Source organism: Micromonospora sp. NPDC023888, from assembly GCF_040639415.1.
Classification (GTDB): Bacteria; Actinomycetota; Actinomycetes; order Mycobacteriales; family Micromonosporaceae; genus Micromonospora.
On sequence record NZ_JBEZZW010000039.1, the window covers coordinates 1 to 57,671 of the forward strand.

The following is a 57,671-nucleotide window of genomic DNA, read 5'->3' on the forward strand; positions in this document are numbered from 1 at the left end:
ATTCTTCTGGGCTGGGGCGGTCGTTGGGGGGGTGCTTCAACTCGGCTGTCCGGGTACCGTCCATGCTCGGATCCAACGCACCGTAGGCGACTGGAGGCGGTCGTCCGGGCCGCCTCCAGGATGACCTCGGTGACCTCATCGGGATGCGAGATCAGGCCCAGGTGGCCGGCGTCGATCCGGGTGATGTCGGCCCCCGCCCGCTCCATCATCTCCTCCTGACGGGCCGGCGGGATGACCCGGTCCTCGGTGCCGATCACAGCCCACACCGGGATCGTCTTCCACGCCGGCTCCGTCGCCGGCTCCGCCAGGGCGTTCGTGGCCAGGGCGACCTGGGAGACGGCGAGCACCTCCGCCTGCCGCCGAGGCAGACCGTTGGCGAATCCGGTGATGAAGATCTTCGGCAGGACGTACGCGTCGACAGCACCTTCCGGGGCGCCGGGGAACGGTACGAGCTTGAAAACGCTCGTGGGGTCGGTCAGGGCCGGCTCGAGCACCGAGCCGGAGCCGGCGGTGAGCTCTTCCACGGTCTCCCCCTTGTCCGGGGCGAAGGCGTCGACGAACACGAGCGCCTTGACGTTCTTGTTGCCGGTCGCGGCGTCGCTTGCCACGAAGCCGCCGTACGAGTGTGCCGCGAGCACGATGGGACCTTCGATGGTGGACAGGAAATCCTTCAGGTAACCGCTGTCGATCGTCGGCCCCCGGTTGGGTTGTGGTGCGACCTGGACCTCGAAACCGCGTGCCTGAAGTCTGCGGACCTCCCCGCTCCAACTCGATCCGTCAGCCCAGGCGCCATGGACCAGGACGATTGTCGGCCTGGTGCGATGCCCCTCGTCGGGGGTTGGATGCGCACCGCCGTCCGCGGACACGCCTGGGGCGGCTGAGCCGAGCACCGTCACCAGCGTTGCGGCGACGAGCGTTGCGGCGATGGTCTTCGGCCGACGTAGCGAGATACCGAGCATGTCTCTTCCCCCTCGTTGGTCAGTGGTTTCCGAACGCGGGCAGATCCGCACGACGCCAACGCGACCCCGCCGAAGCCGCGACCGGCCGCGAGCACGGCCGAGCGACGTGTGCAACCGACAGCAGCCGGGCTCAGTGGCGCGACGATGTGCCTGATCGCCCAAACCTCACCGTAACGGCGCTCAGCGGAAGTCTTGGACAGAAGAGGAAAATCACTCAGCTTTCACCTTGAGGGAGGACACACCGCCAAACAGGCTCGCCTCAACCGATCAACAGGCGAGACGTCCGGTCCAGGGCAGGAAAGCTGCGGGCACGCCTTCCGGTCCAGGCCGCACGACGTAGGTGGAGGTCTCCGGTCGGGCGTTGTCACGCGCGGCCGGTTCTGGCGCCGGCGGAAACCCGCACGGGCTCCGGTGTCGCTGGAAATGCTTCGGCAGCTGGCCCGCTGATCAGCCCCTTCCCCATGCCGACCTAACCTGTTGAAGGCTCGTGCGACGTCATTGGAGGTGACGGTGGAACTGGCGCTCACGCAAACCCACGGGATGCTCGGCCTGCCCGGCGTGCGGGCCCAACGGTCGAGCGCCGGGTTGGGCTGGCCCGGTCTCCTCGTTTCCACTCAGGTCGAGTCCCCGTTCGCGGAGAGTTTCGCCGGCACGGACACCCACCTGCTGATCCTGCACCTCGACGGTCCGGTCACCGTGGGTCGGCGGGTCGGCGGGTCGTATCTCCGCCGACAGGTCCCCGCCGGAGGCCTGTTCCTGCATCCGGCGGGCCAGAACCTCACGGTCGAGCTCGGTGGCGAGCTGAACAGCGTCCACGTCTACCTGGCCGACGAGGCCCTGCGCGGCGTCGGGGCGACGGAGTTCCGGCTCACCGAGGAATACGGTCTGGTCGACCCGCTCGTCGGACAACTGGTGCTGGCGCTGGACAGCTTGATCAGGGAATGGACGCCGAGTGCCCGTACCTTCCTCGACCATCTGACCGGGTGCCTGGCCTCCCACCTGGTCCGTCGGTACGGCGATGGCACGTCGGAAGGCTCGGGGCCTCCGCCGACCGCACGCGGACTTGCCGATCGCCAGTTCGCCGCTGTCCGGGAGCTGATGAATGCTCGGCTTGCCGGTCCGCTGCCGCTGAACGAGCTTGCCGCCGCCGCGTCGCTGAGCGTCCGGCAGCTCACCCGCAGTTTCAAGGCGACCACCGGGCAGACGCCGCACCGCTACCTGATGGGACTGAGGCTGAAGCAGGCGGTCCGGATGCTGCGCGCCGGAAGTACGCCGATCGCCGAGGTCGCCGTGCGGTGTGGCTTCGCCCACCAGGAGCACCTGACCCGCGTGATGCGGACGCAGCTGGGAACCACGCCCGGGGCGCTACGCCGCGCCGGCTGAACGGCGTCCTTTTCGTGCAGCCATTCCGACCTGCTGGTGCAGGCCGTGAGGCCGGACGGGACGCAGAATTGGCAGGCTAACCGCAGCCTGCGAGGAAGAGCCAGGACATGGACAACGTGGTCTACCAGACGGCCCCGACCCGGGTGGTCTTCGGACCCGGGTCGACGGATCAGGTCCATGACGAGGTGGGCCGACTCGGCCGCTCCCGGGTGCTTCTGATCACCACCCCGGCGATGCGGGAGGCCGCGGCCCGCGTCGAGGCACAGTTCCCCGCCGGGGCGATCGCCCGCTTCGACGACGCCCAGATGCACACGCCGGTGATGGTCACCGATCGGGCGCTAGGCGTCCTGCGCGCCCACGACGCCGACGTGCTCGTCGCGATCGGGGGCGGGTCGGCCATCGGGCTCGCCAAGGCGCTCGCGTTGCGCACCGGGCTGGACCAGGTGGTGTTACCGACCACCTACGCCGGCTCCGAGATCACCCCGGTGCTGGGTGAGACCGCCGACGGCATCAAGACCACTCGCTCGGCCCCGGAGATCCGGCCAGAAACGGTCATCTACGACGTCGACCTGACCCTCTCGATGCCGGTCGGGCTGACCGTCACCAGCGCGGTCAACGCCCTCGCCCATGCGGCCGAGGTGCTCTACTCCGCCCAGGCCAACGCCGTCACCGACGCCCTCGCCATCAGGGCGATCACCGCGATCGGGCATGCGTTGCCGGTGGTCGTGCAAGATCCCCAGAACCGTGACGCCCGCACCGAACTGCTGGAGGCGGCATGGCTGGCTGGGACCTGCCTCGCTGCTGGCGGGATGGGTCTGCACCACAAACTCTGTCACGTCCTCGGCGGCATGTTCGACCTGCCGCACGCCGCGACGCACACCGTCCTCCTGCCGCACGCGCTGGCGTACAACGCTCCGGCCGCTCCCGGTGCGATGCGCCGGATCGCGGATGCACTCGGCGTGCCCGACGCGCCGGCTGGACTACGCGACCTGATCAGCTCGCTCGGCGGCCCGACCGCGCTCGCCGCGTTGGGGCTCGCGGAGGGCGACCTGACGCGCGCCGCGTCGCTCGCCGCCGCGTCCTCGTACCCGAACCCCCGCCCGGTGACCGAAGAAGGGATCCTGGCGCTGTTGACCGGAGCCTGGCACGGTCGGCAACCCGGCGACGGGCGCCGCTACCCCGGCGCCGAACTGCGTCAGCTGCTCGCCGAGGTCGAGCGCAGCTTCGCCGACACCCCGCAGCCCCGGTTGCGCGTGCTGCTCACCAGCCTCGTTCGGCAGCTGCACGGCTACGTCGCGGAGAACGGTTTGACCGAGGCGGAGTGGATGGTCGGGATCGACTTCCTCACCCGTACCGGCCAGATGAGTTCCGCCAAACGGCAGGAGTTCATCCTGCTCTCCGACAGTCTCGGTGTCTCGAGCGCGGTGGACATTCTCGGCAACTCGCGGAACACCGGAAGCACCCCCTCGGCGGTACTGGGTCCGTTCTACGTCCAAGGACCACCGGAAACCCCGCAGGGCGCGGACATCGGGGCGGGACTCGACGGCATGCCACTCTTCACCGAGGTACGCGTCGTCTCCGACGCGGGAGAGCCGCTCGCCGGCGCGGTCGTCGACGTCTGGCAGTCCAACAAGGACGGCTTCTACGACGTACAACTGCCGGAGGTCGAGGGACCGGTCCTCCGTGCCCGCTTCCGGACCGACGACGACGGGTTGCTGCGCTACTGGTCCATCCTCCCGTCCGACTACCCCATCCCCACCGACGGGCCAGTGGGCGAGATGTTGGCGGCAACGAACCGGCACGCCTACCGGGCGGCACACGTGCATTTCCTCATCGACGCCGCCGGGCACGAACAGTTGGTCACCCAGCTCTTCACCACCGATAGCGCGTACCTCGGCTCGGATGCCGTGTTCGGCGTCAAGCAGCCGCTCATTGTCGAGTTCACCAACCCGGGAGGCCCAACCCCCGACGGTCGTACGGTCGCCGGTGAATGGCGTCGCTTGGACTACACCTTCGCGCTGGCACGTGTCCCAGCGGTTCGGACGGGTGGCGATGGGCCCGGGGGGCAACGAGGGCCGGCATCGGCGATCTAGCGCGGATCAGGTTGTGCCGTCTCTGCCTACGGCGCAGGTTCCAGTACCACGACTGGGATCTGGCGAGTGGTCTTCCGCTCGTAGTCGGCGAAGCCTGGATACGCGGCCTTCTGCGCGCTCCAGATCCGTTCCCGCTCGTTCCCGGTGGCAACCCTGGCGACCAACTCGACCTTGTCCGTACCGATCTCCGCGTGGGCCTGCGGGTGAGCCAGCAGGTTGTAGTACCAGTCGGGATTGGTGGGCGCGCCACCCTTGGACGCGAACACCGCGTAACCGCCGTCCACCTCCTGGTACATCATCGGGTGCACGCGGGGCTCGCCGCTCTTGGCGCCGACCGTGTGCAACAGCAGCAGCGGCGCGCCAGCGAACTGACCACCGACCTGCCCGCCGTTCGCGCGAAACTCAGCGATGATTTTATCGTTCCAGTCACTCATGCCTTCTCCTCGCCTCCGCCAACCGGCTCCTCATAGACGATTCTGACAGTCATAGCCGGGCGACGCCCGGCGGGCCGGCGACGGGCAGTCCACTTCGACGCGCTCGGCCAGCTCACCTTCACCTTCTGGGCGCCGCCGGCATCCAGGCTGCCGTGGGTCCTCGCCGACGCCCGCCACCGGCAGCGGCCGAGACGTGGGCGCGGCGCGTCAGACGGGTGACCGGTACAGGGCCACGAGATCATCGAGTACGGCGACCAGCGTCCCCGCGAGCGCGCCGCCCAGGACGGCCAACAGTGCCGCCGCCAGGTGCAGCTCACCGGCCGAGGTGGACGCGACCAGGCCGAGCAGCGCCGTCCCGGTCAGCGCGGCGTTGCGGACGACGTGCTGCCGTCCAAGCAGGGTGTCCGAGGCACCGAAGCAGCGGCACGGCGTCTGCCGGTCACGTCGGATGGTGAGCGCCACGGCGCCGGTGAACACCGCCAGCAGTACGCCCGCAACCACGAACCCGGCGGCACCGGACCACCGACCCGGAACCACCAGCAGCAGGACCGCGGCCGATTCGGCGACCACGGTGGCCGCCGCAGCGGGCCGCACCGCCCCCGAGGGCACCAAGCCCATCTGCCGAAGCGACTGGACGAACGCCGACCAGCTCGCCCGGCCGGACACCTTGCCGAACAGCGCCGCCGCGAAGACAACCGCCAGTAGAGCCCTCGTGCCAACCTCCACATAGCGCATCGTGAGATCGCCCCTTCCCCTTCGGTCGCGGGCCGCGACGGATCCGCCGGCCCGGCTGGGCACGTTCGAACGGGGACCATCTGAAGGCCGCCCTGCCGTCCCGCGATCGATCCTCGCCGGCCGGGGTGGAAGACGCGTGTAAGGCCGGCTGAGCGCCCCGCTTCCACCGGGCTTCCACGCCGGTTGCACCCGGCCCGGCGATGGTGGCAGCACGCACGGGACACGCCCGGCGTCCAGGAAATCGAAAGAGGGGATCGGGATGTACAAATTCATGGAGAGGATGGGCAGCAGGCTGCTGGGGGCATTCGTACCCGAGGTCGAGGCGTCCGCGGCTGCCGCCGGCTGCCGGTGGAAGTACTTCTCCAGCTGCTGGCAGTGTGGCTACGGCGCCTGCGACGCGTACTGCTGCGACGGGGCCGGCTGCTCCACCGTCGCCTGCTACTAGTCAGCCGAGCCGACCGGCGGCTCCACAAAGGAGTCGCCGGCCGGCGGCTCACTCTTTCCATCCCTCGGCGGGGTTCGCGGCGAGTGCCGGCGAGCCTCGGCGAAGCCTTCCAGGAGGACTCATGCCCATTCTTGTCGCGGCGCTCGTACTCGTCGGGCTGCTCTGCGCGCTCGATCTCATCCTGACCCTTGGCGTCGTCCAGCGACTGCGCAAGCACGGCGCGCTGCTCGCCGAGGTCGTTTCCCCATCGCCCGACCTCGAGGTGGGCCAGGAGATCGGTGAGTTCGAGACGACGACAGTGGCCGGTGAACCGGTCACGCCGGGGCTACTCGGCTCTGGCACTTTGGTCGGCTTCTTCTCGCCGACCTGCGGCCCGTGCAAGGACAAGCTACCCGCATTCGTGTCGCACGTTCGTGGGCTGCCCGCCGGCCAGGGCACGCCCCTGGCGGTCGTCATCGGGGAACCCGACCAGGCCACCGACTTCCTCACCAAGCTCACCCCGGTCGCGCGGGTCGTGGTCGAGCGCGGCGACGGCCCGGTGAGCCAGGCGTTCGGTGTGCGGGCGTACCCGACCCTGCTGCGGGTCGACCGCGACGACGCGGACCGGCTGGTGGTTGGCGCCAACCGGGTGGAGGTGGACGGGCCGGCGGCGGTGGCGGTCGGATGAGGCAGCACAGCACCGCTCCGGCAGCCGGGTCGCGCACGGCGGCCCGGATGCTGGCCGCGGCGACGCTCACCGCCCGGGCCGCTCCGCTGCGCCTGGCCGGCTATGCGGGACTTGCCCTGCTCGGCGGCACGCTGCCGGTGCTCGCCGCCTGGTTGACGAAGCTCGTACTGGATGGCCTGGTACGCGGCACCGCACTGACCGTCCTGGCCTGGCTGGCCGGAGGTCTGGCCCTGGCCAGCCTGCTGACCGGGGTGACCCCGCAGGTCACCGAGTACCTGCGCGCGGACATGGATCGGGCGACGGGACTACGGGCGCACGACCTGCTCTTCAGGGCGGTCTCCGGCTTCGTGGGCCTGCGCCGCTTCGAGGATCCGACGTTCCTGGACCGCCTCCGGCTGGCCCAACAGTCAGGTGGCACCAGCCCCGTCCAGGTCGTCGAAGGGCTGGTGGGGGTGACCCGCGCCACGGTCACGGTTTCCGGTTTCCTCGGCTCCCTGCTGGTCATCAATCCTGTGATGACCGGGCTGGTGCTGGTCGCAGCCGCCCCGACCGTGATCGCCGAACTCCTGCTCGCTCGGCGACGCGCCCGGATGCTCTGGACGATCGGACCCACCGAGCGGCGCGAGTTCTTCTACCGGGAGTTGATGTCCACGGTGGCCGCGGCCAAGGAGATCCGACTCTTCGGCCTCGGTGACCTGCTGCGCGGACGGATGCTCGCCGACCGGCGCAGCACCAACGTCGCACGCCGTGCCGTCGACCGGCGCGAGTTGCTGGTGCAGGGCGGTCTCGGCGTCCTCGCCGCCACCGTCGCGGGCGGCGGTGTCCTGTGGGCGGTCGTCGCCGCCCGCCGGGGCACGCTCTCCGTCGGCGATATCACGATCTTCGTCACGGCCGTGGCCGGGGTGCAGGGGTCACTGGCCACAGTGGCCCGGGAGCTCGCCCGTTGCCACCAGGCCATCCTGATGTTCGACCACTACCTCGCGGTGACCACGGCTCCACCGGATCTGCCGGTGCCGGTGCCGGCCCGGCGGCTGCCGACGCTGCGCGCCGGGATCGAGCTGCACGATGTCTGGTTCCGGTACTCCGAGGACCACCCCTGGGTACTGCGCGGGGTCGACCTGCGCATTCCGCACGGTTCGACGGTGGCCCTGGTGGGGCTGAACGGTGCGGGGAAGTCGACCCTCGTAAAGCTACTGTGCCGGTTCTACGACCCGACCCGAGGTGGCATCCGTTGGGACGGCACAGATCTGCGCGACGTGGATGCCGCCGAACTGCGGCGCCGGATCGGCGTGGTGTTCCAGGACTACATGCACTACGACCTGACCGCCCACGAGAACATCGCTCTGGGCGACCTCGATGCCTTCGACGACCGGGCCAGGATCCAGGACGCCGCGGCCCGGGCCGGCATCCACCGCCGGATCGCCGAACTGCCCGCCGGCTACGACACGCTGCTGTCCAGGTCGTTCTTCCTCGACGACACGGGCGCCGCGCAACAGCCGGGTGCCGAACTGTCGGATGGGCAGTGGCAGCGCCTGGCCCTGGCTCGGGCGCTCCTGCGCAGCCGGCCCGACCTGCTCATTCTCGACGAGCCTTCGGCGGCGCTCGATGCCGAGGCAGAACAGGAGATCCACGACGTGCTCCGACGGCACCGGCGCGGTTGCACGAGTCTGCTCATCTCGCACCGGCTGAACACGGTCCGGGACGCCGACCTGATCGTCGTCCTGGCCGACGGGCAGGTGGTCGAGCAGGGTGACCACCCGACGCTGATGGCTGCGGGCGGCGAGTACGCCCGGCTGTTCCGAATGCAGTCGTCCGGCTATCAGGCTGACCACGCGAACCTCGTGGCCGTTCCCGGAGAACAGTGATGGAGCAGACCGGCACGCCACACCGCCACGACGGAGACCAGCTTCCCGGCCCACCAGCACCCGCATCGGGGCGGCCGGTGCGGGTCCGCCGGTCCGGCCGGCCCCACGCTCTCGACGTCCCGCCACTGCTCGGCCTCGTGCTGGTGGCCGCCGGCACGGTACTGACGGTGGCCGGGCCCGAGGTCGGATGGGTACGGGGCTCCGCGCTGCTGGCGGCAGTGGTCGGCGCAGGGATAGGCCTGCTCGCGATGCTGGCACGTCGGCTGGCCGCGGTGACCGTACGCGGCGTGAGCATGCAGCCGGCGTTCCACGACGGAGATCGGGTCCTGGTCCGGCGCACGACGAAGCCGAGGGTGGGGCAGGTGGTGGTGGTCGAGCAGCCGACCCCCGACGGACGGTGGCGGACAGCACCACTGCCGACGAGGGCCAGCCCCTCCCAGATCGCGGGTAGACGGTGGATGATCAAGCGGGTGGTGGCGTTGCCCGGGGATCCGATACCACCCGGATCCGCCCTGCGGGCGGTCGCTGGCGGACGGATTCCGCCGGGCCGGCTGGCGCTGCTCGGCGACAACCGGTCGGCGAGCCTCGACTCCCGCCAGCTCGGCTACTTCCCGATGGCACGGGTCCTCGGCACCGTGCGCAGACGCCTGAACCGGACCCGATGGACAGAGCACTAGCGGGTGCTGGGCGTGGTCCTCAACGCCCGACCCTCGCCCTCGGCCTGACCGGCGGCCGCCGACATCGGCCCGGTACCGCAGATTTCCAGTTTGGCCCGTACGGAGTCAGCGTCCGCGGTGCGCAACTCGGTCATGATCGCGTACGCCCGCCTCCAACTGGTCAGGGCGTTCTCCAGGTCACCCAGGGCATGCTGGCAGTCACCGAGATGCGCCAGGGCCTCGGCTTCCTTGAAGCGGTGGCCGACGTTCAGGCTCAGGGCCCGCTCGTAGCACTGGATGGCGATGGCGTACTCGCCGAGGTGCTGGTAGGCGTAACCGAGGCTGTCCCAGGTGTTGACCGCCCCGGCATCGTCGCCCAGTTCCGCCTGCACCGCGAGCGCCTTGCGGCAGTATCTGATGGCCTGCCGGTAGTTGCCGACCTGCGTGTGGTCCCAGCCCACCGCGTTCAGTGCCCGGGCCTGCCCGCCACGATCGCCACTTCGCCTGAACAGGCCCAGTGCGACCTGGTCGTGGTGCATCGCGGCCCGGCGATCACCGTGCAGCTCAGACAGCCAACCCAGGCTCAGGTGGGTGTACGCCTGGCCGACCGGATCGGCGATGTCGATGGTGTCGTCCAACGCGCGGTGCAGTTGGTCCCGCGCCTGCTCCAAGCGCCCGAGCCCGGAGAGCGCATGGGAAAGCTCTCGGCGGCACTGGGCCTGAGCCGATCGGTCTTCGAGACGAGTCGCTGCCGACAGGGCCACGGCCTGGATGGCCAGTACGTCGTGCCAGTGGCTGCCCCGGGAGAGGAAGGTCACCGTGGCCCAGGCCAGCTGCCAGGCGTGCCGGTCGAAGCCGGACTTGGCGGCGAAATCGACCATGACAACCAGCGTCTGATGCTCGCTGCTGAACCAGGCCAGGGGGTCTCCCCCGGCGATGTCCTCGGGCGTCACGCCGGCCTCGGGGGCGGCCACCTCGACTGGTTGCCGATAGGGCAGCAGCATCCTGTCCGCCGCGATCGCGGAGTGCAGATAGTGGTCCAGCAACCGGCGTTGGGCGACGTGCCGTTCCGGCTCGGCCTCGCTCAGTTCGCGCGCATAGGCCCGGAGCAGATCGTGCAGGACGTATCGGCCGGGAGCCCGTTCGCCGGTCAGGTGGGCACCGCTCAGCTCGGCGAGCAGGGCGTTGGCGACGCGATGCTGCACACCCGCCAGGCTGGCCGCTGCCGCGGCGGTGACCTCCGGGCCGGGATGCAGGCCCAGCAACCGGAACAGCCGAGCGGCCGCCGGGGTCAGTGCCCGGTAGGACCAGGAGAACACGGCACGTACGTCCACCGAGAGGTCGGTGTCGGCAAGCCGGTCCAGCAGGCCGGACCCACCCAGGTCGCTGGCGAGGGCCTGCAGGGTGAACTGCGGGTTGACGGCGGCCCGCGCGGCCGCGATGGACAGGGCCAGCGGTAGGCCCGCACAGAGCCGGGCGATGTCGGAGAGCGCCTCGGGCTCCTTGCCGGTACGGTCACCGCCGATCCGGTCGCGGAGCAGTTGGCCGGCTTCCTCCTCGTTCAACAGCCCGAGCGTGAGTGGGTGGGCACCGTCGGCGGCGATCAGGGAAGACATCCGGTTGCGGCTGGTCACCAGCGTGACGCAGGTGGCCGAACTGGGCAGGAGTGGTCGGACCTGGTCGGCGCTTCGGGCGTTGTCCAATACGATCAGCACCCGGCGGTCGCGCAACTGCGCCTGGTACTCGGCCCTCTGCGCGGTGAGGTTGGTCGGGATTCGCTCCGGCACCACGCCCAGCGCCTCCAGGAAGAGACGCAGCACCTCGGTGGGCGCCAACGCCGTCGCGGTGGCGTCGAAGCCGCGGAGGTTGACATAGAGTTGCCCGTCCGCGAACCGCGGGGCCAGCCGGTGCGCCAGGTGCAGAGTCGAACTGGTCTTGCCGACCCCGGCAGGACCGAGCACCAGCAGAATGGCGCTCCGTTGCTCGCCACGGCGGGTCAGTCGAGCCTCGGCGGCGGACAGTTCCTGTACTCGCCCCACGAAGCAGGGCAGATCCGGGGGCAGCATCTGGGGCGTGGGCGGCCGGACGATCGATCCACCCGCCGGTCGTCGCACCTCCCGGCGCAGGATGTCACGCTGAAGGTCCTGCAGATCCGGGGCGTCGATTCCCCGACGACCCAGCAGCGCGAGGCCGTTGCGGCACACCTCCGCCGCCTCGTCGATCCGGCCGTCGCAATACAGGGTGAGCGCCAGCGTGCAACGCAGACCCTCATCAACCGGATCGGCGGCGACCGCACCCGTCAGGTCACCCACCACCTCGGCGGGCCGGCCCAGTTCGTTGAGCGCCTCCGCGTAGGCCATCAGTGCCGAACGGCGGACCGCCCGCAGTCGAGCGATCTCGGCAAGCGCGAAGGGTTTGTCCGCGAGGTCGGCGTAGGGCTCGCCGCACCAGCGGTCGAGCGCCGTACGCAGGATCTCGGCGGCTTGGGCGGTCTGCTCGCCAGACCCGAGCGCCAGCAGCCGGCGCCCCTCCCGGAGCGACTCCTCGAACTGAACGGCGTCGATGCATGCCGGGTCCAGGTCCAGCCGGTATCCCGCCGCGGCACCGTGGCCGACCGTGACGACGAGCCCCTTGCCGGGCCGTCCCCGCTGCCCCGGCTGAAGGGCGCGCCGCAGGTGCGCGATGTGGCTGCGGAGGGTGGCACGTGCGGCCTCGGACACGTCATCGCCAGCCAGCAGCGTCACCAGTCGCCGGCTGGGCACCGGCTTGCCCAGCTCCGACACCAGGATGGCGAGCAGCGTGGTGAGCTGTGGACCCAACGAGACCGGGACACCGTCCCGGCTCAGGTGGACGGGGCCGAGCACGGAGACCTCTATCCGTCCACTCGCGACTCGTTCCCTCACCGACGGGCACCCCGGTCACGCCGAGCGCGTCTGGTCCGAACCGCCACACCTGTGGACCGCCCGGCCATCGGCGACACCAAGCCGGTGACGGTCACCCGAAAGCCTAGCCACGTAAGGGAATTCACCTTCGTCATGGTCACTGAATGATATAGGCCAGCTGCGATGCGTGCGCCCGTCGGACCATGCACCGGACTCCGATCGGCGCTGTGTGGCATCGCGGCCGTCGTGCCCGTGCGGCCTCACAGCCGGGTTCTCAGCACGTCGACCTCGCAGCCCGGCGACGACGGCTCGGGCGGACAACCCGCGATCGTCGACGTAGGAGCTGTGGTCGGCTCCGCTCCAGCCCAGCAGCCCGGAGGGCAATCGGAGGCCCGGTCGTCGTTCGTTCCATGAACGTTCAGCCAGTTGTCCCTGCCCGCGTCGTACGCCCCTCTCTACGTTGCCTGAGGCGACGAAAGAAGGGCCACATGGACGCACGTCTCGCAATCCGAGCTCGCGGAATCACCAAGTGCTTCGACGACGTCGTGGCACTCGACGGCATCGATCTGGATGTAAGCCAGGGGCAGATCCACGGCTTGGTCGGGCCGAACGGGGCTGGCAAGACCACGTTGCTCGGACTCCTCCTCGGCCTGGCCGTCTCCGACAGCGGCAGCCTCGAGATCCTGGGTACGCCGATCGCTCGGGCGCTCGCCGCGCCCGACGGCGTCGCCGGCTTCGTGGACGGGCCCGGCCTCTACCCTTCGCTCACCGCCCGGCAGAACCTCGCAGCGCTGGCCGCTCTGCGCGGTCAGGACACGCGGACCGCCGGAATCGACGGCGTGCTCGACCAGGTCGGGCTTACCGACGTCGCCGACGACCGGGCGAGCGGCTTCTCCCTCGGCATGCGCCAGCGGCTCGGACTCGCCGCCGCCCTGCTCACCAAGCCGCGGCTGCTCGTGCTCGACGAACCGTCCAACGGCCTCGACCCGGCCGGCAAGAAGCACGTACACAACGTCCTCACCCGGCTCGCCGGGGACGGGACCAGCGTCGTGCTCTCGAGCCACCGCATGGACGACCTCGAGGCACTGTGCTCCGAGGTCACCATCCTCGCCACCGGACGGGTCGTCTTCTCCGGCCCGCTGAACAAGCTGGCCGCCGAGAACCGTGAACTCGACTACCGGCTGCGCACCTCCGACCCGCAGGCCGCTCACCGGCTGGCTACCGACACGGCCGGAATCCACGTCGACGTCGACGCCGGGGCGCGCGACGCCGAGGTGCTCGTCGTGCGCGCTCTGGTGCCCGCCCTCGACGAACTGGTGGCGCGGCTCGTGAACGCGGGCATAGCGGTGCGCGAGCTCGCGCCCCTGGTGTCGCCGCTCGAGGCCGCGTTCCTCGCCCTGACCGAGCAGCAGGAGGCCATCCGATGACCGGGACCATCGCCGCCGACCACGTTGTCGGCACCCGCCGCGTTTCGGTGGCGCGCGGCTACCGCTTCGAGCTGCTCAAGCTGGTATCGCAATGGCGGATCCGGCTGCTGGTCCTCGCCTGCTGGACAGCGCCCGCGCTGTTCGTCGCCGCGGTGAGCCAGCAGAGCTCGCTGCCCGTCGACACCCTCTTCGGCCGCTGGATGCACGCCACGGGGTGGGCCGGGCCACTGGTGACGCTCGGTTTCTCGGGCACCTGGGCGCTCCCGCTACTGACCTCGGTGGTCGCTGGCGACGTGTTCGCCTCCGAGGACCGGCTCGGCACCTGGCGCCACCTGCTCGTGGCGGTCCGGTCACCTCGACGGATCTTCGCCGCGAAGGCGCTGTCCAGCCTCACCGTCATCATGCTGCTCGTGGCCGGGCTGGCCGTCTCCAGCGCGGTCGGCGGGGTCGTGTCGGTCGGCAACCAGCCGCTGGTCGGCCTCGACGGGCATCTGCTGACGCCGGGGGACGCCGCCGTGAAGACCCTGCTCGCCTGGGTCTGCGTACTCGCCCCGACCCTGGCCCTCGCCGCGATCGGACTACTCGGGTCCGTCGCGCTGGGCCGGTCCCCGATGGGGCTGCTGCTGCCCGCGCTCGTCGCGCTCGCGATGCAGCTCGCCCAGATGCTGCCGCTGCCGGTCACCGTACGCCTCGCACTGCCCGGTTACGCGTTCATCGGCTGGAACGGTCTCTTCACCAGCCCGGCGCAGCTCGGCCCGCTCCTGATCGGCATCGTGGTCAGCCTGGTGTGGGCCGTGACCGCGACAGCGCTTGCCTATCTGCTGTTCCTACGACGCGACTTCACCAACCTGGCTTACGACGGCTCCGGCCGCCGCGTGTTCACCGTCGGAGTCCTGCCGCTGGTCGGGTTGCTCGCCGTGACGATCGGGCTCGTCACCGCGGCGACCCCGGCCACGGGCTCCGGGATCGAGCAGGACAAGGTGCAGCGTTCGGTCGCCACGGCATTCGCCCACCTCTACCGCGTGCAGACCGAGCAGCTCAACCGCCCCGATGTCACCGAAGCGCAGCTGAAGGCCACGGCGACGTGCAACAAGGGCGGCGGCAAGCTCGCCGCCGAAGGGCCGGGCAACGACTGGCGTTGCGTCGTCACCTGGCATCTCCCCGACGTCGAGGCCGCAGGGACGGCCATCTATCAGCTCGACGTCACCCCAGACGGGCGGTTCGTGGCCGATGGCGACGGACCGAAGGAAGTGAACGGCTACTTCCTGGTGCGCACCCCGAGCGGGGACGCACCGAACCCGCTCTGGCAGTTCGACGGCAACGTCGAACTGCTCCACACCACGAAGGGATGATTCCATGCAGGTCACACGCCGCCGTCGGCGTGCCGAGACGGACCAATTCGGCCTTCTCCGTCGACGCATCGGCCGCCGGCTACCCCTCGTCACGGCAGGCACCACTGCTGTCGTCGTCGCCGCCGGCACCGGCATCAGTTTCGCCCAGACGCACCAGTTCGGCACCGACCAGGTCGGCCAGCTGACCGACAAGGGCCTGGTCGTGTCCGCCGACCAGTACATCAACCCGGTCGGCGAGCGTCTCGTCATCAACACCGGCAAAATCATGTCGTCGTCGGTCAGCCCGGACGGCACCCACCTGGCGGCCTCGGTCACCGACGGTGGGATGGCCCTGGCCGTCGTCGACCTGAAGACCTGGAAGGTACAGCAGCTCGTCGGCAACAACGCGGCCGCGAACCTGCGCATCAGCGGCAACGACGTGGGCCAGGAAGGCCCCACGTACTCGCCCGACGGCTCGCAGCTGTGGCTGGGCCAGGCCGACGGCTACACCAAGTTCACAGTGAATCCGGACGGTACGCTCGCCAACCCGACGTTCATCCGAATCGAGCAGGACGGACCGAAGCGCGCGCTGGTGGCTGAGGCCGTGTTCTCGCCCGACGGCTCCACCGTGTACTCCGCCGTGAACGGCCAGAACCGGGTCGTCGCCATCAATACGGCGACCGGCGCCATCCAGCAGAGCTGGGCCGTGGGCAACGCCCCCCGCGACATGGTCACGGTCGGCGACAAGCTCTACGTCAGCAACGAGGGCGGCCGGCCCGCGAAGCCCGGCGACACCACGATCAACTCGTACAACACGCAGGTACCGGCCGACCCGGCGACCGGTGCCACCACCACCGGCACGGTCAGCGTCATCGACCTGGCGAACCCGGCTGCCGCGGTCGCGAGCATCGACGTCGGCCTGCACCCGACCGCCCTGTACGCCAGGAACGGCGCGCTGTTCGTCACCAACACCAACAGCGACGACGTGTCGGTCATCGACACCGCGAGCAACAAGGTCGTGCAGACCATCGCCACCCAGCCGTGGCCCGAGACGACAGTGGGCTACCAGCCCAACGCGGTGACCCTCACCGACGACGGGCACCTCCTGGTGACGCTCGGCCGCGCCAACGCGGTCGCCGTCTACCGGTACACGACCCCGCTGGAGCCGGTCAGCTACGTCGGGCTGCTCCCGACGGACTACTTTCCCGCGGAGATCACCGCCGCCGGGAACCAGGTGCTGGTCTCCAACACCCGTGGTATTGACGCCCGCCGCCCCACCAACAGCGCCGGGCACGGCACCCACGACACGACATCGAGCCTGCAACGGTTCACGCTGCCCAGCGACAAGGTCATCAAGTCCCAGACCGGCAAGGTCTTCAGCCAGAACGGCTGGACCGGTGGCTCGGTCGACCTGTCCAAGGGCAACAAGGCGAAGCCCGTGCCGGTCCCCCAGCGGCTCGGCGACCCCTCGACGATCAAGCACGTCTTCCTGATCGTCAAGGAGAACCGGACCTACGACCAGGTCCTCGGTGACGACCCGCGGGGCAACGGCGACCCGTCACTGGCGCAGTTCGGCGAGAACGTGACGCCGAACCAGCACGAGATGGCCCGGCAGTTCGGGCTGTACGACAACACCTACGACATCGGCACGAACTCCGCCGAGGGTCACAACTGGCTGATGCAGGCCGACAACCCGGAGTACACCGAGTCCACGGCCGGTGAGTACATCCGCAGCTACGACACCGAGGACGACGCCCTCGGCCACCAACGCACCGGTTTCATCTGGACTGGCGCGCAGGCGGCCGGCAAGACCGTGCGGGACTTCGGCGAATTTCACCAGTTCCTGAGCAAGCCGCCCGGCTCCAGCTGGCAGAACCTGTACTGCGACACCAAGAACATGGCCGCGACCGGGCAGGACACCGCCTACCGCATGGTCTCGTCCTCGCCGATTCCGTCGCTCAACAGCGTGTCCGTGCCCGGCTTCCCGAAGTACGACACCAGCGTCCCGGACATCTACCGGCACGAGATCTGGAAGCGTGACTTCCAGAAGAACGGGCCGGCGAACCTGAACATGTTCTGGCTGTCCAGCGACCACACCGGTGGCCCGCCGAACGCGGCCGCTCAGGTCGCGGACAACGACCTCGCCGTCGGCAAAATCGTCGACACGATCTCGCACAGCCCGTACTGGAAGGACTCGGCGATCTTCGTCGTCGAGGACGACTCCCAGGCCGGCCTCGACCACGTCGACGGCCACCGCGCCCCGATCCAGATCATCAGCCCCTGGGCCCAGCGCGGCGTCGTCGACAGCCACTACTACACCCAGATCACCATGATCCGGACCATCGAGCAGATCCTTGGGATCCACCCGATGAACCAGAAGGACAGCGCGGCCAGCCCGATGCGTCAGGCGTTCACCAAGAAGCCTGACTACACGCCGTTCACCGCCGTGCCCAACCGGACCTCCCTGACCGCGGGGCTGGCCACCCCGCCCGCCTGCGGCCCGGACGTGCCCGCGCCGCAGAACCCCCTCGCGGCGGCCGCTCCGTCGGCGACGGTGCCGGCGGACAAGCAGCACCTGGCGGCACAGTGGGACGGGTGGAAGTCGCACCAGCGACTGACCGGGCCCGACGCCAAGCCCGACTACGCGAACCCCGCGCAGATGAACCACTTCACCTGGTACCAGGCACACGACTGGAAGAAGCCGTACCCCGGCGAGGACAAGATCTTCGCGCCAGAGGATGTGCCGGGCGCCTACATTCCGCCAGCGGAGTCCGATGGCTGACGCAGGCTGATCGCCTGAGAAGAGGCCCCCGACCGGCGTGCCGTCGGCTGGGGGCCTCTTCGTCTTCAGTACGACAGCCGCCGTTCGGGATCAGGGCTCGACTTCGAGGTTGAGGCGGCGTCTGTAGTGGGTTCGTCGGGCATGGGTTTGGTGGCGGGACCGCCAGCGTGACCAGTGCAGCATCATGGTCAAGGCGAGCTGGAGCCGACTGCCGCGCGGAGCTCACGACGTGAACTGATGCCGAGCTTGGTGAAGATCTTGCGCAGGTGCCACTCGACAGTGCGCGCGCTGAGGAACAGCATGGCGCCGATCTCCCGGTTCGTCCGGCCGGCCGCAGCCAGCCTGGCGATCTGCGTCTCCTGCGGGGTCAGCTCCTCTGGTATTCCGGTGCGCTTGCGGACCGTCTCGCCGGTGGCAGCCAGTTCCCGGGCCGCCCGTTGGGCGAACGCCTCCGCCCCCATCACGGTGAATGCCTCGTACGACAATCGCAGTTGGGTTCGGGCGTCGCCACGGCGGTTCGAGCGGCGCAGCCACTCCCCGTACAACAGTCGAGCCCGGGCCAGTTGCAGGCCGAGCTGGGTGGTGGCGAGCCGGTCGATGGCCGCCCGGTAGCGTTCGTCCGCTTCCGCGTCCGGCCCGACGAGCGCGTCAGCGAGGGCCTGCGTACCGATCGCCCAATCCGTCGTCGCCAGGCTGGTCCGCTCGGCGAGGCGGTCGCGTGCCCGCGCCGCGGCGGCATGCGCACCCGAGCGGGCGGCGGCTTCGACCAGCTCACCGAGCGCCCACTGCTGAACGGCCAGGTCGTCCTGCTCGGCCGCCCACCGCACGGCGTCCAGCGCCGCCGGGTAGTTGCCGAGCCCGTTGAACAGCACCGCCTTGCTGTAACCGGCGACGCTGAGCAACCAACCCATCCCGCCCGTTTCGGCCTCCTTCGCCAAGGCGTCGATCAGCTCGACGGCCGGCTCCTCCCGGCCCCGGTACGCGGCCAGGATGACCGCGGTGGCCGGGTGTGGCGACGGCCCTGCGGCGTACGCGAGGGCCCCGGCCTCCTCGAGCAGATCGGACGCGTCGGCGAATCGCCCGGCGAAGATCAGCGCAGTGGCCCGGAACGTCAGCGCGGTGGGCAGCAACGACAGCCGGCCCGTCTCCCGGGCGAAGCTCACGGCCTGTTCGGTGAGCGTCTGGAACGCGACGTCGTCCCACACCTCATGCAGAACCAGACCGACCAGCCAGGCCAGGTCCACATCGGTCTCCACCGTGACCGCGTGCAGCGCCCGGGCGAAAAGCGGCACGGCCGCGGCCTGGCCCTCCAGACTCCACGTGGTGAAAGCCGCCAGAAGCAGGCCGGCCGGCTCCGCGCCCTCCGACACTCGCCGGGCGGCCTGAGCAATGAGCCGCAGGTCGTCCCCGCCGAACCGTCCGGCATTCAAGGCCGCGCCGACCGCCGACAGATAGGTCTCCCGGGCCGCAGCCGGGTCCAGCGCCTCGAGCCGGCGGGCGGCTTCGAGCAGTGGCGGAACCGCCGCCCGCCCGGAGTGGAGGGCGAACGCCACGCGGGCCCGCAGCCGCTCCACCTCAGCGAGCTGCGCCGGGTTCAGGAAGCTCAGCTCGGCGGCGGCCAGCAGGCCGGCTACCTGATCGGTGGCGCCGGCGGCGAATCGGGCCTGCGCTGCGGCCAGGACCCGCCGGCCGCGGGCCCTGGAATCGGCGGTGAGCTCGGCTGCCCGCTCGAGGAATGCGGCGGCCGCAGCCCGGCCGCCACGGGCCAGCGCCCGGCCGGCCGAACGTTCCAGCTCACCGGCGACCTCCTCGTCCGGCCCCACCGCCGCATGCGCCCGGTGCCAGGCGCGTCGATCCGGGTCCTGCTCCGCGTCGGTGACCTCGGCCAGTGCCCGGTGCACCGCGCGCAGTTCGGCCGGCTCGGCCGAACGCCGGCTCGCTGAGCGCACCAGCGGGTGGCGCAACCGTACCCGGGTGCCCAGCTCGACCAGGCCGGCCGCCTCCGCCGGCACCGCCGCAGCGGGATCGACACCCAGCCGGTTCACGGCACGCCAGAGCAGCGACACGTCACCGACCGGCTCCACCGCGGCGGTCAGCAGCAGCCGCCGGCTGTCGGTTGGCAGCGCCGCGATACGCCGCTGGAAGCCCTCCTCTACTCGGCCGGCCAGCGGCGTACCACTGCGCCCACCAAGTCCGAACGCCAGCTCCGCCGGGGACAGACCGCGGGGCAGCTCGACCAACGCGAGCGGATTGCCGCGGGTCTCGGCAACGATCCGATCCCGAACCCGGGTGTCGACCAGACCCGGTAGCACCGAGTCCAGCAGCGCGTGCGCGTCCACGTCAGGCAGGCCCTCGACGCGTAGTTCGGGCAGGCCGCCCAGTAGTTGCTCATCGGTGGGACTACGCACGGCGAAGAGCAACGCGACCGACTCCGCGTCCAGACGGCGGGCGACGAAGGTGAGGATGGTCCCGGACATCCGGTCCAGCCACTGCGCGTCGTCCACGACACAGACCAGAGGTTGCTCGGCCGCCGCCTCGGCGAGCAGGCCGAGCACGGCGAGACCGACGAGCAGCCCGTCCGGCGGACGACCTACCTGCAGGCCGAACGCGGTGGCGAGCGCGTTCCGCTGCGGGCCGGGGAGCCGATCCAGGTGTCTCATCAGCGGAACGCACAGCAGCTGAAGCGTCGCGTACGCCAGGTCGGTCTCCGCCTCGACGCCCGCGGTCCGCAGGACACGATCGGGCGGTGTCCGCTCGGTCACGTAGTCCAGCAACGCCGTCTTGCCCACCCCGGCCTCGCCGCGCAGCACCAGCACACGACTCTGGCCGGCCCGGACGTCGCGCATCAGCCGATCGAGCAGGTCGCGCTCACGGCGCCGGCCGAGCAGTTCGAAACCCATGTTGTCACTCGGCACGTTGGTCCCCCAGCCGAAATTACTACACCGCGAATGGTCACCGCGGGCGGGCCGGACAGTACGCGACGTGACATCCAGAGACGAAGGGCCAAGCCACGGGCGTCGACCAGTGAGTTGGAACGGAGAACCAGGGTATGACACGGGCTCGCCAGGCTCCGCGGTCGGGAAGTCTGAGAGGACGTCAGTCCGCGGAAGATCCAGGAGAACGCGATGTCCGTGATCCACTTCGTTGAGAAAACCACCGCGACGCCGGAGCAGGTTCTTGCCGCACTCACCGACTTCGGGCCGGGCCGCTCGGAGCTGTTTGGCAACAGCGCCGACGAGTATCTGACGGTGCACGGCCAGGGCCCCGGCTGGGCTGACGTCACGGAAGGCTCGGGCGGTATCTGGGAGCGTCTGCGCTATGACTGGTCGAACCCCCGCCGTATCACCATGACGACGACCGATTCCAACATCTGGGGCGGCCAGTCGGGTCACACCTATACGTTGCGGCCGGAGCGGGACGGGACGACGGTCCTGGACGTCGTGGTGGTCCGCGAGGGCAAGAACTTCAAGGGCCGATTGACAGGCATTGTGCTGGGCTCGGTCGGCAAGGGCGTGCTGGGCAAGGCGTTGAGGAATACGGTCGAAGCCATCGAAGCCCGCAGCATGGCCATCGGTGGTTGACCGGACGTTCCGAGGTGCGGGCGTGGCACGGCCGCACCTGCTGGACCAGCCGACGGTGCACGCCTGGTTGGTCGGGCGTCGGCTGACACCACACATGATCTGCCCCTCCCCCGGTTGCTGCGCCCCGGCATCGGGCGTGCCGGGGCGCTCCCGCACCGAGACGGTGCTCAGGATCCAGACGAGTTGCCCCCGGCACGACGCCGAGGTTGGGCGTGCCTACCAAGGTTTGCGCCCCTCAGGGGTCCGCAGAAAGGAATGACACAGTGACGACGCCACAGCGTCCCATCAGCTCGGGATTCACCGCTGCCTCCACAACCAGGGACGTCCTGGCCTCGGTCGACCTGACCGGCAAGACCGCGATCGTGACCGGCGCCAACTCCGGACTGGGACTACAGACAGCGCTGGCGTTGAGCTCGGCGGGCGCCCACGTCGTGGTCCTCGACCGCGAGGTCGACAACGCCCGGGCCGCATTGGCGGCAGCGTCCGCGGAATACGCGGTCATGGACCTCAGCGACCCGGCCTCGATCGACAGCGTGGCGAAGAAGTTCGTCGACTCCGACCGGCCCGCGCACATCCTGGTCGCCTCGGCGGGGATCATGGCCGCCCCGTTCGGGCGTGACTCGCGCGGCAACGAACTCCAGCTGTCGATCAACTATCTCGGTCACTTCCAGCTCGTGGTCCGGTTGTGGCCGGCTCTGCGGGCCGCGGCGGGTGCTCGCGTCGTGACGCTCACCTCGCTCGGTCACCGTCACTCGCCCGTCGTGTTCGACGACCCGAACTTCACGCACCGCGAGTACGACCCCTGGGCCGCGTACGGCCAGTCCAAGACGGCCATGTCGCTGTTCGCGGTCGAACTCGACCGGCGCGGACAGGCGGAATCTGTACGCGCCTTCGCCGCCCATCCCGGCAGCATCGTCGCCACCGGACTGAAGCAGTATCTGACGACCGAGCAGCTGACAGCGGCCGGTATGGCCAACCCCGACGGCAGCCCGATCCTCGACCCGAGCAAGCAGCTCAAGACACCCGAACAGGGTGCCGCAACTCCGGTGTGGTGCGCCACGAGCCCGCAGCTCGCCGGCATGGGCGGCGTCTACTGCGAGAACTGCGACATCGCAGAGCCCGCCCGCGACACCGATGCCGACACCGCGCACCTCGGCGACTTCAACGACCTCTCGGGGGTCGCGCCACACGCGGTCGACCCGGCGCAGGCCAAGCACTTGTGGACGCTCAGCGAGGAACTGACCGGCGTCCACCTCCTGTAGGAACAACCGAGATCGGCGTCCGCCAGCCCGCGAGGTCTTCAGGTCGCGGCGACCTGGAGTTGCGCTACTGCCAGCTGCCAGAGGGCAGCCGGTGACCATGACCATACTGGTCCGCGGGGTCGGGCTGCGGACGCCGATCGAGAATGCTTGAACTTCGCAGGTCGTGCCTGCAGACACCATGCTCAGCCACTCACAAATGCCTCGGTGGACCGGGTCGGGAAGCAGCCCGGCGACGGGACCTGGGCCATCCCGCGGGCCGTCACGGAGCGCGCGAGTGCCTCGGGTCCTCGGCCAGGGTGCACACCAGTGCCTCACCCTGGGGTCAGGTCGCCCCGGTTAGGTGAGGGTTTTAAGCATGAAGCGACGCTTGATGATTCTGATGGCCGCGGCAGTACCACTAGCGGCCTCCCTCACGCCCATGGCTGTCAACGCCGCTACCCGCGACGGCGGCACGACCGCCGCTACCACCTGCGCCGCCGTTCCCGTTTCCGCGCCCTTTGGCACGTCGGTGCTGTCGGTCAAGGCTGTCTCCAAGGCCGGCGGCGACTTCACGTTCCCCTCCACCCCGGGACTCCCGCAGAATCCGCCGATCAACGCCGTGCCTGCCTGGTGCGACATCAATGTCGTCGTAACCCACCCGGGCGCGAATGACACCGTCACCATCAAGGTCTCGCTCCCCCAGGATGCGAAGAACTGGAACGGACGTTTCCAGGCCACCGGCGGCAGCGCTTACTCCGCAGGCGACCTCAGCGATCTGAGCGTCCCGCTGATCAGCGCGGTCAAGGGCGGATACGTCGGCGCGGCCACCGACGCTGGCGTCAAGGGCGGCCTCGACGCCAGCTGGGGGCTCACCGACGGAAAGATCAACACCGGCCTGCTCACCAACTTCGCCTCCCGCTCTGTGCACGACATGGCGGTCATCGGCAAGGACGTGGCCAACACGTTCTACCAGCGCACGGTGAAGTACTCGTACTTCACCGGCTGCTCGACCGGTGGCCGCCAAGGCTACTCGGAGGCACAGAACTACCCGACCGACTTCCAGGGCATCCTCGCGAACGCGCCGGCGATCGAGTGGAACCGGTTCGAGATCGCCACGCTGTGGTCGCAGGCCGTCTACAACGAAGAGAAGGTCGCCCCGTCGCAGTGCGAACTGGCCGCCTTCAACACCGCTGCGGTCACGGCCTGCGATCCCCTCGACGGCGTCAAGGACGGCGTCATCCACAACCCGCAGGACTGCAAGTGGGACGCCCGTCGCCTGGTCGGCAAGAAGGTCGTCTGTGAAGGTGAGGAAATCACCATCACCAAGGCGGTCGCCGACGCGGTCAACAAGATCTGGGCCGGCCCGGTCTCACCGTCCGGCAAGAAGCTCTGGTACGGCCAGAACAAGGGCTCCGCGTTCAACTTCATCGCCAACCCCGGCGCGCCCTTTCCGGTTCCCGACCAGTGGGCCAAGTACTTCGTGACGAAGAACCCGTCGTTCGACAGCACCAAGCTCACCTACAAGACGTTCGCGCAGCTCTTCACCTCGGCGACCAAGCAGTACGACGACATCATCGCCAACAACAACCCCAACCTGTCGACCTTCGCCAAGGCTGGCGGCAAGCTGCTCACCTGGCACGGCCAATCAGACCAGCTGATCCCGACCCAGGGCACGGTCGACTACCGCAAGCACGTCAACGCCGCCCTGGGCGGTAACGAGCGCGTCGACAACTTCTACCGCCTCTTCCTGCTGCCCGGCGTCGACCACTGCGGAACGCCGCTCTTCAGCACCGGTCCGCTGGTCAACCCGGGCGCCGACCTCGACGCCCTGGTCAACTGGGTGGAAAAGGGCCAAGCCCCGGAGACCCTCCCAGCCACGTCCGTCGACGGCAAGACCACGAGCACCATCCACCACTACCCGCGGTGACCCGCCACAGCGGCCGCGACAACACCGAGGCGGCGAAGTGCCGCCGCGTCGCGGCCTGAACTGAACCGAATCAACACGGCGGCCCCGGATTGGCATCCGGGGCCGCCACTCGAGATTCACTCTTGATGCGCCTGTGGTCCCGGACGGACGGCTGCGGGCCTGGCCGATACCGGCCAGGCCCGCAGCATCAATCAGGCGCCGCATGGACGTTCGGTAACGCCCGCCGACGCTGCCACATTGCATCTTCCCGTGGCGGCGGCGATGGGTATGAGGCTCAGGTGACGTTGCGGATGGTGCCACCGTCGACGCGGATGTTGGCACCACTGATGTAGCCGGCCAGCGGGCTGGCGAGGAAGGCGACCGCCGTGGCGATCTCCTCCGGCCGGCCGAGTCGGTCGATGTCGTTGGGCACCAACTCGTTCGTCGCGCTCTGCTCGATCTGCTCCCAGGTCTCGCCCCAGCCCCGCTCCGGAGCGATCTCGATCAGCAGGTCCTTGACGGCCTCGACGAGGATCGCTCCGGGCGCGACGATGTTGGACGTCACGCCGGTGCCCTTCAATTCCCGGGCGAGTGAGACCGCCAGGTTGTGTCGGGCGGCGAGGGTGGCGTTGTACTGCGGGTGCTGAAACAACGGCTGGGTCGCGAGGCCGCCACCAACGGTGATGACGCGCCCCCAGCCACGCTCGCGCATGGCAGGCACAAATCGCTGGATCATCCGTACGCCGGAGATGACGTTGCCCTCGTAGGTCTCGCGCCAGGAGTCCGGCGTGGCGTCAGTCCAGGAGAGGTGCTTGTAGGCACCAGCGTTGTTGACCAGGATGTCGACCGGGCCTCCGGCGTGAGCCGCGGTGGCTACCGCGTCCGCACCCTCGTCCGTGGTGAGATCGCCGAGGGTGATGTCGGCTTTCCCGCCGTCTGCCCGGATCGCCTCGGCCACCGTCGCGGCGCGCTTCTCGTTCCGTCCGTGGACGATCACCTGGGCGCCTTCGGCGGCGAGCAGTCGCACCATCGCCTCACCGAGCCCGGAGCTTGAGCCGGTCACCAGGGCACGCTTGCCGGTCAGTTGCAGGTCCATCAGATTCTCCTCTTCCCCTCGCGTCAGGCTGCTATGTCTACGACTGTAGACATGGCAGAACGGAGTAGTCTACACTCGTAGACGTGACGGCAGACACAGACGAATCAGGCGACGGTCCGCGACGGCGCGATGCCAGCGCCACCCGTGAGGCGATCCTGAAATCAGCGATAGAGGCGTTCACCCGCCTGGGCTACGACGGCGCTGGCGTACGCGAGGTCGCCGGGGGCGCCGGAGTGACCGCGATGCTGGTCAACCGCTACTTCGGCTCCAAGGAACAGCTGTTCGCCGAGGCGGTCGACCACTCGTTCGCTCCGCCAACCGTCATCAGCGACGACCCGAGCGAGCTGAGCGAACGGACGGCGACCAGGTTGGCCGCGCGGACCTCACCCGAGGCGGACGACCTGGACCCGTTCCTGCTGATGCTGCGATCGGCAGCCAATCCACGGGCCGCCGAGATCATCCGTGCGGGCATCGAAAAGCACGTGGGGCGGCGTCTGGCCGATATCCTGCCCGGGCCCGATGCCGCGCCACGCGCGGAACTGCTGCTCGCTCTGATCGCCGGGGTATGGCTGATGCGCAAGGTCATCGCGACCCCAGCACTGACCACCATGAGCCAGCCTGCCCTCACGCGACAACTTCACGATCTGATGCAGCTCCTCGTCAACACCCCACCGGCCAGCAGCGGCGGCGATACCGCACCCGATTCGACCAACTCCAGCTGAAGCTGCACGGGCTTGGCATCCGCGCGCATCGCCGATCCGGTACGTGGTGACTGCGCCTCGTCAGAGCACTGGCCACCATTGGTCGGTAGGAGCTTTTGGTGACGGTCGTGCTGGAGTGGCGGCAGGAACACGGCTCGCCTCAAGCCTTGCCCGGACTGCCTTCATCCAACGACCACGCCATGGTTGCGGGCTGGGCTCAGCATTCCCTGAGCTACGCGGCCGCACGAGCTATACCGTCAGAAGGCCGGTTGCCGTGATGAGTAGAGCGCGGCTGAGTCGGTCAGGGAAATCCACCCGGGTGTGGGCGAGTAGCGGGTCCTGGACAGCTGCCGCGACGGCCGGCGAGGGGTTGGCGAACGGCCAGAGGCCGGCGATCAGCAGGACCGTCAGGGACACCAGTTCCCGGGATGCCGGCAGGGTCAACGCGGGGATCCGTCCTCTGACTATCCCGGCGAGGCGAATTTGCAGGTCTGTGTGGGTGAGTTTGAATGCCCGGACGGCGTCTGTGGGGATGTTGCGTTCGAGTTCGGTGCCAAGCGAGCTCCAGAGTTCGCAGATCAGCGGGCGGCTGGCTATCGACCGGGCCAGGGCGTCCATGACGGGGCCGGGAGACGGCGGCTGGGCGACCGTCGCGGGTGGCAGTTCGCCGGGAAGGTCGTCGAGCCACTCGCCGATGGCCTGGTTGAGCAGGGCGAAGAAGACCGCTTCGCGGGTCTCGAAGTAGCGGACGACGTTCGTCTTCGACAACCCGACCCGTCGGGCGAGTTCCCGCAGGCTGATGTCGCTTACCGGCATCTCGGCCAGAAGCTGCGCCGCTACCTCGAGGATCGCGCGTCTGCGCGCCTCACGCTGTTCGGGATTGCGGGCACGCTGGAAGCCCAATGGCTGACCGCTGGTACTCATGGCTCTACCTCTGAGACGTCCCCGACACACACTCGGCACCGCTGGCGGCCACCATACGCGCAGCCGGCTCCTCCTCTCGTCCAAGTTCGTCAGAGCGGAAGGAGGCAGCTTCGAGCGACAGCCGAGCTGCCTCCTTCGATGGCGGTCAGTTGTCGTAGCTGACGGACTCGCTCACCGTGCGCCACTTGGCGTCCGAGGCGGCGAGAGCTTCCGCGGCGGCCTGTGCCACCGCCACCGCGTCGGCACCGAGCAGCAGATGCACAGGCGGGTCGGGAACCTCGGTGATGTCGAGGATCACCTGGGAGACCCGCGCCGGGTCGCCCGGCTGGTTGCCGCTCGCGGCGCGCAGGCGGGCGACGGTGGGTTCGATGACCGCCTGGTAGGCGTCGCTGATCGGAAGCGTCCTCATCGAGGATCCGGCCCAGTCGGTGCGCATGCCACCCGGCTCGGCCACGGTGACCTTGATCCCAAAGCGTGCCACCTCCTTGGCGAGAACCTCGGAGAATCCCCCCACCGCCCATTTCGCTGCCTGATACGCGCCCAAGCCTGGGCCGCCCACCCGGCCCCCGACCGAGGAGATCTGGATGATGTGGCCGCGGCCCTGCTCACGCATGGTTGGCAGGGCGGCGCGGGTCACGTTGACCACCCCGTGGAAATTCGCGTCGATCTGCGCCCGGAACTCGTCCTCGGGCATGTCCTCGATCGAGGCCACGTCGGCGTAACCGGCGTTGTTCACCACGACGTCCAAGCGCCCGAACGCCTGCACCGCTGTCTCGACAGCGGCGCGCGCCGCGGTGGAATCGGTCACGTCCAGCGCGATCGCACGGACCCGGTCGCCGTAGCTGTCGACAAGGTCGTTGAGCTGGTCCGGACGCCGCGCTGTGGCCACCAGGTCATGACCGGCCCGGAGGACGGATTCGGCGAGTTGGCGGCCCAGTCCGCGGGAACTGCCCGTGATCAACCAAGTCTTGCTCATCTCGTATCCATTTCTGTGCGTCTTGGACAGACGTCGGCGGCGGAGGTCGGTTCAGGCGCGCAATCCGCCGTCAACGGCGAGGTGGGTGCGGCTGATGCACGGGGCTCGTCGGAGAACAAGGAGCAGACCGCTTCACGACTTTCCGCCCGGGTGGATCTCATCCCGGTCGGTGGCGGACTGAGTCCGGTGCCGCCCGGGATCAGTTCGAACGGGTTTGCGGGGTGCCGTAGCGTTCGCCCTTGACGTGCGCGGGGTCGAAGAGGTTCGCCAGGTGGGCCACGTCGACGGCGCTGAGCGGCACGGTCGTGGCCGCGAGATTCTCCCGGACGTACGAGATGTGCTTGGCGCCGGGAATCGGGGCGACGTCATGTGGCTGGGCCAGCAGCCAGGCGAGAGCCAGCTGCCCTGCCGTGCATCCCTTGGTAGCGCTGAATTCGCGCAGAGCGTCTACCAGCCGCATGTTGTGGGCGAAGTTCTCACCCTGGAATTTGGGCAGGGTGGATCGGAAGTCGTCGGGGCCGAAGGCAGCACCGCGGGCGAAGCGGCCCGCGAGCATGCCCCGCCCCAGAGGGCTGTACGGCACGAGGGTGATCCCGAGGCGCCGGCACTGCGGCAGGATCTCAGCCTCAACCCCGCGTTCCCACAGGGAATACTCACTCTGCAGGGCCGAGATTGGGTGTATGGCCGTGGCCCGCTGAAGGATCTGCGCGCTGACTTCGCTGAGCCCGAGGGCGCGGACCTTACCCTCTGCGACGAGTTCGGCCATGGCCCCGACGGTGTCCTCGATCGGCACGGTCGGGTCGAGCCGGTGGTAGTAGTACAAATCGATGCGGTCGGTGTTGAGGCGTCGGAGGCTCGCCTCGCAGGCGGCCTTGACGTACTCGGGACGTCCGTCAAAGACGCTCCTGCCCTCGGGGGTGGGACGTGCCGAGAACTTGGTCGCCACGACGACGTCGTCTCGTCGGCCGGTGAGCGCACGTCCCAACAGGGTCTCGTTGTGGCCGAAGCCGAGCACCGGGTCCCCCGGGGTCGCGCTGCTCGCCCCGTAGTAGTCCGACGTGTCGAAGAAGTCCACGCCGAGGTCGATGGCGTCCTGGATCGTGGCGATCGACGTGTCCGGGTCCGCCGAGCCGTAGAACTGTGACATCCCCATCAGCCCGAGCCCGATCGGACGCACCGCGACACCAGAGCTACCTAGCGGCACCCGCGCAGGCTCGGGACGAACGTTGGAGCCTGCGAACGTCGAATTTTCGTACATTCCGGGATCACCTTCGTCGTAACCGTGCTGGGACGCCAGGCAAGTTAGAGGCCACTGGCACCTTATGGCTTCGACTCTAACAGGCCAGTGGCCTCTTGCCCAATGGCTGGACGATCCGGGGCGCCGGAGCTCGCCAGCCAAGGCGCGTCGGGCCATGTGAGGGGGCGACAGTTTGCCCGGCCTGACCGTGCGATCGAGACACCACCGCCAAGGGCCATCGGAGACGCTCTGCCTGTCCAGGAGCGTTGCGCCTGGGCGTTCGTCCCGGCGATGGCGCAGGGTGGCTGGGGCCGAATCATCAACACCGGCGGCGTGCCGGCGACCGGCCCGATCCGCAACGTGACTGTCGCCGCGATCAGGCCCGAACGGTCCGCCGGCGGAGCCGCCAGGCCAGGGTCGCGGCCTGCAGGACGAAGAAGACACCGCCGGCCGCGGTGTAGAGGATCAGCATGCCGAGGCTCGGTTCCGCGCCGAGGGCGGCGGGCAGGTACGTCGCACCAGCGATGACCGAGAGAGCGCCCGCGATCAGCATCGGCCACTGGCGGCCAAGTTCCGGGCCGTTGCGGCGCACGGCGACGGTGAACTGAGCCACGCCGGAGACGATCGCCCAGACGCCGAAGGTGAAGAGCACGGCGCCGATCCCGCTGACGGCCGCCAGCCCGAGGGCGAGTGCCGCGAGGGCGCTGAGCGTGGTGTTGAAGATCTGTAGCTGACGGGCCGGGGTGCCGGGATCCTCGCGGGCGTCGAGCAGCGAGGCCACCACGTCGATGAGTGGGTAGGCGATCAGAAGGACGACGGTGGTGGCGGTGAGCGAGTCGCTGACGGCCGAGAATCCAGCGGCCCAGCCGATCGCGACGAGGCCACGGACCAGGTAGATGCGAAGGAGGGGAGACATCCGAGGGTCAGCTTTCTGCCGGTCTTGTCGGTTACCCGGACGACTCTCCCGGCTCGGCCGCTCGATGGCCCCAGGGAGGCACCCTGGCGCAGGCACTGGCCTCCGATCGGCCCGATCCGTCGGCCTGCCCTGCACTGGTCGTCCTACTGCTCCGCCGCGACACCCCCGATCGCGGCCAGTGACGTTCCTCGTCGATGAGGACCGTGACGTGCTGGTCAGCGTGACGATCACCGGTACCGTCATCGCCGAATTCCTCCACGCGGCCACGATCGCGCTGGGCCGGTGAGGCCCAGGGCACCCGCCAGGGGTTCTCCCTGGGGCGACACCCGAGTCCGGTGCGCGACGGTGAGGACCGGACGTCGAACGGCATCCTGCGCAGCGGAGGAGTGAAGATCGTGGATTTCAGGCTCGAAATCATCGTCCTGCCGGTCTCCGACGTGGACCGGGCCAGGGATTTCTACCAGAAGGTCGGCTTCCGGCAGGACGTGGACTATATCGCCCCGGACGGCTTCCGCGTCGTGCACTTCACCCCGCCCGGCTCGGCTTCCTCGCTGATCATCGGGGATGGAGTGTCCGACGCCGCGCCGGGATCGGTGCAGGGCGTACACCTCGTGGTGGATGATGTCGTCGCCGCCCGGGCGGAGCTGGTCGCCCGTGGGATCGAGGTGAGCGAGGTCTTCCACGACGCCGGTGGCGTGTTCCACCACGCCGGCACGCGGGACCGGGTGACCGGCCCTCAGCCTGATCGGCGGTCGTACCGCTCGTTCGCGTCGTTCAGTGACCCAGACGGCAACGGCTTCGTGCTCCAGGAGGTCACCGCGCGCCACCCGGGACGTGTCACCCACGTCGTCTACGGCTCGGTGGCCGAGGTGGAACAGGCTCTGCGTGACGCCGCTGTGGCGCACGGCCGGCACGAGGCGAAGCTCGGTCACGAGGACCCGGACTGGCCGAGCTGGTACGCCGACCACATGGCGCGGGCCGCCGGCCTCGGCTCCTGACTCCGGCACGGTCCCTCGCGCTGTCGACGCGCGAGGGACGGCAGCCTGAGCAGGTCGTACGCGGGGTTGGTGATCTCAGTCGGTGTACTGTCCGTCGGGGAGGGGTGACGTGCCGGGTAACACCGACAGTTCCGTACTGCGGGGGCGGCGGCGCGAGCGGGAGACGCTCGACCGGCTGCTGCGCGACGTCCGTGCCGGGCACAGCCGGGTGCTGGTGCTCCGCGGCGAGGCGGGTGCCGGTAAGAGCGCACTACTGGACTACCTGAGCGAGAACGCTTCGGCCGGTCGGGTGACCCGAGCCGCCGGGGTGGAGCCAGAGTCCGAGATCGCGTACTCCGCGCTGCAGCAACTCTGCGCACCGCTGCTCGGTCACCTCGACGCATTGCCGGAGCCGCAACGAGTCGCTCTCGCCACCGCCTTCGGGCTGAGCCCCGGCGACCCGCCGGAAGGGCTGCTCATCGGCCTCGCTGTGCTCGGTCTGCTCGCGGAGGCCGCATCGGAACGGCCGCTGGTCTGCATTGTGGACGACGTGCAGTGGATGGACCGGATGTCGGAGGTCATCCTCACCTTCGTCGCCCGCCGGCTGGGCGAGGAGTCGCTCGCGCTGGTCTTCGCCTCCCGCAGCCCGGGCGACGAACAGATCCTCGGCAGCCTGCCGGAACTGCGCGTCGACGGGTTGCCGGCCGCGGAGGCGCGGGCGCTGCTGGACTCGGTGTTGTCCGGACCAGTCGACAACCGGGTCCGCGAGCGGATCGTCGCCGAGACGCGCGGCAACCCGCTCGCACTGCTCGAACTGCCGCGCGGCCTGACGCCAGCGCAGCTGGCGTTCGGCTTCGGCGGACAGCCCGCGACGCCCTTGGTGAACCGGATGGAAGAGGGCTTTCAACGGCGCATCGCCGCGCTTCCGGCGAACACGCGGCGGCTCCTACTCGCCGCGGCGGTCGAGCCGGTGGGTGACGTGACCTTGCTGTGGCGCGCCCTCGACCGGTTGCGGGTCGGGCCCGACGCCGCCGCGCCGGCCGAGGCTGCCGGGCTCGTCGAGTTCGCGGCCCGGGTGCGGTTTCGTCACCCGCTGGTGCGTTCGGCCGCCTGGCGGTCGGCCGAGGCCGCCGAGCTGCGCGAGGTGCACCGTGCGCTCGCCGAGGCGACCGACCCGGAGCACGATCCCGACCGCCGCGCCTGGCACCGGGCGCACGCCGCCCTCGGGCCGGACGAGGAGGTCGCCGGTGAACTGGAGCGTTCGGCCGGGCGGGCGCTCGCCCGGGGCGGCCGGTCCGCCGCCGCGTCCTTCCTTGAGCGCGCCGCCGAGCTGACCCCGGACCCGAAGTCGCGTGCCGCACGGGCGTTGGGCGCCGCGCGGGCCCGACTGGAGGCCGGGGAGCTGAATCAGGTGCCGGATCTGCTGGCGGCGGCTGAGTCGGGTCCACTCGAACCGTTGCAGCAGGCCGGGGTGGAGCGTCTGCGGGCGCAAGCCGCCTTCGCGCTCAACCCCGGCAGGGCCGCCGGGCCGCCACTGCTCGCGGCTGCTCGCCGCCTTGAAGAACTCGATCTCCGTGCGGCGCGGATGACGTACCTCTCGGCGGTGGGTGCCGCCGTGCACGCCGGCCGCCTCGGTGGCGGTGACCTGCGCCGGGCGGCCGAAGCCGCCCGCGGCGTGCCGGCCGGCGACGAGCCCGCTGGCCTGTTCCTGACCGGCCTCACGGCGTGGACCCTGGACGGGTACGCGCCCGCCGTGCCGCATCTGCGCCGGGCACTCGACACGATGACGGCGGACGAGAATCTGCACCTGCTCTGGCTGGCCGGGCCGGTCGCGCACGAGGTGTGGGACGACGCGGCCTGGTATCGGCTCACCGAACAGGCGGTCCGCTTCGCCCGTACCACCGGAGCGGTGTCGCTGCTCCCCACGGCCTTGACCTTCCGCGCGGGGGCCCTGGTGTTCGCCGGACGCTTCGCTGACGCGTCCGACTTGCTCGACGAGGCCGATGCCCTCGGCCAGGCCACCGGGATGGCGCCGCATCCGTCCGCGTCGCTCACCCTGGCCGCGCACCGGGGCCGGGAGTTGCCCGCGATGGAGTTGATCGACGCGACCATCAGGGACGCCGAGGCGCGCGGTGAGGGTCGCCTGCTCGGCCTGGCCGGCTATGCCAGGGCGGTGCTGTCCAACGGGCTCGGCCAGTATCCGGCCGCGCTGGAAGCCGCACGTCAGGCTGTCGAGTACGAAGACCTCGCCGTCTTCAACTGGACGCTCGGCGAGCTGGTCGAGGCCGCCGTACGAGTCGGGGACGCCGACGTGGCCGCCGAGGCCCGTGAGCGCCTTGCGCAGCGGGTCGGTGCCGCCGGCACCGACTGGGCACTTGGCGTCGGAGCCCTCGCCGACGCCCTGGCGGGACCGTCCGGGCAGGCCGAGGACCGCTACCGCGAGGCGATCGAGCGGCTGGCCCCGGGTCAGCTCGGTCTGCAACTGGCCCGGGCCCGACTGCTGTACGGCGAGTGGCTGCGCCGGGAGAACCGCCGCGCCGATGCCCGGACCCAGTTGCGCGCCGCTCACGGGGCGTTCGCCACGATGGGTGCGGAGGCATTCGCCGAGCGGGCGAGCCGGGAACTTCTCGCCACCGGCGAGACCGTCCGCAAGCGGACGGTTGGCGTACCTGTCGAGCTCACTCCACAGGAGGCGCAGATCGCGCGACTGGCCGTGGCGGGGCGGACCAACCCGGAGATCGGCGCCGCGCTGTTCCTCAGCCCGCGTACAGTCGAGTGGCACCTGCGCAAGGTCTTCACCAAGCTGGGCATCGGGTCGCGCAGGGAGTTGGCGGCGGCCCTGCGCGACCGCTGACCGCGGGCCGGGCACCGCCGAACGCGCGCGAACGTTCGGCTGGCGAGGTCGACCGCGACGGTCACGCCCCTGTAGCCGCAGCCGGCCAGAAAGCGGCGACTCCTATTCGACCTTCGGCGATCGACGCCGTACTCGGCATCATCGCCGAACTGCCGCCCACACGGCCGTCGATATTGTTCGACGGGCGTGTGGGCGGTCGACCCACCGAGCATGAGTTGATTCTGGGCCCGGTAGCGCGGATCGATGGACCGCGCTCAGTCGAGCGGTCGGTTGTATTCGTGAAAGCCCACGACCTTGCCGTTTCGGACCATGACGTGAATGCAGTGCCGGGCCGCGTACGGCTCGTTGAAGAAGACACCCCGAGCCCAGTCCTCGAAGACGACGCGATCCTCGGCGACAGTCCTGGAAATCACCTCAACCCTGTCGAACCGGCTGGCACCGGGTCCGAACACGCTGAAGAACCCAACCAGTTTCTCCCGCCCCTCGGCGCCGGTGAAGTGGCCGGTCTGCGGCGCCGGGAGGATCACGTCCACCTCATCGTCGAACAGGTCGAAGAAGCTCTCCCACGAACCAGTCTGGAATCCTTGGATCAGGGCGTCATACGCCTTGTCGGCGATCACCCGAACATCGTCGCTCATCGTCTATTCCCTTCGGGTTATGCTTTGCCAGATCCAAGATTAGCTTCTAGGGTTGCCCGAAACGCATGCGAGAAGCGCCAGAATTGTTTCGCGATCGTCCCGGAGTCGAAATGGATCCCCTGTCCCATGTGCTGGCCCTGTCGAACATCGAAGGTGCCGTCTGCGCTGAGCTGCGAGCCGGCGGTGAGTGGGCGATCGCCTTCCGCGGTCAGCTGCACGTGAAGTTCGGAGTGGTGCTCTCCGGAGCCTGCTGGCTCACCGTGGAGACCGTCAAGGCACCGCTGCACCTGCGGCAGGGCGACTGCTACCTGGTGGTCGGCGGTCAGGATTACCAGCTCGCCAGCACTCCGGGGATCACGGCAATGCGTTCGGAGGAGGTCTGGACATCGGGCGAGGACGTCGGCTACTGCGGCAACGGCCATGACACCACCCTGGTCGGCGGGCGCCTGCATTTCGACCGCGCCAACGGCGAACTGCTGCTCAATGCACTTCCGTCGGTCGTACACCTCGCCGCCGACGCGGACCCCACCGGCGTGCTTCGCGCGACGATTCAACTCCTGACGTACGAGACGGCCGCCCCCCGGCCGGGACAGACGCTCATGCTCGACCATCTGGCGCGCATCATCCTGCTGCACGGGCTGCGCGCTCATTTGACCGCCACCGCCGTTGGACCTCCCGGTGAACGCGCCCATGTGGCGGCGCTGCTCGATCCCGGGGTGGACGCTGCCCTGAAAATGATGCACGACGACGTCGCGCGCACCTGGTCCATTGACGAGCTCGCGAGAACGGCGCGGATGTCACGCTCGGTCTTCACGGAAAAATTCAAGGCAGTCGTCGGGGAAAGCCCTGGCAGGTACTTGCTGAGCCTGCGCATGCACACGGCCAAGCAGATCCTGCTGAAGTCCGACCGGACAATCTCCTCGGTCGCCGCCGAGTTGGGCTACAGCTCGGAGGCCGCCTTCAGCACCGCCTTCAAACGGGTGATGGGAGCGCCCCCTCGGGACTACCGGGCCTCCCGTGCCGCCGGCGACACCAATCCCGCCGTCCACTGAACGCTCCGCGCGGCCGCGCAGATCGCCGATCCACTTCTGACGTGGGAACGTCCGAGTTACTGTCCCGACCTGAGGAACTGTCCATGACCACTTTTGTTCTCGTCCCGGGTGCCTGGCACCTGCCATCCACCTTCGACCTGCTGCGCGGCGAACTTGACGCCGTTGGACACGCGAGTCTCGCGGTGAAGCTGCCGACCACCGGCCCCGACCCGCATGGCGGCCTGCGCGACGACGCAGCGGCGATCCGCACGGCGATTACCGCGGTCGGCGACCCGGTCGTCGTCATGGCCCACTCCTACGGCGGTATCCCAGCCACCGAGGCCGCAGCCGGTCTGCCCAACGTCAGGCATCTGATCTACCTGGCCGCCTACGTTCCCGACGTGAACGAATCAATGTTCACGATCCACGGCATCCCCGACCCGGACGACACCGACGGCCTTTTCCCGATCGGCGGCGACCCGCGCGCTCAGCTCTACGCCGACGTCCCCGCGGCGGTGGCTGATCAGGCCGTCAGCCGGCTCGTCGATCAGCGCGTCCAGCCGTGGGTCGACCGGGTCACCGAGGCCGCGTGGCAGACCGTCGCGTCGACGTACATCCTCACCGAGCAGGACGCCTCCCTGCCGGTCGATCTGCAGAGCAGAATGGCCGCCCGTACGCGCGATGTCCGCCGCATCGCGACCGGCCACTCCCCCTTCCTGTCCCGCCCGGCCGAGCTCGCCGCGCTTCTCGACGCGATCGACCGGGAAAAGGACGCCTGACCGCGTGGTTGAGGGTGAGGCGTGGCGCCTGACCGGATTCGGCGACCCGCTGCGGGTCGTCCAGCGTGAGCGGCTGACCTTCGGACCGCCGCCACCCGGGCAGGTGCTCGTCCGGGTGGCGGCGGCGGGCGCCGGTCATCCGGACGCGATGATGGCCGCCGGAACCTTCCCGTTGCTTGGCCGACCTCCCTTCGGCCTCGGCGAGGAGGCGGCCGGCGAGCCAGTGCCCTTACACCGACACTCCGCAGAGCCTCGGGGCCGGTATATTCGCCGGGGTGACCGCGCCCTTCCCCAGCACCGCTAACCAGGCTCCCCCGTACGCTCCACGCTCCGTCCTGATTGGTGACCGGCCGGACGTTTTCCGCCCGGTCTGGCTGCTGATCGGGCCGACACTCTCTGCGTCGCTAGGTGCCTTCTTGCTCGCCGTCACCGTCGGGCCGCAATGGGCTGCGATCCAGCGGGACATGGCTCTGCCGCCCTCGGCAGTCCTCTGGATCTTCGTCGCTTACCTGCTGCCGGCGGTACTGGCGGCTGCGGTCGGCGCTCTCGTCGGTCGGCGGTGGCCGACTGCCGTCGCGTTGTCCGCGATCGCGCTGCTGGTTCCCGGGTCATTGCTGACCGCCCTGGCCTCGGGGGACACTCTGCTGCTACTCGGCCGTGCGGTGACGGGGTTCGGGGCCGGCTTGGCGTGGGGCGTCACGGCCATGCTGGTGGCGCAGATGGGTGCACGACGCGTGTGGATAACGCCCCTCGTCGCTGGCGTGGTGGTGCTGGCGCTGGGCCTCGGGCCCGTGGCGGGGGTGCTTGTGGGGCGGGCGGCCGGTTGGCGCTGGCCTTTCATGCTGGCCGTGCCCTTTGGGGCGGTGGCGTTGCTGGCCACCGTGGTGAGCGGGATCATCGTGCTGATACAGCGTGCGTCCCGGCCGGCTCAGCCTCAGGCCACGTCCAGCCAGACCGTGACCGCGTCGACAGGCGGGCCAACTGATCCCCGGGTGGCACAGGAACGTGGCAAGACCGCCGAGCTGCTGCTGGTGACCGTCGGCGGCGTCCAGCAGGTGACGACACCCTTCTTCGGGATGGATCTCGTGCAGGAGGTCGCCCGACTGCTCGGCTCGGAGAACATCCGATCCACCAGGCTCGGCACCGACCTGACCTTGTGGCACGCCGAGGTCAGCCCTGGCCGGGCCCAACCAGGGCAGCCCAACCCCGCAGCGAGCCTGCTCGCCGCCGAGCATGGCTCGCCGCCGGTCACCGGCCCCGCCGTTATCACCGGCCCAATCTTGCACGGCAGCCCCTACCCCCTGGACGCCGATGAGGCCGACCGGATCGCGACCCGCCTGCGCGGATAGCGAAGCGCTGTCGACAAACTGTCGATAGCAGACACCGCGGTGGCATTTCGTGTACCGCCCGGGGGTCGACTATCTCGACCTGACATACGCGGGCGCGTCCGAGTTGGTGCCGATCAACTCGCACTACTGGGCGCCGGCTGGGCAGGGGGCGTCCGCCGCGCATCGGCGCGAAGGACGCGCCGCACGTCGCCTTCATAGCCTTGACGGTGGGGTAGGGCCACACGCGACCCTGACCACGGCAGCCGTCCACGATAGGTTGATCATTGTGACAGCCCTCAGCGCTCTGTGGTCCTTTGTCATCGTCGTGGGCCTGCTCACCATGACTCCCGGGATGGACACCGCCCTCATCCTGCGCACCGCAGCCCTCGGAGAAACCCGCCGTGCCTGGGGAGTCGTTCTCGGCATCCAAACTGGAACCCTCGCCTGGGGTGCGCTCACCTCCGCTGGTGTCACCGCGTTGCTGACGGCTTCGCACCTGGCCTACGAGGTGCTGCGCTGGGCTGGCGCCTGCTATCTGATCTGGATGGGGCTGAGCATGCTGTGGGCCACCCGCCACCGTCGATCAGACAGCTCCGACCCACCGATCGACGAACCCGCGACGGCCGGCAACGGCTTCTACCCAGGGTGGCGTCGCGGCGCAATGACAAACCTGCTGAACCCGAAGATGGGCGTGTTCTACGTCGCGCTCCTACCACAGTTCATCCCCTCCGGCGCTTCCCCGTTTGCCTTCGGTGTGTTCCTGGCCTGCGTGCATATCCTTCTGGGCACCGCCTGGTCTGCCATGCTGGTCCTCCTGGCACGTCGGCTGCGCACGGTGCTGCGACGTCCCACGGCTCGCCGGCTGTTGGACCGCGTCACCGGGACCGTGATTACCGGATTCGGGATCCGGCTCGCTACCAGCAGCCACTGACCTCGCCGAACCCCTCCGGCTGCGGTACTTTCGGCGAATCCCTTGGTGCCCAGCCAGCTTGGCGGGGCGTACTAGCCGGCTGGAGCCGGGTGAGCGGCGGCCGCCGCACCGGCAGGGCCACCCGTACCTGATGGTGGCGATCCAGGGTGCGGAGAACGCGGTGCAGGCCGTGGAGGTCCCCGCATCGACGCCGCCTCCCCCACCGCCGGCGTCTTCTACCGCGACCTGGACACCGTCCACATGCTCAGCAATGTGGGCGGCACAGGTCCATCGCGCCTGGTCGAACTGAGGTAACCGCTGGCACGGCGATCGGACGCGAAAATCCGGCATTCCGGAAAAACAGCCGTATTAGGTGCGTAACGTGCCGAACATGGTCTCTCGCACATGGCGTAACCTGTTGCTCACAGCGCTCGGGGTGGGCATGCTCGCCGGTGCCGGTCAACTCGGCATTGCGTTCAGCTTCGGCATCGTCCAGCTCACCGGCGCCTCCACCGGCGCCGCCGTCAACCAGTGGCCTGCCCAGCTCGTCTGGGTGGGCTGGTTCGCGGCACACGCCGCCGTAGCCGGCACCGTCGTCGCCGCACGCCTGGCCCGCCGACTCGGGGTACTGGGGAGCACGGGCAGATTGGTGGCCGTCGCCGCCGTCGCCGCGCTGGGCGCCACCGTTGTGGCGCCGCTCTGCGTCCGGCCGGCCCAGGCTGCCGAGCGCTTCTCTGTGGACCCGATCTGGGCCGTCGGCATCTGCGCGACCCTCGGCGCGCTGGTTGGCGCGGGTGCCGCGATCGCCGTACTGGTGAAGCCGCCGCTGGGTTGGAACATGGCAGCAGTTGGCGGCGTGGTTTGGCTGCTGGCGCTCGTCTCGGTCGTCCCGTCGCTCGCAACCGCCGGACCGTTGCCGGCCGTACGACTCGGTGTGCTGGAGCCGGCCGGGCTCGACGCCGACGCGGCACACCGGCTGGCGATCCTGATTCTGCCGGCGGTGGCCCTGCTCATCGGCGCGGCGACCGGCGGGCTGGCCCGCTGGCGCGGGCATCCGCCGCTGGTCAACGGCGTGACCGGCATGGCCGGCACGGTGCTGGTCGCGTTCACCTATCTGACCGCCGGTCCCGGCGACGCCGTCGACCGGTACCAGATCACGCCGTACTACGGGGCACTGCTCGCCGTCGCCGCCGGTGTGCTCGGTTCGGCCGCCGCCGCGTTGTTCCGCTGGCCGCTCCTGCCGCGCACCGCCGAAGCGCGGGTCGCCGAGTCAACCGACGTCCTCCGTCCGCAGTCCACCCGCCCCGCCGTGCGGCAGGCCATGAGGCCGGCCGTTGGTGGTACGACCGACGAGCCGGAGCCCGTCGGCCTGGCCGGCACGGGGCCGGTCGCCGGCGCGACCGCAGCGAAGCTCCCGACCGCAGCCGAACCGCTGGGCTTCGGCGCACCGGCTGCGGACCGGGACGCCTGCGCCGCACCCGCCGACCTCGCCACACCGGCCGACCTCGACGACACCCCGGAGACATCGGAACCGGCCCCCGCGACGGCGGCCCACCTTCCCACGGGACCCCGCGGGGACGGCTCGGGGACGGCGGAGGCCGACAACACCGAACCCGGAGGGATGCAGCCTGACGGGGCCCTCGTCGCCCCAGGGACCCTCCGGATGTACCAGCCACCGAAGACCGATCGGACGCGGGTCCAGGCGACCTGGCCGGTCGTTCCGGCGCGGCGGGTGCCGCCCTCGGCCGAGCCCGCTCCGGACGCCGAGGCGACCCAGTCAGCCGGCACGCAAGAGAGGCCCGAACCGGCGCTCCCACCTCGGCACCGGCCTCCCCTGCCCAACCTGAACCGGGCCGCGAACTGGGACGCTCTCGCGACCGCCCAGCGCGCCGGGCCCCCGCCCACGACCGATGCCGCGCGAGCCCGCCCCGCCGGGACCGATTCGGTCTCCGCGCCGGCCGACCCGGCATCCGTCGTCGAGGCGGGACGGGCCAGCGGGCGGCTGGGCCTGTTCCGGCGCAACAAGTCCCGGACCGACGGGGAGGGCGCGGGCACCCCGGCGGACGGCGAGCCGCTGCCGACGCAGGACGCGGAGTTCGTCGACTGGGTGACCCGGCTGGGCAATCCGGTGGCGGACAACGAGCCGGATCAGGAGAGCGGTCGCCGGTCACTCCGCTCCACCAGCAGCCACCACAGCGACCGTTAGGAGTTCTCAATGCTCCAGCCGCACCCGGTGGAGTTGGAGTCTTCGCTGGTAGTGGGCTGTTCTGGCGCGGCAATGGTGTCGGCGTCGCCATCGTGGCCATCGCTGGATGTGGTCGAAGAGTCGGATGGTGGTTTGAGCTGACCGGCGGTGTCGACGAAGCGACGGAGTTCGGCCGTCCGGCGAGGCAGGGATCGCAGGGCGATCTCCAGCACTGCCACACGGCCCGGATGCTGCGGAGGGTGAGGTCGTTGGCGAAGATCAGCCGGCGGTTGGTGGTCCGTGGCGCCCCGCGTGTGCCTGTCGGTTTGTCCGCCCGGCCGACACCCGACCCATAGCCTGGCTTCATGGCCGAATCGGACGGGCAGTCGCAGAGTCTCCGCACGGTGATCGTGGCTGGTTTCGTCAACGTCGCTGTCGCTGCGGCCAAGGTGGTTGCGGGTCTGTTCTCGGGGTCGGCGGCCGTGCTGGCGGAAGCCGCGCACTCGTTCGCCGACACCACGACAGAGGTACTGCTGTTCGTGGCGCTGCGTCGGGGAGGCCGCCGCGCCGACCCCGGGCGCCCTTTCGGCTACGGTCGGGAGAGCTACATCTGGGCCCTCCTCGCCGCGGTCTTCACCTTCGTCAGCGGCGCCGGCTTCTCCATCACCCACGGCGTGCACGTCATCGCATCGGCCAGAGAGACTGGAGATTACTTCGTCTCGTACGCGGTACTGGTCGTCTCCTTCGTCCTCGAGTCGGTGTCCCTGCTACGGACGGTGCGGCAGGTACGGCGCCGGGCCAAGCGCTGGAGCATCAGCCCAGCCAGGGTCCTGCGGCGCACGCCCAACACCGCCATCAAGGCGGTGTTCCTGGAGGACAGCGCCGCCCTGATCGGCCTGGGGATGGCCGGTGCAGGCCTGGGGCTCGCCCAGCTGACCGGTGACCCGGTCTGGGATGGCATCGCATCGGTTGCCATCGGTGTACTGCTCCTCGTGGTGGCCACCATTCTGGCCCGCAACAACCTCGCTCTGCTCGTCGGCCAGTCAGCAAGGGAGCCAGTTCAGGACGAGATTCGCCGGGAATTGTCCGCCCTGCCATACGTGCGAGGCATCGTGGAGCTGCTGACCCTGCAGCTCGGTCCCGACGACATTCTCGTTGTCGCGAAGATCGACTTCGCCGACCAGGTCAGGGCGGCTGACATTGAGGACGTGGCCGACGAGGCCAGACGACGGCTCACCGCGCGCAACCCGGCGATCCGATTCGTCTTCCTCAACCCGACCGGCGCCGGCTCCTAGAAGTGGAGGTCGGCACCCTCTTCGACCTCCTGTTCCCTGGATCCGATCGAAATCGTGACGATCACCGCGATCGCCGTCGTGCGCCGCGGCGCGATCGCGAACTTCAACCGCCAGCAGTCGGCGTCACGCCGCCCGGCCAGCCCTCCCGCAGCGGCCAGCGCTATAGGGCATCGCCATGCCTGATGCTTGCGCGCGGCCGGCGCAATCATCATCGCCAAGACCAACCTGCATGAGTACGCCTCCGGCATCACCACGGTCAGCTCCCTCGGCGGTCAGACCCGCAATCCATACGACCAGACCCGCAACCCCGGTGGCTCCAGCGGTGGCACCGCAGCCGGGGTGGCCGCGAGCTTTGCTCCTATCGGCATGGGTTCGGACACCTGCGGTTCGATTCGCATCCCGGCTGCCCACAACAGCCTCGTCGGGCTGCGCCCAAGCCTCGGATTGTCCAGCCGAGACGGCATCATGCCAATGTCGGCGACCCAAGACGTCGGCGGTCCAATCGGCAAATCAGTCAAGGACATCGCGCTGGTCCTCGATGCGACGGTCGGCTATGACGTCAAAGATTCGGTGACCGCCGCCTCGATCGGCCAGACGCCACAGGGCTATACCTCGTCGCTGAACACCCAGGCGCTACGGGGCACACGGATCGGCGTCCTCACCGACGTGCTGGGCACGACCCCCGCCGAGCAGCCCGCCACCGATCTCATCCGGCAGGCGGCGGCCGACATGTCCGCGCAGGGCGCCACCGTGGTCGACATCGGCCACCAGCAGCGAATCCTCGAGCTGGTTGCCGGATCTGACGTGATCAACGACGAGTTCGAGCGCGACCTGAACCGTTACCTCGCCCAACCCGGGATCACCTTCCCAACCGGACTGGCTGAATTGGAGGGACCGCGCGACCGGGTCACCCTGGCCGACATCGTCACCTCCGGCAAGGTCACGCCAACCGTGCTCACCTCGCTGAGGGACCGGTTGGGCCGCTCGCAGCCCACCGACGCGTACCTCCTGCGGCTGCTGACCCGCACCGAGCTGCAAAACGCGCTGCGCGAACTCATCGCGAGCCTCGACCTCGACGCCGTCCTCTACCCCACCGTGATGCAGCAGGCCACGAAGATTCCGCAGAGACAGCCGGGTAGCACCTGCCCGTTGTCGGCCAACACCGGTTTCCCGGCATTGACCATGCCAGCCGGATTCACCCCCGACGGCATGCCAATCGGGGTCGAACTTCTCAGCCTGCCGTTCACCGAGCCCACCCTGCTCGCCATGGCCTACGACTACGAACCGGCCACCCAGCATCGCGAGCCGCCGTCCAGTACCCCACCCCTAGTCCACTGAGCCGAAACCAACACGCGACCGCTTACGACGCTGTTGCGGCTCGGCTCGGCTCGGCTCGGCGACCAGCGGCACGATGGCCGTAGAAGCCGCAGAGGTGACGGGCTGCGATCAAGCCAATTGCGAGTTGCTCAAACGGCGTCCCTGCGCGCGTCCCGCCTCTGCGGCGGGTCGGCGGGTGGACGGGTCGGCCGGGTTCCTGCCGATGGCGGCCAGCGACGCGGTGTCCGGTTCGACGACGAGGACCTCGGTGCCGCCGTTGCGTAGCTCATCGATGGCCGTGTCCAACGGCTTCTCGCACGGGAACAGCTCCATCCGTCCGAGAGGTGCGATAACTAGCACCTGTGACGCGCCAGCAGCAAGATCCGCGCTTGTGTTGCTGCGCGCGGCACCGTCGACGTACTGTCGTCCGCCGATTGTCACGGGTGGCCACAAGCCGGGCACCGCACAGCTGGCATGGACCGCGTCGACCAGGTTCACGCCGGAGGCGTTGTGGAAGACTTGCAGGTCCCCGCTCTTGGCATCAACCGCGACGAGCTTCAACGTCAGCCCCGTCGGCCACTCATGCGACGGCAGGCGCGACATGATCACCTCACGCCGTGCAGCCTCCGGCACCGTCTCAGCCTCGATGGCGAATTGGCCCAATACACGGCGGGTCTCCTGGAAACCGGTGACACCGTTGAATACCGCCTTGAGGTTCGCGCCGAAGTTGTCCAAATCGACGTTGCCCATGATCTCGGTCGCTTGACGTCCTCCGTGGACCTGTCGGGCGTACAACTCCTGCAGAGCGAGCTTGCTACCCAGCTGCGCCGCGACGGTCGCGCCCGCGGACGTGCCTACGATCAGGTCGACATCGGTCACATCCTGGCCGCCTTCGGCCAGCCCGTGAAGCAGCCCCGTGATCCAGGCGATCCCGGCAATGCCTCCTCCGCCCAGTACCAACGCCTTGCTCATGTCACACCCCTCCAGTCGTTGACAAGCGGGCCAAAAGCTAGACCGGCTGACGACGGACCTTCCAAGGCCGCGAGCTGATTTGTGACGAATGTCCTTGTGGTGGAGAGCTGCTCCGACCGTCCTTCTGTGCTCCGTCCGGCGCGGACGGGGGCATGCCTCCGGTCGAACACGAAAGGGTCCGGTCTGGCTGAGGGCGTGGTGTCACCGATGGGATGTGGGTGGGCCGGCAAGCAGTGCGCGGACTCCGTTCACGTACGTGGTCCGGTCCGGCGTGCCGGTCAGGAGGCGCTGCACAAGGTAGCCGGGGACCAGGCCGAAGAGGGCTGCGCCGACCGCTTCCGGGTCGGCGTCGGCGGGAAGGTCGCCTGCCAGCTGCGCTCGGCGGGCGACGGTCACGAAGTGGTCGCGGAAGCCGCGGTAGGTGGTGCCGACGAACTCGGCGAGTGCAGGATCGCGCTGCGCCTCACTCCACACCGGTACCGAGAGCGGCGGTTGGCCGTTTGGGCCGGCTTGCCCGTCAACGTAGGCCAACGCCCGGTCGAGCACCTCGACCAGGGACAGTGGCGGCTCGTGCTGGGCCAGTTCGGCGAAGACCTCTGCCGCCCCGCCTATCACCTGCTCGGCGATCGAGACGATCAAGTTGTGCTTGCTCGGAAAGTAGCGGTACACGGCACCGATCGACAGCCCGGCCTCGGCGACCACGTCGTGCATCGAGGTGTTGTGGAAGCCGTTGCGCTGGAAGCACCGCCCAGCGGCGTCCAGTATCTGCTGGCGGCGGGCGGCAAGGTGTTCGTCTGAGACACGGGGCATGTCCATCATCATAAAACGAACGTTCGTACTTGACGCTGCTCCCACCACCGACGCATGATGGGAGAGAAATAGAACGAGCGCTCGTTTTAAGCGGTGAGGATGCCGGCCTGGCTCGGTTCGTCCCGTTTGGCGGTGTGGCCAGTTCGGGGTAGGCGCTGGTGTCGGCTGCGAGGCCGCCGTGATTACTGGGCGGACTCATGCCCGAACCACCGCCGCCGGCGAGGGACAGCAGAGCGTCACCGCCGGCAGCTCTCGGGAGAAGCAACCAGGTGCCGCGTCTCCTGATGAGAAGATCCAAGCAGCAGTCGATGTCCTTGAAAAGATCCATTCAGTCACTGCGATCGAGGGGAATAAAGTGGCAACCATCCTTATTTCCGGCGCCAACAAGGGCCTGGGCTTTGAGACCGCCCGGCAACTCGTAGCTGCCGGGCACAAGGTGTACGCAGGTGCGCGCGACGCGGAGCGGGGGCGCGCGGCAGCCGACGAACTGGGCGCGACCTTCATCCAGCTCGACGTCACCGACGACGCCTCCGTGCAGGCGGCGGCCAAAAAGGTCGAGGCCGACGGAGGCCTGGACGTCCTGATCAACAACGCAGGCATTGAGCCGCGCTCGGACGACGGCGGCTTCATCCCGGTCTCCGAGGTCACCGCCGACCTGGCCCGCCGGGTGTTTGACACCAACGTGTTCGGTCAGATCCGGATGCTGCACTCGTTCCTGCCCCTGCTGGAACGCTCCGCTGCCCCGGTCGTGGTCAACGTCGGCAGCGGCGCGTCCCTGATGCGCGACCTGAGCAACCCGGACAACCCGGCGCACTTCTATCCCGACGTCACCTATCCCGCATCCAAGGCCGCGGTCAACATGCTGACCGTCCAGTACGCCAAGGCGTTCCCCGGCATGCGCATCAACGCCGTCGACCCTGGCTTCACCGCCACCGATCTCAACTTCCACGCCGGGCACCAAACCGTCGAGGAAGGCGCCGAGATCATCGTACGGATGGCCCAAATCGGCGCGGACGGTCCCACTGGCGGTTTCTTCGACGCCCGTGGCGTCATCCCCTGGTGACCGATTCGGGCGCAGGGATCGATCGTCAGCGCTGTTTGTCGAGCAGTTCGTTGAGGACGGCCGCAATGCTGATCAGCGAGAGGTGGCTGAACGCCTGCGGGAAGTTGCCGAGCTGCTCGCCACTGAGGGCCATCTCCTCCGAGTAGAGGCCGAGCGGAGTGCTGTAGGTCAGCATCTTCTCGAAGCTCAACCGGACATGGCGATCGCCTGGACGTACCAGAAGGTACACATACTAAAGGTGCCCTCCGTGCCGACCAGACCGTCCGGCGACGCGCTCGAGTCATAGCGGTACATCAGGCTGTGGTCGTAGAGGTTCAGGAGCCGACGCATCTTGGCGTCCACTGCGTCGCTGAGTGGCTTGCCCTCCGGCACCGGGTCACCATCGATGTGCATGCCGGCATCGACGGCGCAGCCGCAGAGAAGCCCTCCGCGGGGCAGGATGACATTGGGCTTGGCGCCCGTTCGCGCAGCGGGCCGTTATCGCCCGGGCAACACGCCGCAGATCGTGCAGTGGCTTGAGCCACCGCTCGGCGTGGCTACGACCAACGGAATGCACCGGGGCAGTCCGGACTGGGAGTTCGAGGTAATCCGCTCCGCGTTTGTGGCTGCGGCCGGAAGGATCGACATTGGCGTTCGGACGACGCCGATGTAATCCTTCCCTCGATTTCTACCTACAAGGGAATGCGGACGCGAGGTGCGCCGCGGTCGCTACCGCCGCGGCGCATAGGAAAAGGCAGCCCCTATAAGGCTCGGTCCATGGCACCGGTCGGGTCTTGTCGTGTGGACTGAGCCACGTTACTGGACGGCGTCGCTTCGGGCTATGCGATCCTTGTGCTGTGGAAAGCGTCTTGGTTAGCCCCATTTTCGTCGGCCGGGCAGCTGAGTTGGCGAAGTTGGCGCAGGCGGCTGAGGCCGCTGAGCGGGGCGAGGGTCAATCCGTTCTCGTGCGAGGCGAGGCGGGCGTGGGCAAGACCCGACTGGTGGAAGAATTCGTCGGCACGCTCGAACCCGGGCGTGCTGTTATCGCGCTCGGACGCTGCGTCGAAGTCGGGGGGGACGGCTTTCCCTTCGCGCCGTTCACCGCAGCCCTGCGCTCGTTGTGGCAGCAATTGCCCGACGAGGTTAATGCGGCAAGCATGGGCGAGAAGGCGCTGCTGGCCCGAATAGTGCCGGAGCTTGAGGTACCGGCGACCCCACTGCCGCATCGGGACGATGACGCTGTGCGCCTGTTCGAACTCACCACCCGGATCCTGGAGCGGCTCGCGTCCCAGCGGCTCCTGGTGTTGATCATCGAGGATCTGCACTGGGCCGACCCCTCGACTCGTCATCTCTTGGAGTATCTGGTTCGCACGCCACACGTCGGGCGGCTACTGATCGTCGCCACCTACCGATCCGACGACGTCCACCGCCGACATCCACTACGCCCTTTTCTGGCGGAGATGGGCCGGCTGCGGTCGGTATGCCGTATCGATGTCGCCCGGTTCGACCGGGTTGAAATGGCCAAGCTGCTCGACGGCCTGTTCGGTTGCCCGCCGGATCCGGCCGTCCTGAGCGAGATCTTCACCCGCTCCGACGGGAACGCCTTCTTCGCGGAGGAACTCGCTCGTCTTTACCAGGAACGCGCCGGCATGGGGCTGGACGACCTCCATCACGTCCTGTTGGCGCGCCTTGAGTCCCTACCCGATACAAGCCAGCGGATCGCGCAGGTGGCCTCGCAGAGCGGGCAGGTGATCGGTGATCGGCTGCTGCGAGCTGTGGCCGGTCTGCCCGAAGTCGAGTTGATCGACGGGCTACGGGCCATCACGCTCGCACAGATTATCGTCGTCGAGGCGAACGACAATGAATACCGATTCCGCCACTCACTGGTGCGGGAAGCGGTCAACGACAGCCTACTGCAGGGAGAACGAGCCCTGATCAATCGACAGTACGCTGAGGCGTTGGAGGCCGATTCCTCGCTTGTCCCCGCCGACGAGCTGACCGGGCGACTCGCGCAACACTGGTACGCCGCACACGAGGACGTCAAAGCACTACAGATGAGCGTCGCCGCAGCCGGCGCCGCGGGAAGTCGCTATGCCTACGCCGAGCAGCAACGGCTGTTGGAACGTGCGCTTGAGCTGTGGGGTCATGTATCAGACGAGGTGTGTCTGAGCCTGCCTGCGCTTGATCTACCAGCCGGATATCCGCCATGGGATTCGGCGCGCGTCGGGGCTGGTTCCGTTCGTCTGGACCTCATCGCCATCGCCGTCGTCGCCGCGCGACGTAGCGGAAGCCTCGATCGTGCGCTACACCTGACCCGAAACGCGCTGGAACTCCTCTCGACCGACCCCACCGCGCCACCCCTACGCGCCGCGTGGTTTTGGATCCAGCAATCGCAACTCGTCCAGGATCTGAACCGGGAGGATGGCTGGCAGGAGCTACAGACAGCCAACGACCTGCTTTGTGATCTGCCGTCGTCCGCCCTGCACGCCGCGCTCCTGGCAGACATCGCGAACTGGTACGCCCGCCACCAACCCGGGCCAGAAAGCCTCGCCGTCGCCGATCGGGCGGTGCGTTGCGCGACCGAGGTCGGCACTGAGGAAACCGAATTGAGCGCCAGGATTAGCCGATGCTGGCTGAGAGCCGAGTCGGACCTGGACGGCACCAACGTCGAGGAGCTCTACGAGGTGCGGCAACGGGCCGAGACGCTCGGAGCGGTCGACATCATGGGACGAGTAAACCAGAACCTCACCTCCACCCTGGAAGGAGCAGGGAGATCCGACGAGGCGATCACGGCGGGGTACCACGGCATAGAGGCCTGCCGGCGGCTGGGGCTCGCCGACAATGAGGCGTGGTTGCGCATCAACCTGTCGCTGTCGTTGTTCTCGCTGGGACGCTGGTCGGAGTCGGAAGCCGAACTTGACGAGGCAGCGGCGGTGGCCCGCTCGTACAAGCCACGAGGGACGATCGCCGGCCGACGCGCGTACAGTCTGCTGGTCCGGGGAGATGTCGTGCGGGCTGCTGAACAGCTGGCTCTTGCCCAACATCTCTTGGGTACCAGGGACCTCCAACCGCAACTGTCGATCGCCCTCAGCCACTACGGCATGCTGGTCGCCCGGAGGCAGAGTCGCATTGACACGGCACGGACGGAGTTCCTCCGCGCCGACGCCGAGGGCCTGACGACGGGACCGGCCCGTTACTCGCTTCCGCTCCTTGCTGCTGCCGCCTCGATGGAGGCCGATGCCCGTCACGTCTCCGCACCGGATCGCGAATCGGACAAGGTCCTAGCAGCCATCCAGCGAGCCTTGATGCAGCTCGACATCGTGATGCCGATCTCCCGCGCGTTCGAGGCCGTATTGCGGGCCGAGTTACAGCGGGCTGAAGGGTCCGACGACGCCGAGCGCTGGGCAGCTGCCGTCGCAGCCTTCGAGCACCTGAACCGGCCTTTCGAGTTCGCCGTCGCACTCCATGGCGAGGGACGAGCCTTGCTCGCAAGCCGGCAACGCGACAGGGCACTCGATCGGCTGACTCAGGCCCACAAAATCGCCCAGTCGCTGGGCGCAGCTGACCTCCTCGCCGACATCAACGCACTGACTGCCATCCCCGGGGCGACCACGGGCCCCGGCCCAGCGCCGGCAGCCGAACCGCCCACCGATGCGCTGGCGTCCTTCGGACTCACCCCGCGCGAGACCGAGGTGCTGCGACTGGTCGTACGCGGATACAGCAACCGCCGCGTCTCGGATGAGCTTTACATCTCGCACAAGACGACCAGCGCCCACGTCTCCAGCATCCTGTTCAAACTTCGTGCGTCGAGCCGGACCGAAGCAGCGGCGATAGCGCACCGGCATGGCTTTCCAGTGACGGACTGACAATCGGCGTTGGTTAAACCGCCGCTCGGCGGCCGGGTCGATCCGCCACCACCCGCCTCGGCTCGCTTATTCGGTCCCGATTCGTGGCTCGTCGCATACCTGCTGATATCCGCTGCACACGTTCGGCTGCCGCACTACTGACTACAGAATCAGAGGGGTAGCCAGGCGCAAATCTGCGGCGGTTGCGGCGCGCCCGGAGGTGGTCAGAACGACAACAGGCGGTACGTGCCCACCGTGCGGAAGCCCAAGCGTCGGTAAACCGGTTCACCGGCCACGGTCGAGGAGAGGGAGGCCGTGCGGATGCCGCGTTCGTGGGCCACGTCGAGCGCGGCCCGCGTCATTGCGGCGCCGATACCCTGTCGGCGGTACTCCGGGTGGGTGCCGACGTAGTAGAGCGTGAGCACGCCATGGCTGAGCCAGGCGACGGCCGTCCCGACAATGCGGCCATCATCGAGGCGGCCGGCCAGCCTGATCAGGGTCCCGTCGCCGACGAACGACCGCTCCCGCGCGATCGCTGCTGGCACCCCGGTCGGCGGGATACCAGACACCCGGGCGTAGGCCGTGACGAACTCGTCCACGTCGGAGGTTTCCGCGATACGCACCTGGGCCGGCGCGGGGGCATCGGATGCCTCGTCGATCGGCACTGCCATGATCGGCAGGGTGATGACGGGGGCGGCGCCGAGGGATGCCAGGGCGTCGGCTGTGCCGGCGTCGCTGTCTGGGCCGACCCACCAGATCCGCGCTACGCCATCCAGGCGGCGGCGGGCCTCCACGAGTGCGTCCGCCGGGTCGCGCCCAACGAGGCGGAGTACGCCGTTGAGCGGCGGGTGCGGCACATCGCTGCGGTAGGTCACCAGGTTGACGTCTCCGGCCTCACCGATGTTCCACCCGAGGAGATACGCGCGGTGCGCCGCGAGCAATTCGTCAATCGATTCCACCGGTTGATCTTAACCAGAATTGCCACCAGCACCCGCTGTGATCTGGGATAACTCCCGTCGGGCACCGCTACAGTCCGACGCTGACCGCCCTTGCCCTCGGTCTCATCGACCTCCATCGCCGATCCCGATCCGATCGGTTCGTTCGCCCGGTACGGGTGATAATTACTAATAGTGCATTGTTAGGTCATTGTGGCGTGTCACCCGTACGGGCATCCACGGCCACCCCGGCCTCACGGCACGGCCGAGTTCGACAGCGAGCCTAGATCTCCACTGCGTCCACAATGAAGGCCCGGCCGGCCGCGCAGGCCCGTGGTCTGCCACCGAGGTGGCCCGGCATGGCGATCGGGACACACCTCCCCGTTCGACACGGTCGCGTCGGAGCCAGTCGTGCCCAGTGAGCAAAATGAATGACGCCTATTCGGGCGGCGAGGCGATGAACTCACGGTCGTGGTAGATCAGCCGGCCACCTGCTGGACCGAGGCCCACCTCCAGCACCGAGGCGACGACGAGAGTCGTGTCACCGACCGGGACCAGGTGCAGTGGCGTACACCGCATAAAGGCGAGCGCGCTCGTCAAGAAGGGTTCGCCGGCCGGCAACTCGCTCCATCCCTGGTCAGGGGTGAAGCGCGGTCCGCCGACGCGGGCGAAGTCCCGCGCCAAGCCGACGTGCTCGGGGCCTAGCAGGTTGACGACGAAGCTCGGCGCGTCGACGATTGATCGTGCCGACGGCGAGCCCATCACCGAGAACGACAGCGCCCGAGGCTTGACCGATACCGACGCGACACTGGAGGCGGTCAGGCCAACCGGCCCGCTCGGTGTCGCTGCGGAGATCACGGCGACGCCGGTCGGGTATCGACGGAAGGCAGCCTTGAACTGGTCGACAGCCTCGATCTCGGCACTGCTGGACACCGGCTCCCTCACTTCCTGGGTCAACGCTAGGACGCTAGAACCTCAAGGCCACTTCACGTCAACCACCGTGAACTGGATCTCAGGCTCACGGAGATGCGATCCAGCCCGCCCGTTGTCTACCTCACAACTGCGGGCGGCGCGGGCTGCCCCGTCGCCGTAAGCATCGCGGGCGTGAATGATCACGGCAGCTCGCACGAGCGGGGATTCGTCTGGATACGAGCCTCGCCACCTTGTGGAAGCTGCGGACGGGTGCGCCGTGGCGTGACCTGCCGGAACGCTTCGGGCCGTGGAAGACCTGCCACGAACGGCTCCGGCGGTGGACGGCCGATGGGACATGGGACCGGGTGATGGCGCTGCTGGACGCGATCCGGGTCAACGAGCCCGGACCCGGCCGGCCCCGCAAGCGCCCCGAAGTGCTCATCGCGGACCCCTGGCAGCCAGGGGCCGACTGGCGGCTATCGGGGGTGCGCCACGCGCTGGCGCGCACCGCCCACACCGCCGATCAGATCGAGACCTCACGAATCAACTACGGGCAGGGATCCTATGGGCTGCGGTGGGCGGTTCGAGGCTCAGTCGGCAAGCGGCGCGAAGCTCCGTCGGTCAGACGGTCGCGCCGGTGGGGAGGATCTGCACGCTGCCTACGGGTAGGCCGGCGTCGGGCGTCGGCGTGACGAATCGGACAGGGAGCTTCTCACTGGTACAGGCCTCCTGGAGGTAGGCCAGTACCCGCTTGCCATCCTCGCTGTCGGGCGCCACCTGGATGGGATCGTTGTCCGCGTTGATGACCGCCGGGCAGAACCCGACGGCGGTGATGCCGCTGCGGTCGACCCGCACCACCGCGACGCCGGTCAGCCTCCCGTCTGGATGGAACGGCAACAGCGGATAGCCTTCACGTGGGCCCAATTCGTACGTGTCGCGGTATCGGTGCAGCGTCACGTCGTCCTCGGGTCGCACCTGGGGCAGGTCCACGCCGTCTTCGGCCATCCGTCGAGGTAGGTCGGGCAGGTCGAAGACGTAATGTCCCAACCCGTAGAAGATCGGGCGACCGCGGTAGAAATCTACGCCGCGCAGCATGTGCTGATGGTGCCCGAGGACGAGATCCGCGCCGGCGTCGATGGCCAGGCGCGCAATCCGGCGCTCGTGGGCACCAACGACGAATGCGCGGAACATGTCACCCCAGTGGACGCTGACTGCGACGATATCGGCGTCCCGTCGGGCCGCCTCGACGTCACGGACCAGCGCGTCGGCGTCCTCCGGCAACGTTTCCGTGCGGATCTGGGGTTGCACCGCCGGATCCCAGTAATTCGGGTCAGGCGCGACGTAGTGCGTGTGAGCGCGTACCGCCGCGAGCCCTGGAACCAGTCCGCGGGCCTCGTAGCCACGAGGGAAGACTGACGAGTAGGCGAGGAATGCGACCCGCATTCCGTCGCGCTCGACAATTGCCGGCGCGTGCGCCTCCCGATAAGTTGGCCCTGCGCCAGCAGTGCGGATGCCGAGACCGTTAAGCATCGTCCGCGCGCTGAGCATAGCCCGGTGTCCGCCGTCGACGATATGGTTGTTGGCCATCGAGAGCACGTGGAAACCAGCCTCGGCCAACCGTCGGGCGTTGACGTTCGGCGCCACGACCGGCGGCCCAGAGGTAGGCGCGCGGTCCCACTCATCGCTGAAGACACCCTCGCAGTTGCCGAATACTACATCGCCGGTACGCAGGAACTCGCCGGAAGTCCGAAATGCGCCCTGCGGATCGCCGCGATCGATGAAGACATCGCCGACGGCGAACAAGGATATGGCCATTTCTACTGCTCCACTCCTAATTGTCTGGGGTTGAACCGCCAGTGCGGCCGCAGGCGCACCCGTCGACGTTGCCGCGAGCAGTTCTCGCTAGAAACACCGCGGGAAGCGGAGGCGCATGAACGTCGCTCACACCAGGTCGCCGGGGAACCTCAATCTTGAGTACGTCTCACAGCGATCCTCCAAATAGCGAACCTGTTGCTTCCACTTCGCAAGCCGGTGGGCATGCCATCCGGCCATCGAAGGGTCGAGGGCGACCAACAGAGGGACACCGAGCACAGGATGCCAGACCAGGAATCCAGATAACACGGGGTGTTATACCGATCTTCGGCATCGCATCCCTCGCGCTGCACCCATCACATAGGTAGAAGTTCCTAACGGACGTCTCGTAACCCCGATGTCTGCCTCCTCAACGGTCATCGAAATTTCGGTGTGCAGGTGATTTCGGCAGGGCGATCCCAACGCAATCATGCCAAGCCGCAAGCCCACCCACGGGAGCGACCTGCCCGCCTCAGAGAAGGGCGCAACTACTGCCGCGCTATCCGCACTTCGAGCGGCGCCGCTCCCAACGGAAGCGGTACGGCGCAACCTTCGATGAACGGCGAGCCCACGCGCTGCGGCCGGAGTACCTGCCGTTCAAGATCTGCAGGGCGGCGAACGGGCACCGGTCTGTCGTCAACCCTGCTTGTCGAGCAGTTCGTTGAGGACGGCCGCGGTGCTGATCAGCGAGAGGTGGCTGAACGCCTGCGGGAAGTTGCCGAGCTGCTCGCCACTGAGGGCGATCTCCTCCGAGTAGAGGCCGAGCGGAGTGCTGTAGGTCAGCATCTTCTCGAAGGTCAACCGTGCCTCGTCGAGTCGACCGGACACGGCGATCGCCTGGACGTACCAGAAGGTGCACATACTGAAGGTGCCCTCCGTGCCGACCAGACCGTCCGGCGACGCGCTCGGGTTATAGCGGTACATCAGACTGTCGGAGACGAGCTCCGCTTCCATCGCCCGCAGCGTCGACTGCCACTTCGGGTGGGTTGGCGAAATGAAGCCGCCCGACGGCATCCCGATCAGCGACGCGTCCAAGACGTGAGTCTTGTAGTGCTGCACAAAGGCGCCGCGCTCTGGGTGGAAACCACGCTCCATGACCTGCTCGTGGACAGCGTCACGCTCGCTGATCCACCGGCCGAGGTTCGAGGGGTACCCACGATCTTGAGCAAGACGGACCGCTCGGTCGAAAGCGAGCCAGGACATCATCCGTCCATAGGTGAAATCCTTCCGGCCCGACCGGGTCTCCCAGATGCCGTCCTCGGGTTGGTCCCAGTGCTCGCAGAGCCAGTCCACCAGCCGCGCCGTCTTGCGCCACACTTCCTGCGGGATCTGTAGGCCGTGCCGGTCGGCGAGATCCAGCGATTTGAGCGCCTCGCCGTAGATGTCGAGCTGCAGTTGTCCCGCCGCACCGTTTCCCACCCGTACCGGCGAAGAGCCCCGATACCCCTCCAGATGATCGAGCACCTCCTCGCCGAGGTCGGGGGAACCGTCGACCCGGTACATGATCTGCAGCGGCGTGCCACGCTCGCCTGCCTCCCGGATCCGGTCGTTGAGCCAGTGCAGGTAGCGCTGAGCCTCATCCGTGAAGCCCAAGCCGAGCAGCGCGTGGACTGAGAAAGAGGCGTCCCGGACCCAGGTGTAGCGGTAGTCCCAGTTCCGCTGCCCGCCGATTTGCTCTGGCAGCCCGGCTGTGGGCGCGGCGACCAGCGCGCCGGTCGGGGCGTACGTCATCAGCTTCAATGTGATGGCCGAACGTTCGACCATCTCCCGCCACCGACCGCTGTAGCCCGAGCGGTTCAACCACCGCCGCCAATAGTCCCGGGTCTGGGCGAGCAGTTCGCAAACCTCATCGTTGGTGAGCGCGCGGGGCACGTGCGGGCACGCCGTCTCGATGACCACCCCCGTGATGTCCCCCTCGTGCAGGGTGTACGTCGCCGACACACCCTCCGCGTCCCGCCTGACGCCGCCCTGGTCGACCAGGTGTTCGGCGTTCTTGAAAGGGGTCAGGGTCAGGGTCTGGGTCTGGGTCATACTCCGGAAGATGTCGCCCTCCGGGTGCACCTCGAGCTCGTAGGGGTCCCGCCCGTAGTTGAATCGGGGCCGGCAGTCAGAGCGGAATCGCATGCTTCCCCGCACCATCCGAATTTGGCGTATCAACCGATGCTGTTCGGTGGCCCGCTCGCCGGTGATCGGCATGAAGTCCAGCACCTCCCCCACCCCGTCCGCGCTGTGGAAGCGAGTGATCAGGATCGGCGTGCCAGGCAGGTAGAGCTGTTTGCTCGCGTACTCGACGCCGTCGGGCGACAGCTGGAAGTAGCCACCGCGATGGCGGTCCAGCAGGCCGGCGAAGATACTCGGTGAGTCGAAACGGGGCGCGCAGAACCAGTCGACTATGCCGTCCTTGCTGATCAGCGCCGCGGTCTGCAGATCACCGACCAATCCGTGCGCCTCCACCGCCGGGTAGTTCTCCAAGCTCGTCTCCCGCCATTGGCCGACCGACGGTGCGGCTACCCGGGATTCGGCGGGACACACGTCTGATAACCCCCGCACAGGACGCGTTTCTCCACGAGCTTCTCTCACTGCCACCTGCGGAACAGCCCGTAGACGGCCTGCCCGGGCCTCTGGAGCCGCAGGAGGCGACTAACCGTCGTGCCGGGTCAGGCTCCAGTAGCCCAGGCTCGGCTGCATGCCAAACGCTCGGTTCGCCCGCAGGATGGGCTCATTGCCGTCATCGTTGTGCGTGGTCAGGGCGCTGGCGCCCGCACGGTACGCGTGCCACAGCGCGGCGGCCTTCAGCGCCGTGGCCACGCCCCGGCCACGCTGATCCACCGCGACCCCGGTATAGCCGGTATACCAGTCGCTCGTCGCAGCCTGGGGGTTGATGACGGTCAGCCCGCACGGCAGGGCATCGGGCACGTCGCGCAGCTCGGCCAGCAGCACAACCGCCTCGTCCGGGAACATCCGGCGGGCCTGCGCGACGTCGACCCCCTGATCCTCGCCGCCGGGCAGCGGCAGACCGGGCAGCGTACGGCTGATGCACTCGAGGATCGTGGCCTCCTCAGCATTGAAGTCGGCGATGCGGACCCGCACGCCGGCGGCGGCGGCGGTCCGGAGCGCGCGCTCGGCCACCTCGTCGCCGCGCCCGGCCAGGTCGAACCGCCAGCCCACGCTGTGGCGGGTCACCACCAGGCCATACCGCTCGGCGAAGCGTCGGCCGCCGTCAAGATCATCGCGGAGCGAGCTGATCACAACATGTTCCGGGCCGAGGCTGCGCTCCGCCCACCCCACCAGTTGCTCAGCGAGAGCGGTGCCCAGCCCTTGCCCGCGCTCCTGCGGCGCGACTGCCACCAGTGCGGAGACCGTGCCCGGCCACGCCGGCTCGGCGGTAATCTTGCCAGCGGCGATGATCACTCCCGACCGCTCGGCGACGAGAGCGTAGTGGAGCTCGCCGGCCCCCGCGCTGGCGAGCCGCTCGATCAGCCGGTGCCGCTTGTCGTCACCGGCGGCGAGCACCAGCAGGTCGGCGGCGACAGCGACGTCCGCCGGTCGCAGGGCACGGATCGTGACCGCCGCCCGGGCGGCTTGTGCTGTCATGTGACCGCAAACTACCTGGTGACGCAGGCCGACCCATCATGATCTCCACCACGTCGACCCGTGCGCCAGCCGCAGGGATACGAGCAGGTTCGCCGACGCCTTCGCGATGACTAGGGCTAGGACGGCCTTGCCGCGCAGGCGCCGAAGCCCGCGGCGGAC

The 57,671-nt window shown here is 68.8% G+C and carries 43 protein-coding genes and 3 pseudogenes; 27 read left to right on the forward strand and 19 right to left on the reverse strand.

Going from position 1 to position 57,671, the window contains the following annotated elements:
• Positions 1-959: alpha/beta hydrolase (locus tag AB0F61_RS27600; RefSeq protein WP_357815249.1), on the reverse strand; the 959-nt coding region annotated here is incomplete at its 3' end.
• A gap of 510 nt (positions 960-1,469) precedes the next feature.
• On the opposite strand from AB0F61_RS27600, the gene AB0F61_RS27605 reads away from it, so the two are divergent.
• Positions 1,470-2,342, forward strand: coding sequence for an AraC family transcriptional regulator (locus AB0F61_RS27605; protein WP_357815252.1), 873 nt, complete (start codon positions 1,470-1,472; stop codon positions 2,340-2,342).
• A gap of 107 nt (positions 2,343-2,449) precedes the next feature.
• On the forward strand, positions 2,450-4,435 hold the full coding sequence (locus tag AB0F61_RS27610; protein WP_357815254.1) for a maleylacetate reductase and hydroxyquinol 1,2-dioxygenase domain-containing protein: 1,986 nt from the start codon (positions 2,450-2,452) through the stop codon (positions 4,433-4,435).
• A 26-nt stretch (positions 4,436-4,461) separates the two neighbouring features.
• Here AB0F61_RS27610 and AB0F61_RS27615 read toward each other — a convergent pair whose 3' ends face one another.
• Together AB0F61_RS27615 and AB0F61_RS27620 are read right to left on the reverse strand one after the other, a co-directional pair.
• The gene (locus tag AB0F61_RS27615; protein ID WP_357815257.1) at positions 4,462-4,869 is read right to left on the reverse strand and encodes a nitroreductase family deazaflavin-dependent oxidoreductase; all 408 of its coding nucleotides are present in this window, start codon (positions 4,867-4,869) and stop codon (positions 4,462-4,464) included.
• Positions 4,870-5,076: 207 nt separating this feature from the next.
• Positions 5,077-5,595: a MauE/DoxX family redox-associated membrane protein gene (locus AB0F61_RS27620; RefSeq protein ID WP_357815259.1), complete on the reverse strand. Its 519-nt coding sequence runs from the start codon at positions 5,593-5,595 to the stop codon at positions 5,077-5,079.
• A 268-nt stretch (positions 5,596-5,863) separates the two neighbouring features.
• Here AB0F61_RS27620 and AB0F61_RS27625 point away from each other — a divergent pair, with 268 nt between their 5' ends.
• From AB0F61_RS27625 to AB0F61_RS27640, 4 genes are all read left to right on the forward strand, one after another.
• Entirely contained in the window at positions 5,864-6,049 is a 186-nt protein-coding gene (locus AB0F61_RS27625) for a hypothetical protein (RefSeq protein WP_357815262.1), read from the forward strand.
• A gap of 121 nt (positions 6,050-6,170) precedes the next feature.
• Entirely contained in the window at positions 6,171-6,716 is a 546-nt protein-coding gene (locus AB0F61_RS27630; protein WP_357815265.1) for a hypothetical protein, read from the forward strand.
• Entirely contained in the window at positions 6,713-8,581 is a 1,869-nt protein-coding gene (locus tag AB0F61_RS27635) for an ABC transporter ATP-binding protein (RefSeq protein WP_357815268.1), read from the forward strand. The genes AB0F61_RS27630 and AB0F61_RS27635 overlap by 4 nt, the downstream gene beginning before the upstream one ends.
• Complete coding sequence (locus tag AB0F61_RS27640) at positions 8,581-9,258, forward strand: S26 family signal peptidase (protein ID WP_357815271.1); 678 nt, start codon at positions 8,581-8,583, stop codon at positions 9,256-9,258. The genes AB0F61_RS27635 and AB0F61_RS27640 overlap by 1 nt, the downstream gene beginning before the upstream one ends.
• Here AB0F61_RS27640 and AB0F61_RS27645 read toward each other — a convergent pair.
• Entirely contained in the window at positions 9,255-12,140 is a 2,886-nt protein-coding gene (locus tag AB0F61_RS27645) for a BTAD domain-containing putative transcriptional regulator (RefSeq protein ID WP_357815274.1), read from the reverse strand. The genes AB0F61_RS27640 and AB0F61_RS27645 overlap by 4 nt on opposite strands.
• A 467-nt stretch (positions 12,141-12,607) precedes the next feature.
• Here AB0F61_RS27645 and AB0F61_RS27650 point away from each other — a divergent pair, with 467 nt between their 5' ends.
• The 3 genes from AB0F61_RS27650 to AB0F61_RS27660 are packed head-to-tail and all read left to right on the forward strand — an operon-like array spanning position 12,608 to position 17,659.
• A complete protein-coding gene (locus AB0F61_RS27650; RefSeq protein WP_357815277.1) occupies positions 12,608-13,546 on the forward strand; it encodes an ABC transporter ATP-binding protein in 939 nt (312 codons plus the stop codon).
• Entirely contained in the window at positions 13,543-14,898 is a 1,356-nt protein-coding gene (locus AB0F61_RS27655) for an ABC transporter permease (RefSeq protein WP_357815279.1), read from the forward strand. The genes AB0F61_RS27650 and AB0F61_RS27655 overlap by 4 nt, the downstream gene beginning before the upstream one ends.
• A gap of 4 nt (positions 14,899-14,902) precedes the next feature.
• Positions 14,903-17,659 (forward strand): bifunctional YncE family protein/alkaline phosphatase family protein, encoded by a 2,757-nt coding sequence (locus AB0F61_RS27660; RefSeq protein ID WP_357815282.1) that lies wholly within the window; start codon positions 14,903-14,905, stop codon positions 17,657-17,659.
• Between the two features lie 188 nt (positions 17,660-17,847).
• Here AB0F61_RS27660 and AB0F61_RS27665 read toward each other — a convergent pair whose 3' ends face one another.
• A complete protein-coding gene (locus AB0F61_RS27665; protein WP_357815285.1) occupies positions 17,848-20,574 on the reverse strand; it encodes an AAA family ATPase in 2,727 nt (908 codons plus the stop codon).
• Between the two features lie 210 nt (positions 20,575-20,784).
• Between AB0F61_RS27665 and AB0F61_RS27670 the strand changes: the two genes are divergently transcribed.
• From AB0F61_RS27670 to AB0F61_RS27680, 3 genes are all read left to right on the forward strand, one after another.
• Positions 20,785-21,240 carry an SRPBCC family protein gene (locus tag AB0F61_RS27670; protein WP_357815287.1) on the forward strand — a complete coding sequence of 152 codons (456 nt, stop codon included), beginning with the start codon at positions 20,785-20,787 and terminating at the stop codon, positions 21,238-21,240.
• Positions 21,241-21,503: 263 nt separating this feature from the next.
• On the forward strand, positions 21,504-22,502 hold the full coding sequence (locus AB0F61_RS27675) for an SDR family NAD(P)-dependent oxidoreductase (RefSeq protein WP_357815290.1): 999 nt from the start codon (positions 21,504-21,506) through the stop codon (positions 22,500-22,502).
• 418 nt (positions 22,503-22,920) lie between these two features.
• Positions 22,921-24,408, forward strand: coding sequence for a tannase/feruloyl esterase family alpha/beta hydrolase (locus AB0F61_RS27680; protein ID WP_357815293.1), 1,488 nt, complete (start codon positions 22,921-22,923; stop codon positions 24,406-24,408).
• A gap of 274 nt (positions 24,409-24,682) precedes the next feature.
• Here AB0F61_RS27680 and AB0F61_RS27685 read toward each other — a convergent pair whose 3' ends face one another.
• Positions 24,683-25,483 (reverse strand): SDR family NAD(P)-dependent oxidoreductase, encoded by an 801-nt coding sequence (locus AB0F61_RS27685; RefSeq protein WP_357815295.1) that lies wholly within the window; start codon positions 25,481-25,483, stop codon positions 24,683-24,685.
• 83 nt (positions 25,484-25,566) lie between these two features.
• On the opposite strand from AB0F61_RS27685, the gene AB0F61_RS27690 reads away from it, so the two are divergent.
• Positions 25,567-26,205 (forward strand): TetR family transcriptional regulator, encoded by a 639-nt coding sequence (locus AB0F61_RS27690; protein ID WP_357815298.1) that lies wholly within the window; start codon positions 25,567-25,569, stop codon positions 26,203-26,205.
• Between the two features lie 228 nt (positions 26,206-26,433).
• Here AB0F61_RS27690 and AB0F61_RS27695 read toward each other — a convergent pair whose 3' ends face one another.
• The 4 genes from AB0F61_RS27695 to AB0F61_RS27710 form a co-directional block, all read right to left on the reverse strand.
• The gene (locus AB0F61_RS27695; RefSeq protein WP_357815300.1) at positions 26,434-27,108 is read right to left on the reverse strand and encodes a TetR family transcriptional regulator; all 675 of its coding nucleotides are present in this window, start codon (positions 27,106-27,108) and stop codon (positions 26,434-26,436) included.
• 145 nt (positions 27,109-27,253) lie between these two features.
• The gene (locus AB0F61_RS27700; protein WP_357815303.1) at positions 27,254-28,084 is read right to left on the reverse strand and encodes an oxidoreductase; all 831 of its coding nucleotides are present in this window, start codon (positions 28,082-28,084) and stop codon (positions 27,254-27,256) included.
• Between the two features lie 199 nt (positions 28,085-28,283).
• Positions 28,284-29,342, reverse strand: coding sequence for an aldo/keto reductase (locus AB0F61_RS27705; protein WP_357815306.1), 1,059 nt, complete (start codon positions 29,340-29,342; stop codon positions 28,284-28,286).
• Positions 29,343-29,697: 355 nt separating this feature from the next.
• Complete coding sequence (locus tag AB0F61_RS27710) at positions 29,698-30,237, reverse strand: DUF308 domain-containing protein (RefSeq protein ID WP_357815309.1); 540 nt, start codon at positions 30,235-30,237, stop codon at positions 29,698-29,700.
• A gap of 335 nt (positions 30,238-30,572) precedes the next feature.
• Between AB0F61_RS27710 and AB0F61_RS27715 the strand changes: the two genes are divergently transcribed.
• A complete protein-coding gene (locus AB0F61_RS27715; RefSeq protein WP_357815312.1) occupies positions 30,573-31,235 on the forward strand; it encodes a VOC family protein in 663 nt (220 codons plus the stop codon).
• A gap of 109 nt (positions 31,236-31,344) precedes the next feature.
• Positions 31,345-34,068, forward strand: a complete 2,724-nt coding sequence (locus tag AB0F61_RS27720) for an AAA family ATPase (RefSeq protein WP_357815315.1) — start codon at positions 31,345-31,347, stop codon at positions 34,066-34,068.
• Positions 34,069-34,322: 254 nt separating this feature from the next.
• On the opposite strand, the gene AB0F61_RS27725 is transcribed toward AB0F61_RS27720, so the two are convergent.
• Positions 34,323-34,688 (reverse strand): nuclear transport factor 2 family protein, encoded by a 366-nt coding sequence (locus tag AB0F61_RS27725; RefSeq protein WP_357815318.1) that lies wholly within the window; start codon positions 34,686-34,688, stop codon positions 34,323-34,325.
• Positions 34,689-34,816: 128 nt separating this feature from the next.
• Here AB0F61_RS27725 and AB0F61_RS27730 point away from each other — a divergent pair, with 128 nt between their 5' ends.
• The 9 genes and pseudogenes from AB0F61_RS27730 (at position 34,817) to AB0F61_RS27770 (ending at position 43,572) form a co-directional block, all read left to right on the forward strand.
• Positions 34,817-35,758 (forward strand): AraC family transcriptional regulator, encoded by a 942-nt coding sequence (locus AB0F61_RS27730; RefSeq protein WP_357815320.1) that lies wholly within the window; start codon positions 34,817-34,819, stop codon positions 35,756-35,758.
• 41 nt (positions 35,759-35,799) lie between these two features.
• Entirely contained in the window at positions 35,800-36,516 is a 717-nt protein-coding gene (locus AB0F61_RS27735; protein WP_357815322.1) for an alpha/beta hydrolase, read from the forward strand.
• 275 nt (positions 36,517-36,791) lie between these two features.
• A complete protein-coding gene (locus AB0F61_RS27740) occupies positions 36,792-37,865 on the forward strand; it encodes an MFS transporter (protein ID WP_357815325.1) in 1,074 nt (357 codons plus the stop codon).
• Positions 37,866-38,130: 265 nt separating this feature from the next.
• Positions 38,131-38,775: a LysE family translocator gene (locus AB0F61_RS27745; protein WP_357815328.1), complete on the forward strand. Its 645-nt coding sequence runs from the start codon at positions 38,131-38,133 to the stop codon at positions 38,773-38,775.
• 76 nt (positions 38,776-38,851) lie between these two features.
• Positions 38,852-39,069: pseudogene (locus tag AB0F61_RS27750) on the forward strand (cupin); the annotation flags it as partial.
• A gap of 76 nt (positions 39,070-39,145) precedes the next feature.
• Positions 39,146-40,960 (forward strand): hypothetical protein, encoded by a 1,815-nt coding sequence (locus AB0F61_RS27755; protein ID WP_357815332.1) that lies wholly within the window; start codon positions 39,146-39,148, stop codon positions 40,958-40,960.
• Between the two features lie 344 nt (positions 40,961-41,304).
• The gene (locus AB0F61_RS27760) at positions 41,305-42,234 is read left to right on the forward strand and encodes a cation diffusion facilitator family transporter (RefSeq protein ID WP_357815334.1); all 930 of its coding nucleotides are present in this window, start codon (positions 41,305-41,307) and stop codon (positions 42,232-42,234) included.
• A gap of 54 nt (positions 42,235-42,288) precedes the next feature.
• Positions 42,289-42,417 (forward strand): hypothetical protein, encoded by a 129-nt coding sequence (locus AB0F61_RS27765; RefSeq protein WP_357815336.1) that lies wholly within the window; start codon positions 42,289-42,291, stop codon positions 42,415-42,417.
• Between the two features lie 3 nt (positions 42,418-42,420).
• Positions 42,421-43,572: an amidase gene (locus AB0F61_RS27770; RefSeq protein WP_357815339.1), complete on the forward strand. Its 1,152-nt coding sequence runs from the start codon at positions 42,421-42,423 to the stop codon at positions 43,570-43,572.
• A gap of 108 nt (positions 43,573-43,680) precedes the next feature.
• Here the strand turns inward: AB0F61_RS27770 and AB0F61_RS27775 are convergent, their stop codons facing one another.
• Together AB0F61_RS27775 and AB0F61_RS27780 are read right to left on the reverse strand one after the other, a co-directional pair.
• Entirely contained in the window at positions 43,681-44,523 is an 843-nt protein-coding gene (locus AB0F61_RS27775) for a patatin-like phospholipase family protein (RefSeq protein WP_357815342.1), read from the reverse strand.
• Between the two features lie 201 nt (positions 44,524-44,724).
• A complete protein-coding gene (locus AB0F61_RS27780) occupies positions 44,725-45,333 on the reverse strand; it encodes a TetR/AcrR family transcriptional regulator (RefSeq protein ID WP_357815344.1) in 609 nt (202 codons plus the stop codon).
• 355 nt (positions 45,334-45,688) lie between these two features.
• Here AB0F61_RS27780 and AB0F61_RS27785 point away from each other — a divergent pair, with 355 nt between their 5' ends.
• Positions 45,689-46,396 (forward strand): SDR family NAD(P)-dependent oxidoreductase, encoded by a 708-nt coding sequence (locus AB0F61_RS27785; protein WP_357815382.1) that lies wholly within the window; start codon positions 45,689-45,691, stop codon positions 46,394-46,396.
• Between the two features lie 25 nt (positions 46,397-46,421).
• On the opposite strand, the pseudogene AB0F61_RS27790 reads toward AB0F61_RS27785, so the two are convergent.
• A pseudogene (locus AB0F61_RS27790) lies at positions 46,422-46,696 on the reverse strand (glycoside hydrolase family 15 protein); the annotation flags it as partial.
• Between the two features lie 536 nt (positions 46,697-47,232).
• Here AB0F61_RS27790 and AB0F61_RS27795 point away from each other — a divergent pair.
• On the forward strand, positions 47,233-50,241 hold the full coding sequence (locus tag AB0F61_RS27795; RefSeq protein ID WP_357815347.1) for an AAA family ATPase: 3,009 nt from the start codon (positions 47,233-47,235) through the stop codon (positions 50,239-50,241).
• Between the two features lie 203 nt (positions 50,242-50,444).
• Here the strand turns inward: AB0F61_RS27795 and AB0F61_RS27800 are convergent, their stop codons facing one another.
• Positions 50,445-51,179 (reverse strand): GNAT family N-acetyltransferase, encoded by a 735-nt coding sequence (locus tag AB0F61_RS27800; protein WP_357815350.1) that lies wholly within the window; start codon positions 51,177-51,179, stop codon positions 50,445-50,447.
• Between the two features lie 414 nt (positions 51,180-51,593).
• Positions 51,594-52,112 (reverse strand): flavin reductase family protein, encoded by a 519-nt coding sequence (locus tag AB0F61_RS27805; RefSeq protein WP_357815353.1) that lies wholly within the window; start codon positions 52,110-52,112, stop codon positions 51,594-51,596.
• A gap of 206 nt (positions 52,113-52,318) precedes the next feature.
• On the opposite strand from AB0F61_RS27805, the pseudogene AB0F61_RS27810 reads away from it, so the two are divergent.
• Positions 52,319-52,516, forward strand: a pseudogene (locus AB0F61_RS27810) (transposase); the annotation flags it as partial.
• A gap of 172 nt (positions 52,517-52,688) precedes the next feature.
• On the opposite strand, the gene AB0F61_RS27815 reads toward AB0F61_RS27810, so the two are convergent.
• The 3 genes from AB0F61_RS27815 to AB0F61_RS27825 form a co-directional block, all read right to left on the reverse strand.
• Entirely contained in the window at positions 52,689-53,882 is a 1,194-nt protein-coding gene (locus tag AB0F61_RS27815) for a CapA family protein (protein ID WP_357815355.1), read from the reverse strand.
• A gap of 672 nt (positions 53,883-54,554) precedes the next feature.
• Positions 54,555-56,390 carry a glycoside hydrolase family 15 protein gene (locus tag AB0F61_RS27820; protein WP_357815357.1) on the reverse strand — a complete coding sequence of 612 codons (1,836 nt, stop codon included), beginning with the start codon at positions 56,388-56,390 and terminating at the stop codon, positions 54,555-54,557.
• 168 nt (positions 56,391-56,558) lie between these two features.
• The gene (locus AB0F61_RS27825) at positions 56,559-57,512 is read right to left on the reverse strand and encodes a GNAT family N-acetyltransferase (protein WP_357815359.1); all 954 of its coding nucleotides are present in this window, start codon (positions 57,510-57,512) and stop codon (positions 56,559-56,561) included.
• Positions 57,513-57,671 lie beyond the last annotated feature (159 nt).

What these genes read in the sequence shown, in the direction of transcription:
- AB0F61_RS27655 (WP_357815279.1), top strand. Translation starts at nt 13,543, where the DNA reads ATGACCGGGACCATCGCCGCCGACCACGTTGTCGGCACCCGCCGCGTT.
- AB0F61_RS27625 (WP_357815262.1), top strand. Translation starts at nt 5,864, where the DNA reads ATGTACAAATTCATGGAGAGGATGGGCAGCAGGCTGCTGGGGGCATTC.
- AB0F61_RS27615 (WP_357815257.1), bottom strand. Translation starts at nt 4,869, where the DNA reads ATGAGTGACTGGAACGATAAAATCATCGCTGAGTTTCGCGCGAACGGC.
- AB0F61_RS27755 (WP_357815332.1), top strand. Translation starts at nt 39,146, where the DNA reads ATGGTCTCTCGCACATGGCGTAACCTGTTGCTCACAGCGCTCGGGGTG.
- AB0F61_RS27680 (WP_357815293.1), top strand. Translation starts at nt 22,921, where the DNA reads ATGGCTGTCAACGCCGCTACCCGCGACGGCGGCACGACCGCCGCTACC.
- AB0F61_RS27670 (WP_357815287.1), top strand. Translation starts at nt 20,785, where the DNA reads ATGTCCGTGATCCACTTCGTTGAGAAAACCACCGCGACGCCGGAGCAG.
- AB0F61_RS27780 (WP_357815344.1), bottom strand. Translation starts at nt 45,333, where the DNA reads ATGCCCCGTGTCTCAGACGAACACCTTGCCGCCCGCCGCCAGCAGATA.
- AB0F61_RS27815 (WP_357815355.1), bottom strand. Translation starts at nt 53,882, where the DNA reads ATGGCCATATCCTTGTTCGCCGTCGGCGATGTCTTCATCGATCGCGGC.
- AB0F61_RS27710 (WP_357815309.1), bottom strand. Translation starts at nt 30,237, where the DNA reads ATGTCTCCCCTCCTTCGCATCTACCTGGTCCGTGGCCTCGTCGCGATC.
- AB0F61_RS27760 (WP_357815334.1), top strand. Translation starts at nt 41,305, where the DNA reads ATGGCCGAATCGGACGGGCAGTCGCAGAGTCTCCGCACGGTGATCGTG.
- AB0F61_RS27695 (WP_357815300.1), bottom strand. Translation starts at nt 27,108, where the DNA reads ATGAGTACCAGCGGTCAGCCATTGGGCTTCCAGCGTGCCCGCAATCCC.
- AB0F61_RS27635 (WP_357815268.1), top strand. Translation starts at nt 6,713, where the DNA reads ATGAGGCAGCACAGCACCGCTCCGGCAGCCGGGTCGCGCACGGCGGCC.
- AB0F61_RS27730 (WP_357815320.1), top strand. Translation starts at nt 34,817, where the DNA reads ATGGATCCCCTGTCCCATGTGCTGGCCCTGTCGAACATCGAAGGTGCC.
- AB0F61_RS27650 (WP_357815277.1), top strand. Translation starts at nt 12,608, where the DNA reads ATGGACGCACGTCTCGCAATCCGAGCTCGCGGAATCACCAAGTGCTTC.
- AB0F61_RS27705 (WP_357815306.1), bottom strand. Translation starts at nt 29,342, where the DNA reads ATGTACGAAAATTCGACGTTCGCAGGCTCCAACGTTCGTCCCGAGCCT.
- AB0F61_RS27700 (WP_357815303.1), bottom strand. Translation starts at nt 28,084, where the DNA reads ATGAGCAAGACTTGGTTGATCACGGGCAGTTCCCGCGGACTGGGCCGC.
- AB0F61_RS27685 (WP_357815295.1), bottom strand. Translation starts at nt 25,483, where the DNA reads ATGGACCTGCAACTGACCGGCAAGCGTGCCCTGGTGACCGGCTCAAGC.
- AB0F61_RS27660 (WP_357815282.1), top strand. Translation starts at nt 14,903, where the DNA reads ATGCAGGTCACACGCCGCCGTCGGCGTGCCGAGACGGACCAATTCGGC.
- AB0F61_RS27825 (WP_357815359.1), bottom strand. Translation starts at nt 57,512, where the DNA reads ATGACAGCACAAGCCGCCCGGGCGGCGGTCACGATCCGTGCCCTGCGA.
- AB0F61_RS27610 (WP_357815254.1), top strand. Translation starts at nt 2,450, where the DNA reads ATGGACAACGTGGTCTACCAGACGGCCCCGACCCGGGTGGTCTTCGGA.
- AB0F61_RS27775 (WP_357815342.1), bottom strand. Translation starts at nt 44,523, where the DNA reads ATGAGCAAGGCGTTGGTACTGGGCGGAGGAGGCATTGCCGGGATCGCC.
- AB0F61_RS27630 (WP_357815265.1), top strand. Translation starts at nt 6,171, where the DNA reads ATGCCCATTCTTGTCGCGGCGCTCGTACTCGTCGGGCTGCTCTGCGCG.
- AB0F61_RS27640 (WP_357815271.1), top strand. Translation starts at nt 8,581, where the DNA reads ATGGAGCAGACCGGCACGCCACACCGCCACGACGGAGACCAGCTTCCC.